Genomic DNA, 42,786 nt, shown 5'->3' with positions numbered 1-42,786 from the left:
CCCAAAATCCCTTTCTTGCCGTAAAAGAGCTGATGGATGGGTGAAAAAATCAACAATTCTACTCCTTGGGACACAGGGAGTCTGCCGGAAAAGATAAGTGATTATCTTGCTAGTTAGGATCACCTTCGGGTGAGTGAAACCTACGGAGGGAGGATAAGACCAGCTTAGAGATGGCTCGCGTCGAGGCTCTCCCGTTGAAAGAGGAAGCCCGCACTCTATTTGTTTACAAAATGAGTGTCGGGTATGTCACGCCTTTAAGGCTTTGCGGGTATGGTACCAAGCTGCCATGCCCATCACTGGAACTAAAAAGCCCAAACTCAGCAGCACGATCCGCAAGCCGAGGTCATCCGATCCCACGGCTTTGCTGACAGCATCCGTCAGCGGGCCGGTCAGTGCTAAAGGCAAGCTGAGAGCAATATTAATCGCATTGTTCTCCAAGCCAAAGACTTTTCCCCGCATAGATTCGGGAGTTTTTTCTTGAATCAAAGCTTGCATCGGGCCGTTAATTAAGGAAGCGCCAAAACCGAACAGAGCACTCAATCCGAATCCCAGCCAAAGCTGTCTGACAAAGGCAAACATTCCCAACACAAAACCCATCATTACGAAACCAATTAATGGCAAAGGTTTGTTGTGCATTCGATCGCCCCAGTGGCCCAAAAACGCCGCGCCGAAGACCATTCCGATGCCCGCAGCAGCCAGCAAAAACCCAAATTGAGTTTCTTTGAGACCTATTTTGCCCGAAAGTGCGATCGCCAGAACTTGCAGCGCCGCAAACACCGAATACAAAATCGTCAACTGCACCATCGCGTTGCTAATCAGGCGATTGTGCTTCAAATACCGCAAACCTTCTTTAAAGTCTTGCCAAGGATGAACATTTTTGCCACTGCTACCGCCGCGATTTTCTTTAATGTGCATCAAGTAGAGCAAACCTGCTGAAATCAGGTACAACCCGCCCAGAAAAAACTCTTGAGAAGCTGGCCCGTAGCTGTGTTTGAGCCAAGTAAATATCGGTTCGCCGATCGTCATTCCGACAATTATCCCGCCCATTGTGGACGAGGCGAACAGAGCATTTGCCGACATCAGTCCCTCTCGCCCCACAGCCAGCGGGATTGCCGCCGCCTCTGCGGGAGCAAAAAATTGCGTTACGGTAGACACTAAAAACGTGAGTACCAACAACACCACAAAAGTTTTGGGCAAAAACGGCAAAGATCCAATCAACACCGCTCGGATCGCGTTGCAGCCGATCAGCATTTGCTTTTTGGAAAAGCGGTCTACCACGATACCGGCCGCCGAACCAAAGACGATCGCCGGTAGCGTGTAGGCGATCATCACCGCTGACAGCATCGAATTTTCCGAATGCTGCCAAGAAACGGGCCAGGGTCGGTAATCGCCTGTTTTCAGCAGAATAATCAGCAATACGTAAAAGATTTTATCCGCCACTTGGGCCAACAACTGGCCAGTCCACAAGGTGAGGAAGGGGCGATTTCTCAGTAGGGCATCAAGCCCGCTGCGGTCAGGGGGAGGGCTAGCTGGGTGCATAGGAATAGTTTAACTGACCGCTTCTGGCAATTATAGTTTTCAGCAATACGTGCAAATCTGACTTGTGCAAAGCGGAAACCGGCGAAAAATCCTGTCTCCTGTGTTCTTTTTCTGTTTTAGCAGATCGGCGACGGACGGCTTGGGTCTTTTTCACTCTAGCGCGATCGGCTCCACACGGCCACCACCGCCGGAAAATCAGGGAATGTTGTTAAATGTTGACCTGCATTATTTCATCGGGAGTACAACATAAGGTAATATATTTGACAAAATAGTTGCTGTTGGCAGTGATCTTAAAAGATGTCACGCCGATTAAGTAATATAACGAACGTAGTAATGTTAGGAGTGAGAAACTTGAAAAAGGTTGAAGCTATTATTCGCCCGTTTAAACTTGACGAAGTGAAAATCGCACTCGTCAATGCTGGGATTGTGGGGATGACTGTTTCTGAAGTTAGAGGTTTTGGCCGTCAGAAGGGCATGACAGAACGCTATCGCGGTTCTGAGTACACTGTTGAGTTCTTGCAAAAGCTCAAGGTCGAGATTGTTGTCGAAAACGATCAGGTTGACATGGTGGTTGATAAAATTATCGCTGCTTCCCGCACGGGCGAGATTGGCGACGGCAAGATTTTCATCTCCACCGTAGAACAAATTATCCGCATTCGGACGGGAGAAAAGAACCTGGAGGCAATCTAGAATACTGGGGAATTGGGAATGGGGAATTGGGAATGGGGCATTGGGCATTGGGCATTGGGCATTGGGCATTGGGCATTGGTAATCAATCACAAATAACCAATAACTAATAACCCATAACAACTGACTTCTTCCTTCTTCCTTTTTCCCTCCGAAATTACTTGACTAATGACTTCATTTGTGGTAATAAAGCCTGGAATGCTTGACCGCGATGGGAGTGCGATCGCTTAATTTCCGGTGTCATTTCCGCAAAACTCTGTTGCTGTGCGGGTACGTAGAAAATCGGATCGTACCCGAAACCTCCCGTACCGCGAGGAGAGTGCAGGATTTCGCCGCGACAAATTCCTTCTACTTGCAGGGCAATTGTACCGTCGGGACGGGCGATCGCGATCGCACACACAAATTGTGCACCCCGGTTCTGTTCGGTTCCCAATTCTTTGAGAAGCCGAGATATCCTGTCAGCATCGGTTTTTCCGTAGCGCGCCGAGTAAATCCCAGGTTGACCGTCGAGTGCATCTACCATTAAACCAGAATCATCGGCGATCGACCATTCACCGATCGCTTTGGCAATTTCCGAAGCTTTCAAACAAGCATTAGCAATAAAAGTCTCGCCAGTTTCCTCAATTTCCAACTCTGCCGGTTTCAGTTGCAACTTCCATCCCAAATCCTGAAGATAAACCTGCATTTCCTTAACTTTGCCAGGATTGCCCGTAGCCACAACTAGCAATTTATTATTTGTCATTATTTCTGTTAAAAATTACGGATCTATCTTAACAAAAGATTGGTGAAACGGCTGCAACAAAATTCCCAAAATCTTATCAACGTCTTGAATATAATATTCGATCTGATCGATATAAACAGTAGTTTCCTCCAAAATCAAGAATTTCCAGTTAGTACCCGTTGTCACCGCGCCGTAAATGCGATCGATCTCAGTGTCTTGATTTTGATTAAAAGATTGAGCCGCCACCATTGCTGCAACACATTGACCCAACCCGCCCATAATATCTTCTTTTTTTGCCTCAAAAATTGTTACAACCGGAGCGCTGATGAATAATTGTTCTGGAGAACCGCTCATGATATAATCGCAAAACCCTTGCAAACCTCTTTCTGGATCGACTATAAAATCTTTACCTGAGAAAAGAGAAACTCGTTTGTTTAACATTCGCCTAACTTCTGCCAAAATCGGAGCAATTAAAAATTCCGATCGAGCTTTTTGAGTTGATATGAAAGTTGCGAGTGGCACATAATCGATGAGAATTGTTGTTAATATTTCTGATGGTGTAACAGGTTCTGTGTCTGCAAATAAATTGCGCGTTTCATCTAAAGTTAATCCAAAATCTTTTTTGACTCTCGCAAGGCTGAAATCGCTGTATGCCATTTGCTTTTATACCAATTATTAAAAACTCTTACAACATTCTTCCGTAGGGTGTGGATCTCTTAAAAATCTCTGCATAAAAATCAACTGTTCGAGTGGCGACGCACCTTACACAATTGTTGAATAAACAAGCACGAACAATTATTGTGTATCAAGCTTTGTCAGGTGCGCTGCTTTAAGATTGTTTGTCTAATTTAGAGATTTTTAATGGCGGCACATCCTGCAATACTTTTGATTTATGAATAAGAAAGATTTTTTTGAACCACAGAGGCCGCAGAGAACACAGAGAAAGAGAGGTTTCATATTAATTCATCCGCGTTTATCTGCGTTTATCTGCGGTGGCAAACTCTTCTCAATTCTGTGCCCAACTCTTCGCCCAATTCAAGTTTTGCATCACCTCTTTCAAGGTCGCAGCTTCCGAATACAACCGCAACACTGGTTCAGTACCGCTAAACCGAATTAACAGCCAACTTCCGTCAGCCAAACGGAATTTATATCCGTCAACTTTGTTGCAATCTACAACTGCTTTCCCCGCTATTTCTGTGAGAGGTTGATTTTGCAGCAGCGACAGCAAACGCGCTCTTTCTGCCATGCTTGCTAGATGCAAGTCAATGCGATCGTAAGCTGAAGTAAAATTAGTTTCTGTTTGCAGTCGGCGATAGATGTCGCTCAAATCTTCCCCGGATTTGACAACGGCTTCTAGCAAGTACAGCGCCGATAGCAACGCGTCTCTTTCGGGTATGTGGGTACCGTAGCCGATTCCGCCGGATTCTTCGCCGCCGACTAGGACTTGGGTGGTTAACATTCGATCGGCAATATACTTGTAACCGATCGGCGTTTCAAACAATGGTAAGCCATAAAGTTCGGCAATTTTGGGCATGATGTCGGAACCGCTGACGGTTTTGATGACTTCTCCGGTGAAGCCGCGCCGTTTGGCTAAGTGTTCGATTAATATAGGAACTAGGATTTGAGAACTCAGAAAGTTGCCATTACCGTCAACCGCAGCAATTCGATCGCTATCTCCGTCAAATACAAATCCGATCGACAAACCAGATGCTTTTCGCTGGTGAGTCCGCATGACGCGGAACAACTGCGACAGGTAGCGCGGCAAAGGTTCCGGTGCACCGCCACCAAACAGCGGATCGCGATCGCTGTTGACTTCCTGCACTGTTTCTTCTAATATTTGAGCTAATCCGCCCGCCGCTGCGCCGTGCATTACATCTACAAATACTGTAATTTTCCCGGATGCGATCGCCCCCTTAATCGCTTCAATATCCACCATTTCCCGCAAGGTTTTGCAGTAAGCCGGCCAAGGATTGAAATTTTCCAATTTTCCGGGAGTTGCTGAAAGTGCCGCCGGATTTTCGAGTTTTGCTTCTATCTGTTGCGTAACTTCGGGCGAAACTGAACCGCCAAATCCGCCCTTGACTTTTAATCCTAAATATGCGCCTGGATTGTGGCTGGCTGTCAGGACGATCGCACCTAAAGCATTTAATTGTTTGGCAGCTAAACTAAAAGCCGGAGTTGGGGCGTAGGATTCGCTGAGGAGCACGTCAAATCCGGCGTTTTGGACTGCCTTAGCTGCTGCGAGGGCAAAATCTTCAGCCAGAAATCGGCGATCGTAACCGACAATTACAGTGCCGCTACTGGCATTATTGCCGCCGGTTTGTGCGAGAACTTGTGCTGCTAGGGGAGCTACCAACGCTACGCGATCGAAGGTAAAATCGTCAGCAATGATGCCGCGCCAGCCATCTGTACCGAATTTAATAGGATTCATCGTTTAGTCACAAGCCATAAGTCACTCGTCTATTTTATGAGCTTATTTGGCGATCGTCAGTCTATTTTAGATTTTAGATTTTAGATTTTAGATTTTCTTGCAGCCTTGAATCTGGCAGCTTGAACAAGACTCTAAAATTTGGGGAGCTCCTTTTAACGAGTGTACCTGGCACGGTACCGGTTTTGGGGCTGCTTAAAAGTCATCATTAGTCAGCAGTAAGCAGTCATCAACCGACAACTGACAACCGACAACCGACAGTTGACAACTGACAACTGTCAACCGACAACTGTCAACTGTCAACCGACAACTGTCAACTGTCAACTGTCAACTGTCAACTGTCAACTGTCAACTGTCAACTGTCAACTGTCTAAAAGAATGCCGGTTGGTGGCGGATCAAATTCAGGAATTCTTCGCGAGTTTTTTGTTCCTCCTGAAACACGCCCAACATCGCACTCGTCACTGTCCAAGCACCGGGTTTTTGCACGCCCCGCATCGTCATGCACATATGGCTGGCTTCCATTACTACAGCCACTCCCTGTGGTTCCAATATTGTCTGAACTGCTTCGGCAATTTGGCGCGTCAAACGTTCTTGTACCTGCAATCGTCGGCTGTACATTTCGACAATTCTCGCTAGTTTGCTCAGTCCCACTACTTTTTGGTTGGGAATGTAAGCGACGTGAACTCGACCCATAAATGGCAGCATATGGTGTTCGCACATACTGAAGGCGCTGATATCTCGCACCAGTACCATTTCGTTGTGACCTTCGTCAAAGATAGCGCCGTTGAGGAGTTCTTCGAGGGATTGACTGTAACCGCTGGTGAGAAACCGCATTGCTTCTGCTACCCGCTTCGGGGTTTTGAGCAATCCTTCGCGTTCGGGATCTTCTCCTATTCCCAGCAGCATCGTCCGAACGGCTTCCATCATTTCTTCCTGACCTATTTCTGAGGTTACCGGAACGTTGGATTCTTGACCGTGGGAGGAATTGCGATCGGGTCGAGTGGCGATGCGGGGCAAGTTGTTATCGGCGGTTGCGGGCTGTTTCATGGTGTCAGTTGAGATTGAGTTTGAGCCGTTCGTACCGTTATTCGATGCAATTGTCATAAAAAGTTGGTGTGAGGATGAATCTATTTTCGATTTTCGATTTTCGATTCGGCATATACCTATCGATTTTCGATTTTCGATTGAGGGATAGAACGAGAGATTTAAAGATTGTTGAATTCGATAAAAATCCAGCTTTCTACAATCTCAAGTTCACAAAACTCCGGCGTTGGACATGAGCGTGATTTCTTCAATGACTGCACTTGTCGGTAACTGAACTGCGTGCAGGATTGATTGGGCGACGATTTCTGGAGTTAACATCGCGCTGCGATCGAAATCGGCTTGGACGCTCTCTGTGTCCCACATGGGAGTGTTGACAGAACCCGGACAGATGGCTGTGACGCGAATTCCGCCAGCCCGTTCTTCTGCGGCTAATGTCTTGGATAAAGCCATGAGACCGAATTTGCTGACGCAGTAGGCTCCCCAGTTGGGGAAGGTTTGGGTGCCTGCGATCGAGGAAACGTTGATGATGATTCCCGATCGCCGATCGCGCATTCCCGGCAAAATTCCTAAAATACACTGCCAAACGCTAGTAAGATTCAGGTCTAGAACGTTCTGCCAGTCGGCTAGGGGCGTTTCGGTCAATGAGCCGGTGTAGCCCATGCCAGCGCTGTTGACCAGGATATCTACGGGGCCGAATTGAGCTGCGATCTCGCTGATGCCGCTTTGCACTTGCTCAATTTTTGCCAAGTCTAAGGGATAAGCTTCTGCTTTCACTCCGAATTCTCGGGCTGCTGTGGCAACGGCTTCTAGGTTTTCTGACTCTCGGCTAACTAAGGCCAGATTTATGCCAACGGCAGCGAACCCTAGAGCAGTTGCTTTGCCAATACCGCTGCTGGCTCCGGTAATCAGAGCCTGCTTTGTTGTTCGATCGTTCATTAAATTTCCTGATACTTTCGCTCGGCAACTCTCTCAAGCGTTACAGCCTTCTTCGGCAAATTAGAAAGCTGTTTGCCACGGGTGAACACAGTTAATTATGAAATTAACATTAAGAACTGTTAAGCCGATGTCATCTGAAAAATTATAACACTGCTGACAGATTCGCAGAATGGTGAGTTGTGAGTTATGAGTTTGAAGTTAAGAGATTTTTAACTCATAACTAATAACTATGAATTCGTCGGCTCAAGCAACCTTTTCAGTGAACACACCGATGTCGCGGAATTTTTGATACCGGAGATCGCGTCGCTGCTGGCCGGTGAGCTGTGTCAGTTCTGCTAAGTTTTCCAACAAAGCTCCTTTGAGCATAGCCGCAGCTTTCAGGGGATTGGAGTGCGCGCCACCAACGGGTTCGGGTACTATCTGATCCAGAACGCCGAGGTTTTTCAAATCCCAGGAAGTAATTTTGAGGGCTTCGGCGGCTAAGTTGGCTTTACCGGAGTCTTTCCAGAGGATGGCCGCACAAGCTTCGGGGGTGGCTACGGTATACACGGAATGTTCTAACATTAACAGCCGCTCGCCGACGCCGATGCCCAATGCGCCCCCGGAACCGCCTTCGCCGATGACAGTGCAAATAATCGGAACGTCGAGGCGAAACATTTCTCGGAGGTTGCAGGCGATCGCCTCTCCCTGTCCGAGCTGTTCGGCTTCTAAGCCAGCCCAAGCCCCCGGAGTATCGATAAAGGTGAAAATTGGCATACCGAAGCGATCGGCGTGTTCCATCAACCGCAGGGCTTTGCGGTAGCCGCCGGGAGCTGCCATCCCGAAGTTGCGGGCGATATTGTCTTTGGTGTCGCGTCCTTTTTGATGGCCGATGATGACTGTAGGGCGCCCGTCTATGCGGGCAATTCCGCCGACGAGGGCGGGGTCGTCTCCCCCGCGCCGATCGCCGTGGAGCTCGATCCACTCGTCGCTAATTGCCTGAATGTAGTCGAGGGTGCTGGGGCGGCGCGGGTGACGGGCGAGTTGCAGCCGCTGCATAGGGGACAAGCTGCTGAAAATTTCTTGTCGCAGTTGGGCGGAACGAGCTTCGAGTTTGCGAATTTCGTCGGTGACATCGACGCTGTTTTCTGCGGCGAGTTCGCGAATCTGGTGAATTCGGGTTTCGAGTTCGGCCAGAGGCTTTTCAAAATCTAGGAGTAATGGTTTGCGGTCGGGGTTTGCCACGCTGATAATTTCTATAGGGTTTTTAAGGTGAAAGTCGATCGACTGTTTCCCGATCCTACCTTGTCAGTTGACACTGAAAAAGAGGGTTCTTGGGAAGTTTTGAATTTTGAATTATGTTTTTCTTCGTAGCCAGAGTTGAAAACCTGAGGCTTGAGCCTCGTTTTTTGTTACACTATTTTTGCTTAATCCCAGAGTTTTACCAGAAAGAATTGGTTTAAAGCCGAAACCCTTGTAGGGAGAAATTAAAATCAGACTATTCATTAATCCAATCCTCTTGCTTCCAGGTAGCTGTTAACTGTCAACTGTCAACTGTCAACTGTCAACTGAACCACCCCCCCTATGCCTGCCCACAGCCACAAAAGACCTAACCCTGCTGAATTGTTCCAAAGCGCAAAAAGCGATACAAGTGCGATCGAACTCAGTCCGTCGGAAGCTTTGACAGCTATTTCAGTCTTAGCTGTTGCCGCCGACGGTGAAATATCCGAAGCCGAAAGACAAACCCTTGCCGCCAATCACATTCGCTTGTTCGGCTCTTATTCTGGCGAACACTTCCAAGAACTATTTAAGAAAGTTCTGAAATTGAGCAGTCTGTACACTCCGGCCGAAGTATTTGCCGCAGCTAAAAACGCATTGAATGCTCAGCTTCGAGAAACAGCTTTTGCAATTGCCACAGATTTGGTCTTGGTAGATGGAGTTTTCACAACCGAGGAAAAAGATTTCTTAGTTGAACTTTCCCAAGCTCTCGACATCTCCGAGACAATGGGCAAAAAAATCATCGAAGTCATGACCATCAAAAACTGCGGGGACAATTTGATCTCAGCTCAATCTCTTGAATAAGTTGAGCGATAGACCACTATATCATGTCTGGTTAAATAACCGTTAGCTGTATATTTTTGACCGATCCGCACTCTTTGTCCTGACTGCCAAAAACTTTTCTTCGAGTCGTGCGATCGAACACAATCTCAACTCTTAACTCCCTCAAAAAAAAAGTTACTGGTTATTATCAGAAAAAATTTCCTCAATAACCAATAACCCTTAATCAATCACATCAAAATGACATCAAAGGTCGGAAACCGTGCTTGACGGAAATTTCTCCGATTTGCTCCATCTTTTCTACCGTAATTTGATTCCGTCCCCAAGAAAAATTGGTGTACAACTTTTCAAATTCCAGCAGCATGGATTCGGCAAAACAGGCAAATAACTGCCGGCCCGGCACATCCATATTCACAATCTTCATAATCTTCCACTCAATATCGAGGGAATGCTCCACAATCCCGCCATTGAGTACGTAAATTTCGGGATGCTGAACCTGAGTTGCCAGATTTTTCGGATAACCACCGTCAATCAACAAACAGGGTTGCTTCAATGTCTTCGGGTCAATTTCTACTCCCTTTGGCATACTGGCTACCCAGACTACAATATCCGCTTGGGGGAGAGCTTCTTCCAAATCCATGATTTTGCCTCGTCCCAATTCCGATTGCAAATCTTGCAATCGTTCTTTGTCGCGGGCAATGAGCAACAATTCTGCTACATTAGTTTTAACATTCAGCCAGCGGCAGACAGCACTGCCAATATCTCCAGTAGCACCACAAACCGCCACAGTAGCTTTTGAAAGTTCAATCCCCAATTTGGGGGCTGCTTCTTCTACTTGGCGGCAGAGGATGTAAGCCGTGTGGGTGTTACCAGTGGTGAAGCGTTCAAACTCCAACTTTAGATTGCGGATTTGCTTAATTTGCTGCAAGTTGAAGGTTTCAAAAATGATCGAAGAAAAGCCGCCTAAAGCAGTGATATTAATCCCGTTTTTTTGAGCGTGTGCCATCGCGTTAATGATTTTGCGAGTGGCTGCTTTGATCCGGCGAGTGGCTAGCATTTCTGGTAGAAAACACGACTCCACATAGCGGCCTTCTATTTTTTGCCCGGTAATGCTAGTGACAGTGATATGATCGACTATCTGGGGCGGTGCGCTGCACCAAAAATCGAGCCCTTGATCGGCATATTCTGGATAGCCCAGCTCGTTAGCTACTGATTGGGCGTGTTCTAAGCTGGTTAAGTGACCGATTAGACCAAACATTAAGTTGTCAAATGAAGGAAGAAGAAAGATGTCAGTTGACAGTTGACAGTTGACAGTTGTTAGTTGTCAGTTATCAGTTATCAGTTGTCAGAAGTCAGAAGGGAAAATTAATTTTTTTTAATTTAGTTCCCGTTCTTTATTTCCAACTTGATTGGGGTACAAGACCTTGTAATGCAGAAGGAAGAAGGGAAAATTAAAAGGTTTTAATTTTTAATTTTTATCCCATTCCTTATTTCCAAATTGATTAGGCTGCGAGGCCTTGTGCTGACATCCGCATGATGTCGCGGTTGTTAAACCCTATGTTACCCAGGGCTTCGCCGTAGGCAATCATGAAATCTTCAATTAAAGCATCTTTTTCCATTCCCAAAACGCTAGCATCGTCTGCGACAGCGTTTAGCAGCCTCCAGATGATGGGCAGGTTTTGGCGGTTGGCGGCTTCGAGTTCAGCTTTGGATTCTTCAAAGTGAGCTTGCAGCCAGACTTCCCCAAAGTTGAGGTGGCTGTATTCTTCTTTGACGACGCCTTCGGTGATTTTGCGTGCAAAGTCATCGGCGACGGGAATGTAGATGTTGTAGGCTGCGATCGCAAAACACTCGATAATGAGTGATTGAATCAGCAAGCAAGTTACAACCTTACCTTCGGCGGATGCCGTTTGGAAGTTGCTGTGCAAATCCGAAAAGAACTCCTTGGCAAATACCATGTCAGGCGTGACTTTGAGATTCTTGCCACAAGCTTGGAAGCCTTTCATGTGGCGGTTCTCCATCTTGGACAAGCCAATTAACTCACTTTTTTTGTCAGCCAACATTTCTGCCAGTTGCAGGTAATTGTCATGAGCTTCTTGTTCGCCTTCAATCACAATGGCGTTGATGCGGCTGTAAGCATCTTTGTAAGTTTCGGTTTGAAAGTCAATTGTTGGGCTGGCCTCAAGCTGGGGCATAGATATGTCGTCTCCTTATATAACCTTGTAGGATGTTTGGAAACCCCTTTGAATTTTGGGGTCACGTGCACTACACTTTACCTATTTTTGACTAAAAATTTACGGTTGTGTGGGAATCTGGAAGGCGATCGGGTTTGAGAGCCTCACAAGCTTATTATTTTAGGTTAATTCACAAGTTTATGGGTAAATCGTGGGACAGGTCTCAATCACTGGAACTGCTGAGTTTTATTTTGTTGCTGGTGGGGGCGGCGCTGGTGCTGCTGCCGCTGGCTGCTGTTTTTTGGGTTTCTTTATCACCATCTGGTGTCGGTGTCAAGGCCACAGGTCTGACTTTTGGGAACTATCAGGAGGCTTGGCGCCGGGGTAATTTTTTGTTGGCATTTCTTAATTCTACTCTAGTGGCGATCGCAGTTACTGCTTTTCAGGTAGTGACTTCTGCTTTAGCGGGTTATGCTTTGGCCAGGCTGAAGTTTCGCGGGCGACAGGCCCTAGTTTTGGTGGTTTTGGCGACGCTAGTGATTCCGTTTCAGCTTTTGGTGATTCCAATATTCATGGTTTTGAAGTGGGGTCATTTGCTGAATACTTACGGGGCGCTGATTTTGCCGACGGCGGTTAACGGTTTCGGAATTTTTCTGCTGCGCCAGTATTTTCTGACAATTCCGGTGGAGTTGGAGGAGGCGGCAATGCTGGATGGGGCTAACCGCTGGCAGGTGTTGTGGCAGGTGATGCTGCCTTTGGCGCGCCCTGCTTTGGTGACACTGTTTTTGTTTACCTTTATCGGCGAGTGGAACGATTTGTTTAAGCCGCTGGTGTTTACAACGCGACCAGAGTTGCGGACTGTGCAGTTGGTTTTAACCCAGTTTCAGGAACAGTTTACTAGCAGTTGGCAGTTGTTGATGGCGGCGGTGGTAATTGGGACTGTGCCGGTGGTGTTGCTGTTTTTGGCGGGCCAGCGGCAGTTTATTCGCGGGATTGCGGCGACGGGGATTAAGAATTGAGTTGGTGGGCCGAAGAAGACCGGGCGGTTGAAACCGCGTCTATACAAACAAAACCCACCTCCGTGGGTTGAAGAGTGAGCAATTAAAATTACGTTATTTTCTTTACACCCTCGCTCGGACTTCCTTTGTGTATGCGCGGTTTTAACCGCGGCCCGATCTATAATTATCCAATAAATGAAATCTATGCAGAATTTGCAAAAGCTGGGTTGGTTTTTATTTATTGCATCTTTTTTGCCCTGGCTGGCAATCTTGTTTATTGTACCATTCCTACCACTGAGCATCGCCGAAAAAACGCAAATAGATGTTGTTTTAGCTGTGCTAGCCGAAGTGTGTTTTTGGCTGAGCGTGGTAATTTTGGGGAAAGAAGTAGTTACTAAATATCGGCGTTATTTGAATCCCCGCTATCTTTGGAACAAAATCAGAAATTTTCACCGCAGATAAACAGGGATTGACGCAGATTTGGTTCGTAGTGAGGACTTTAGTCCGCATTTGGAGAGGACTAAAGTCCTCACTACGAACCCAGGTCAAGGTTGAGCTATTCGCTGATAATTTGCAAGCGAATAGAGCGCTCTCCGTCTCCAAAATCCACTTCAATCTTTTCTCCGGAAAGACTGTCCAAGCATCCCAAAAGTAAGCGCAAATTTGGTGTGCTTGCTCCTGTATCCACGTACAATCTATCTGCCAAACTTCCTAAACGCTTCCAAACAGTGTAGAGTTTGACTACAGTTTGTTCTAGCAAGGCGGCTTGTTTGACAACATCGGCGGTAGTTCCCAAACAGCCGACTCGCAAAGATTCTTCCAAAGCCATTTCCATGTCTAGGTGAGACTGGTTCAGAGCTTGGACTTGGGCGGCCGCATCGAGATATTTCGATAAATTCTTGGCGTCAGAAGTTAGCTGTTTGACTGTATCTACATCTGGATTTTCTGCTACTTCTTTTTGAATTTCGCTTTGGTGAGATGGGGAGAGTTTCTCCATTTCCTTGACTAAAGGAGCCAGATAGCGGGAAGGAAGAGAACCGCTAGATGCTTTTTCTTTGACTTCTTCTGGCAATAAATCGGAGTTCATTGCCATCCATTCGTCGGATAGTTGTTTGACTTCGCGGCGGGTAATACGATCGCCCTTTCCGGCAGCATCTGTTACCATTTGCTGTACTTCTGGAGATGCTTTGGCAGTTTCGACAAAGGCTCTTTTGCTGAAGTTTCTAATGGATTCTGGGTCTAAATCTCCTTGTTCGATGAGAGTATCGGCACTTTTAGCTAATTCGATTAAAGAATAGGCTTGACTTTTGCTGATTTCTCTTTCTTTTAGCCAATTCAAGAAGCCGGTACCGCGTCCGTCGCCGCCTTTTTTTTCTCTATCTCTGACTGTGCGGAGAATTTGTCCGCGCCAGATGTCGGTTTGTAAGTCGAAACGATCGCACACTTTCCAGGCATTGTCAACCTGATTGTCAAAATCGAAGTCTGGTATTTGTTCGTCTTCGGGATCTGGTAATTGGAAATTGATATCTGTCAAGCCTCTGAGGGCTTCGGCGAGTTCTGTGGGAGATTGGGGGACTTCAGCCATTAGGAGAAATTTGTGTAGAGCGACAGCCGGTTTAATTGGGAATTTGCACGAATTGAGATTGAAGACGCTATCTGTAGTAGTAAGGTGGCAAGGCTGACACTACTGATAGAGTTTTTGTGCAAGTTATCTCATTATTGCATGGCGGGGGGCGATCGGCGAAAAGATACTCAAAAAGACTCCGGGTACGGCCCTGATGGGACTTGATGCGAGTGCTGGCTGTGGGGGGATTGAGTTAAAGTGAATTAGGAAACTAAAGGAACTAATAAAATGCTGGAAACTACCAAACGTTAGGAGCGCTTTATCCCTTTGTTAAGCTAGAATTGAGAAAATAAGGTAAAGAAAAAGTGCCATGTCAGAACAAGACATCGCTAAGATAATTACGATCGAACCGGGAAAGCGTGGTGGTAAGCCCTGTATTCGGGGCATGAGAATTACGGTTTATGACGTGTTGGAATATCTTGCATCTGGGATGAGTTATGAAGAAATCCTAGATGATTTTCCCTATCTCACGCAACAGGATATTTTGGCTTGTTTGAGTTTTGCTTAAGAGGTAACTATGTCAACAACTGCGATCGACATTGGCACGCTGGTTGTCAGTACGCCTGAAACCTGTGGAGGGCGGCCCCGAATTGCGGGAACCAGAATTTCTATTGCTCAAATTGCCGTTTGGAATAAAGAAGGACTGAGTGTAGAAGAAATACTCGAAGAGATTCCCTATTTAGATTTAGCACAGGTTTATGCGGCCCTATCTTACTATCATGCTAACCGTAATGAAATTGAGGCAGATTTAGCTGCGGAATTAGCTGAATATCAGCTTTTGGAAGCTGAAAACAGGGCGGGGAATCTTTAATGAGCCAGATTCGTTTGTATTTGGATGAGGATACGCTTAGAAAAGCATTCGTGCAAGCCCTGCGAGAGAATGGGGTTGATGTACTGACTGTCTCAGATGCCAATAATTTAGGGCATATAGATGAAGAACAACTGATATGGGCAACAGAGCAAGGTCGAGTCATTTATACTTTTAATAGTCGAGATTTCTGTCGGTTGCACGGGAACTTGCTCGCAGTAGGCGGGAGTCATTCAGGAATTATTGTTGCACCGCGACAAAGTTACTCTGTAGGCGAACAGTTGCGCGGTTTGTTGAATTTGATTGGTAGCAAGTCTGCTGAGGAAATGATGAATCAACTGGAATTTTTAGGAACTTACATTAGTTATGAATAGAAGTATCTAAGTCAGTGGTTGTAACTATCCCTGCCTTGTGCTAGATTTTTATCCAATTCCGTAAAATTTTTGTCAGGGCGATCGCCACAGCATCGCAATGAAAAAATAACTACTATCTCCCTGCGTGAAATCATGCCCCAAGACTTCTCCGGTAAAAATCTCCGAGGCCGCAACTTCAAAGGTCAAAACCTCACAGGTGCAAAATTCATCGGTGCAGACATCCGAGGTGCAAACTTCACCAATGCCATCCTCAGAGAAGCTGACTTCACTGGTGCCAAAGCTGGACTGCAACAGCGATGGCAAATTCCACTGCTAATAATCGCATTACTTATCGCAGCAGCAGCGGGATGTGTCGGGGCAATAGGCGGTGCTTTTGTAGGAGCTTTTTTGTCCGAAAACTATCAAAAATTTCTGAGTTACCCAGGGATAATCTTTTCAATAGCTACTGTTATTTTCTTGATGATGATTATCCCCCACGGATTCAAGTCTGCTTTTGAATTTTTCCTAGTTATAGCTTTTGTTTTTGTTGTAATTTTAACGTTTTCCTTTGGCTTATCATTAGAAGTAGCTGGACCTGTAAGTCTGGGTTTATTATTAACTTTGGTTTTTGCTGTAGAGTTTTCTTTGGCTTTGGCTTTAACTTTTGCTGGAGTTGTATCTGATACTTTTGCTTTAGGTGTGATCGCGACTTTATTTGGAAGTTTGATCGCAGTAATACTTGTAGCTTTTGTTAAGGCGTTTGCAACAGCAAGAGCTATTAGTCTCGTTGGGGCTGTGGTTGGCATTTACGCTGTTACTTTTATATCAGCTTATATTAGCAAGCGAGCTTTAGCTGATGATAACAGATTTTCGTGGCTAAAAAGTATAGCAATTGAGTATGCAACTGTGAAAGGTACTACTTTTCGTAATGCCGATTTAACTGATGCCAATTTCACTGAAGCAACTCTCAAAAGTACAGATTTTAGAACAGCTAATCTCACTCGCACTTGCTTCCGAAATACAGAAAAACTCGATCGCGCGCGAGTCGGTAAATCGATATTAGCTGATACCCGCATCCGAGAATTACTCATCACTGGCAATGGCTACAAAAAATCTTATGTTGGTGCGAATCTCCAAGGCGCAAACCTGACAGGCGTTAATCTCAACGAGGCTAATCTCAAGCAGGCTAATCTCAACGAAGCAACTTTGCATCAAGCTAATTTGGAATGGGCAAACCTCACTGAAACTCAAGCCTTGGCAACAAATTTTACAGCAGCTAGTTTTACAGGTGCTTGTTTGGAAGCTTGGAACATTGACGGTAATACAAAGCTCGATCGCGTTGACTGTCGGTTTGTTTATCTTCTAGAATATCCCAAACCGGGAACTGACGATCGCGAACGTTGCCCCAGCAGTGGCGAATTTGCACCAGTAGAATTTACCAAACTGTTTGAGGAGGTTTTAAATACAGTTAATCTAATTTTTCGTAACGGAATTGACTGGAAAGCTTTTGTTGCTGCATTCAAACAATTGCAAGTGGAAAACGAAGGCACGGAACTGACTATCCAGAGTATTGAAAATAAAGGCGATGGAGTCATTGTTGTCAAAGTTAGCGTACCACCTGATGCTAATAAGGAGCATATTCATAAAAATTTCACACAAAGTTATGAACTAATGGCGGCAAGATTGGAAGATAAAGACAAGCAGATAACTTTTCTTGAAGGAGTCGTTATCCAACTCGCAGCTAAACCTGTTACCATAGAACTTAAAGCTATAGCAGAGAGTAAATCCACGGGAAATCAAAGCAGTAATCTCTATGTTGCTAGAGACGCGATCGGGTCAACGTTAAATATAGGTAATATTGAAGGTACAGTTACCAACGCAAACAACGAACAGCTAGAGTCTACAGAAGAAGTAGAAGAAATATCTCAAGCCGAACTTCAAGCAAAAGATGCTCAAATAGAGAGGTATCGTGAGGAAATAGCTTTTTTGAGAGAAATGACTATCAAGTTAGCTAAAAATCCGATCGTGATTAATTCCAGCCCAGACAATAAGCCAGAATAAATTCCTTTTTAGTTTATGTCAAATGAGGAAAAACTGGCTCGGCTGAAACAAAAGTGTGAAGCAAAAATTAGAGAATTAATGCAAAGACATAAATTAGAAATCGCTGTTAAAGACAAGGAAATTCAAGGCTGTTGCCAAGAAATCGCTATTAAAAACAGTAAAATCCAAGACTATAGCGAACAAATCTTATATTTAAGAAAACTTAATATGGCTTTAGCACAAAAAGAATTAATAATCTATAATAATAATGAAGTAAAATCTACATCAAAGAGTAAATCTATGACTGACAGTAGCAGCAAAAATATCAATGTTGGGGGAGACGTTACTGGGTCAACATTGAACATAGGCGAGATCAGCGGTATAGTTACCAACACGATCGGCCAGCTACCAGCCTCTCCTCAAAGTGACAAGCCGGGAATCAAAGAATTGTTGACTGAGTTACAAACAGCGATCGCATCTGAAACTAATTTATCTGATGACGATAAAGCTGAAGCCTTGGAACAGGTAAAAACTTTGGCAGAAGTAGGGACAAATCCCCAAGAAAGCACAATGAAAAAGGCGGGCAAAAAAGCCATGACAATGCTGAAAGGTATTCTTGCTGGTTTACCTAGTGCGGCGACGTTGCTGGAAGCTTGCAGTAAATTGTTGCCCGCGATCGCGAGTCTCTTACTTTTACCCTAAAATTATTCAGAAATTCAGACATAACTAACGCGCTGCTACGAAGAAACCGGGTTTTTGACCATATCTGGGACTGCAATGAGTATGCTCGGAAAAAACTCGGTTTCTGAACCCCGTGCGAAGTCCTAAAAAGGACACAGCAATGCTGTTTCCCTACCCCAAAACTCAACATCAACCGCCAGTCAAAGCTTTAAACACCCACCCAAAAAACATCACGCTCAAGAAAATTACACTACCAACAATCAACATCAAACCCAACAGCAAAGCCACCACAAACAACCAATCAGCTTTTTTTCCAGCCGGTTCAGGCGAACCTAAATGAGCGTCTAGCAATTCGATATTTTTGACATTAGCTTTCCAAGCAACATCTAACAAGTCTCCGGCAACTGGTACAGTGCCAGCAACTGTATCAAATACGATGTTAGCCGCCATCTTTACTAAAGTCTCTTGTGGCACTCCCATTTGAGCGGATTTGAAAACAACATAACCTGCAAAAATTGAACCAACTAAATCGCCGCCACCCGGTATCAATCCTAATATTGGATCGAGTCCGATGCGGTATTTTGTGCCGGGAATCGGAATTGCATTGTCTAGTAAATGACTGATGCGGCGGAGTCGGCGCAAGGATGCAGCCTGAGATTTGTTGGGAGTGTTTGCGGAGGAATTTTGTATAGGAGGACGAGACATTTAGATTACTCCTGACTTTATTTCTTAGTCCGCGGAGGCGGACTTCGTTTTTGTAGAAGCGATTTCAATCGCCGAATCATGAAGGTGTTAACTTTAATCATACAGAGAAACCCGGCTTCTCTTCAAAACCGGGTTTCCTACTTCTAACTGCGGGCTTTTAGTTTATACCGATTTAACGGGTCGTTGCACAGTTCTCGATCCCCCTAAATCCCCCTTAAGAAGGGGGACTTTGAGAATAATCTTGTCCCCGCCTTATTAAGGGGGGCTAGGGGGGATCGAATTCTATGCAGTCTCATAAAAAATTGGTATTAGCCTACTATTTGTTGCCTTCGGTGAAGTCGGCGTCAATCACGTCGTCGCCGCCGCCAGTGGGGCCGCCGTCTCCAGGGCCACCAGGGCCGTCAGTGGGGCCGCCTGCTTGCTGGTAAAGGTTGCTGCTGACTGCGTAGAATGCTTGCTGCAACTCTGTTGTTAAGGTTTTGATACGATCGTCATCTTCACTTTCGATCGCAGCCCGCAAGTCTTTTAGCAAGCCTTCAATCTTGGTTTTGTCATCAGCAGGAACTTTATCGCCCAATTCTGCCAACTGCTTCTCGATTTGGTAGGCTTGAGAATCGGCTTGGTTTTTGCGATCGATCCGTTCGCGACGTTCTTTGTCAGCAGCCGCATTCGATTCGGCTTCCCGAACCATGCGATCGACTTCATTGCTAGGCAAAGTAGAAGCACCGGTAATGCTGATAGATTGTTCCTTACCAGTACCTTTATCCTTAGCGGCTACATTCAAAATACCGTTAGCATCGATATCAAATGTAACTTCAATTTGAGGTACGCCACGGGGAGCTGGGGGAACTCCATCTAAACGGAAAGTTCCCAAATCTTTGTTATCGTTTGCCATTTCCCGTTCGCCTTGCAAAACGTGAATTTCCACGTTTGTTTGGCCATCTACAGCAGTCGAGAAAGTTTCCGACTTCTTGGTAGGAATTGTGGTGTTGCGGGGAATGATTTTGGTCATCACGCCACCCAAGGTTTCCACGCCGAGAGACAGCGGGGTAACGTCGAGCAACAGGATGTCTTTGACTTCGCCTGCGAGCACGCCTGCTTGAATTGCGGCACCGACTGCGACCACTTCATCCGGGTTTACCGTTTGGTTGGGGTCTTTGCCGAGGATTTTTTTGACGAGTTCTTGCACGGCTGGAATGCGTGTAGAACCGCCAACTAAGACAACTTCATTAATTGCTGATTTGTCGAGTTTGGCGTCGCGGATTGCGTTTTCTACGGGAATGCGAGAGCGATCGATCAAATCTGAACAAAGCTCTTCAAACTTAGCCCGCGTCAAAGTGGTGTCCAAGTGTTTTGGCCCGTCTTGAGTCGCGGTAATAAACGGCAAGTTGATTTCGGCTTGGGTAACGCTCGAAAGTTCAATCTTGGCTTTTTCGGCTGCTTCCGTCAGGCGTTGCAGTGCTTGTTTATCTTTGCGGAGGTCAATTCCTTCGGCTCTTTGGAATTCTCCGGCGATGAAATCAACAATTTTTTTGTCGAAGTCGTCACCACCGAGGTGAGTGTCTCCAGAAGTTGCTAGCACTTCAAATACGCCGTCGCCGACTTCGAGAATCGATACGTCGAAAGTACCGCCACCCAAGTCAAATACGAGGATGGTTTCGTTGCTCTTTTTATCTAATCCGTAGGCTAAAGCTGCTGCTGTAGGTTCGTTAATAATCCGCAGAACTTCAATACCGGCAATTTTTCCCGCGTCTTTAGTAGCTTGGCGCTGGGAATCGTTGAAGTAAGCGGGTACTGTAATTACCGCTTGGGTAACAGTTTCGCCGAGGTATTTGCTGGCATCTTCTACGAGTTTACGCAACACTTGCGCGGAAATTTCTTCGGGAGCAAATTGCTTGCCGCGGGCAGGACAGTCGAGTTTGAGGCTGTTGCCGACTTTCAGGACTTTGTAGGAAACTTCTGTGGTTTCGTGGGTTACTTCGTCAACCCGACGCCCGATAAACCGTTTTACTGAGTAAAAGGTGTTTTCGGCGTTCATCACGGCTTGACGCTTGGCGATTTGTCCGACGAGTTGATCGCCATTTTTAGCATATGCTACTACGGAAGGTGTGGTGCGACCCCCTTCGGCGTTGGCTATGACGGTGGGTTTGCCGCCTTCCATAACTGCGACGCAGGAGTTTGTCGTACCTAAGTCAATTCCAACTACTTTTCCCATAGGGGTGTTCCGGCTCCAATCTCTACAAAATTTTGGTTTTCTATCTGTGTGATAGTCTGGTTATTCAGAACTGCGATTCTACTTCGCGGTTTACGGGTAGTCAGCTCTGCTTTAATACAACAGTCTTCGATAGGGTGCTTATCTCTATACTGCGGGCGGTTAGACCTTGCGATGAAGGTGTATTTACCGAACCTGTTGGGGGACGGTTGCATCGGTGAGGCTTGTACTGCTACAGCTTTGGACTGCTTTTCTTTACTCTTCCTAATGTAGGGCGTGCGATCGATTCGGGCATTGTGGCAAACCGTATACGTTGTGTTGTATTTGCCGTCTTGCGCGTATAAATTTAGTTGGGCCGGTTTGGGCGATTCGTTGTGCGATCGCATCTTTTGGATGCCAAATATAACGGTTATCAGAAAGATGAGGTACGTTGTTGGGCTTTAGCCCTCTTAGTTTAAGGGTTATGTAAGCTGTCAGTTATACATCATCCATCTTTTTGAGAAAGGCTATATAAGATTTTATGCGATGTCCATGCCAAGCGGACTGAAGATCATGTAATTTTAACTGTCTACTCTTCAACCCCCGAAGGCGGGTTTTGTTTGTGTAGACGCGGTTTCCAACCGCCGGGTTTCAACCGCCAGGTTTCAACCCAATTTCAACCATCGCCGAATTTCAACTACCGCGCATCACCAATTAAAATAAACGGCGACCAATAAAACGGATGGCGACTAATCTGACTCAACTTAGCTTGCCGCAAAGCATCATTTTTACTCATCCCCTTATTAATATTTTGATAAAACTGAACCATCAAATCTTTAGTAGCTGCATCATCAACACTCCACAAACTCGCCATCACAGCTCGTGCACCCGCACGCTCAAATACATAGGCAACTCCCGATATTTCTTCACCGTTAGAATTTGCTTGCATAGCAGTTTGACACGCGCTTAAGGTGAGGAGTCTGGTGTTTTGCAATCCTAATAAGGCGGCATCGCGAATATTGAATTGGCTGTCAGCAAACAGCAGTGTATTTTCGTCCATGCCCAAATTTTGAGCTTCGCGAAACCCAACTCTCTAAATCGAACAAGTTGGGTTTCGTTCCTCAGCCCAAGCTAAAACTGGACGCACTCCTACCGAAAGAAACCGGGTTTTTATCGAATCTGCGGGCTACAACGAAATATTTTCGTAAAAAACCCGGTTTCTGACCCCCGACGGACTCAATAAGGAGTCACTACAATTGTCATAGTCTTTTTCTGCACATTAAATCGCATTTCATCAACGAAAAATCGCTTGTTTTTTCGTATGTACTGCAATTGCGCCCGATCAACGACAGGCGAACTCAATTTCACCACAGCTTGACCTTTAATAGCATCTTTCATCTCAAAAGCACTCATGGGAATGCCATTCCATATGGCTTTGGCTTGAGGCAAAATCCCATGCCGATAACGAGGCCCCCGATTACTCCTAGGCGGGGGCGTACTTTGGGGAAACATGATTTTCTCAATTTGGTTCAAGGGGAGAGATCGCTGTTCCCCGGATGCCTGTATCCATAATTTTTGCCCTTTCTGATCAATTTTTACAACTCGACCATCTCTTTTTTCACCTCCTTTCATCACAATTTGCGCTTGCGTCCGTAAAGTTACTGGTACGGCCTGGCTAACGTTAGCTTGTGCTTGTATGGATAGCAAATTCTGTGGTTGGCTGGCGGCATTGACTTGTGCTGCCATACCCGCTGTTACTGTAAAAAATCCTACAACTAGAAATGAAAGTGTGTTGCGTTTCATAATCTCCCTAAACCCCCTTCAATGGTAAGCGTTAACTCCGCTACCGTTATAAAATTGTATTTCACCTCTCTAGAAGGTGATTACGGTATGAAAGGCTAAATATGCCAGTCATAGAAACCAGTATCGACAAAGCTTGGGGATTTTTAACTTATTTTTTTCATACCCTGATTAAGCAACGCCATTTTGTGAAGGTGATTGTGTGACCGCTTCTCCCCAACCTACTCCTCAACCTACTCCTCAACCTACTCCTCAACCTACTCCCCAACCTACTCCCCCGAATCCCCCGAATCCCCAGCCGAATCCCCAACCGACTCCTCAACCTACTCCCCAACCGACTTCCCCGCTGACTCCAGAACCGAATATTTTAGGTAACTTTGCCAGTATTGTTGGCTTGCTTGGTACAGCTTTGTTTTTCACAGGCTGGATTTATCGCTGGTCTTATTTTTACTACTTTCAGCTAGAGGTAATGACCCTTGATTTACCAGTAGAATCGTTTTTCATAGTACCGATTCAGGTTTTTTTAGCTGACCCCTGGACGATACTCAAAAGTTTACTCGCACTTCTGCTAACAGCTCTAGCAATTTACCACACTTTGTGGGTATTTGATATTGTAAATAGAAAAATTTCTGCTATAGTCAATTGGACAATTATAAGGTTTTCTTCGTCGGCTCGTGTAACAAGAATTTCGTGGTTTTATCACCCACTGATGTCTTGACAGCAATTTAATATCAATCGATTTAACTCGATTAAATTGGTACGATCGCTGGTTAACGAAATTATTATCGTTAGTTTGGTATTAGTAATGTTGTTTTGGTCTGCTCGCTACCAAGGTATTGCCGATGCCCGAGGCGATGCGGGGGAAAATTCATCTTTACCCGCCGTTGCTTTAATCGCTAAGCAAGACAACATTGCTTTAGGCAGAAAACTCGACGATCCAACACTCCGATTAGCCCCCAAAGGATTTAAGGCGATCGGCGATGCAGGTCTATTTGCAGATTTGAGCAAAAGAGATTATACTGATATCAATAATCCCAAAGAACCGAGAATTTGGCGGTTACTTTTGGAGAGAGGAAACTGGATTTATCTGTTTCCGGCTTTAACAACAGAACAGCAAAAAGACCCTCAAGCTCGTCCGCCAGTGATGGCTGTTCAACAAAGTCAATCGGGGGATCAATTGTTAATTGTAAGTCCCGAACCTTCTAAACCATCTAAATAAATTGGGGGCTGGTTGATTGGATGCCAAAATAGTCTCGATCGATCGCCCCTAGCCCCTATTAATAAGCAGGGTGGATTAATTTACAGAAAATAAACTAAGCTGATTGGGCTATTGGATTAAGCAACTCCATAGCCAGTATATGGACGCTTGTACGGTGGATGCAACCCTAAAATAATATCCTCTTTGGGTACTCCCATCTCAACTAATTCTTGTCCTAAATCGGCTTCTGTCATATTGCGTTGAATCCAGATTTTACCATCCTTGATATCTAAGTGAATGAAACAGTTATAAATCCGCTTGTATCCCTCCCAGCCAACGTCTAAAATTTGGTAATGATCTTGTTCTGTATCGAACACCAACTGACATTCAACATCCAATTCTGAATTTGGATCGACTGTGGCATGAGTGGTTAGCAACTGGCGGATAAATTGGCGGTACTCCTCTATTCTTTCCATTCAATGATTACCTCCTGAACTGGTTCGTAGACGATTAACTTCACTTGATACTGTCTGACGGCTTCCTGAGTGAATCTTTCTTGAAAAAAGGATTCAAATATATCGAGAGGAATTGCCAGATACAGAGTTCTATCTGGTTCGTTCATTTGCAATCCTAAGCGGTAGTTCAAAAACTGTCCCAACGCTGAATGAAAGTCTGTCACCGCTGATGGATTCAAAAAACTTTTGATTTCAACTGCAATCTTTTGTCCAGCTTTTTCAGCGGCAAAGACTTTTTCTGCTGCTAAATCAATCTCAAACTTCACCTTATCTATCTTGAGGATCAGCGGATCTGCCGTAATTACCCACTGCTCCTTCAAGAGAGCTTGTTTAACAGCATCATGAAATCGGTCTTTGGCAGCCATCGTTTTTTACAGTATCTAGGTATTATGATAGCCGATCGCTCTTCAACTGTATTTATTGATTAAGCCCGATCGCACATCACAACTTCAAACACACCCCCCGGAATAAACCGACACAAAGCCCTCCGCCGATCGTCCGCATCTTAGCGGTTGACAAAACGAGCAACCGTGTAATGCTCAGCATTCGGTAAAATTCGGACGATCGCCCAAGAATTGCGATCGCCACCCACAATCGGAGAATCGGCTTTTCTGAGAGTGTTGAGATAACGGGCGATCGCACTTCCGTTCAAATTCGCCCCGACGCGCAGAATCAGAAACACCGCAAAGCTTTCCAACTCCTGCTGAGTCAACTGCGCGCGATCGGCATCAAAATCGTCATCAGAGTAGCTGCGGATACCCGAAAGCAGTTGCGTCACGCCAAAATCATTCAAAGCTTGCTGATAGCCGCGAGTATATTCACTCACGTCGCTCACAGGCTTTACCATAGTAATTGTCTCCTTATGTATGTGGGGAGCCATCAGCCAGCGCGGGCCCGACGAAAGTTCAGCGCTGGCTTTTGACTTGTTGAGATTATAGCATGGATATAGCACATATAAATGCTTTAAATGAGCTATATTCGACAAAGTGGTCTAGATACAGCACAATTGCGATCGGTTTAAACTAAAAAATAGTGAATATCTTATGACCAAACGCTTAGCGACCTATTTAGCCGATGGAATCTATGACATCCTTGAAGAGTGGGCAAGTCAAGAACGCCGTTCAGTCAGCAGCTTGTCAGCATTCATTTTGGAGCAAGCAGCCAGAGAACGTCAAAAGGAAATGAAACAACAGCCCCCGCCATCGGATGAGAAGCAGGAGAAGAGTTAAGTTGAGTTTGGGCGATCGATCGCTCTCTCAAACAAACTGAGGACTGAAGTTTTTTATTGCTGATTCATGCGCGATCGGGCGCATAGTGCTGTGCAAAAGCAGCATAATGCTGCATATTCGACAGAATCGTCTAAAATACTCGACAATGACGATCGCCCTAAATAAAAAAATACTGAATTTCTAATGGCTAAACGTGTATCAACCTCAATAGCAGAAGGAATTTACGACCTACTCCAAGAGTGGGCAGATGAAGAACGGCGCTCAATCAGCGGCTTATCAGCATTCCTTTTAGAACAAGCTGTGAGAGAACGTCAAAAACAAAAACAGCCCCCGCCATCCGATGAAAAGCCGGAGAAAAATTAAGTGCAGTTTGTGCGATCGCCCGAATTCAGCAGATCGATGGCTGAAGTCCTTGCTGCAAAACGATTGTGCAACAAGTCTATTCTGCTGCGACTTCAAAATTTATGCGATCGTAAATATCCGTCAAGCTAATTTGGAACTCAACCGAGTCCATTGCTAATACAGAATCTTCTGACTCATACTCAGTAAATAGCCATTTATCATCAGCAGTCTTAGTCAATTGTTCGACATGATATTTGTATTGGTCAATTAAAATATATTCCCGAAGTTCAGGAATCGATCGATAATAAAGAAACTTCTCCCCTCTGTCATAATCTTTAGTAGATTTCGACAAAACCTCAACAATTAGCAAGGGATTTGTCACAGTCGTGGTGTTAGTTCCCTGATAAACCGGTTCACCCTGAATCACCATCACATCTGGATAAGTGTACAGACGATAACGCGGTATCCACAACCGCATATCATTGATAAAAATCTCGTAATTTTGCCCGCTTACAGTCAAGGGAAATATGCGGCAAAAATTCAGCGCAATTTTATTGTGATTAGCTGTTCCACCAGTCATCGGTAATATTTCTCCATCTAGATATTCGCTTTTGTATTCCGCAGCTTCGTCTAAAGCTAAATATTCCTCTGGAGTATAGTAGCGTTTTTCTGTTTCTGCCAACATACTATATTTCTCCTATCCAATTTTATATCTATCATTGTATCATATTTTTGATGGTGCAATTATCTCTCGCACACAAGCATCTGTAGGAAAGCGGCACTGCCGTATCCTAATCCGCAGCTAGATTTTTATGTATAATTATCACGGCTGACACATGGGGGTAAGAAACCCGGTTTCTACGAGATTTTGCGGACAGGAACGAGAAATATACGAGGAAACCGGGTTTCTAATCTCAGCGCGCGTCCAGGACTAATTTAAACAAGTATGAAATTTATCGGCATAGACTTAGGTTGGAGTTCAGGAGCAAGCGGTTTGTGCTGTTTGAATTGGGAAAACAATCGATTGCAATTCATCGAGTGCGATCGCCAACAATCCCTCAACGACATCCTCACCTGGATCGATCGCCAAATCTCCCCAACCGAACCAGCCATCATCGCCGTAGACGCTCCCACAATCATCACCAATCCAACGGGAATGCGCGACGCTGACAAACTCACCCACAAACACTTCGGGCGCTACCACGCAGGCTGCTATCCCGCCAATCTTTCTCGCCCCTTCGCCCAAAAAACAGTCGAATTTGGCCTTTGTTTAGAAGCCCGAGGATTTGTCCACTCACCAACTATTGAAGCTAAGAAACTAGGCAGATATCAAATAGAAGTCTTTCCCCATCCAGCCACAATCAACTTATTTAAATTAGATAGAATCATCAAATACAAAAAAGGAAAACTGGCAGAGCGTCAATTAGAATTGATGAAACTCTGCCAGTATATTATCGATATTTTACCGAGCCTTGAACCAAGTCTCAATCTGTCTTGTGGCACAGACATCTTGCCTGTGAACTGTGGCATAGGCATCTTGCCTGTGAGCGATATCCCCACCAGTATCGCTACCCTTAAAGCCTTGGAAGACAAGCTAGATGCCTTGCTGTGCGCTTATATCGGCGCTCACTGGTGGTACTGGGGAATCGAGCGGAATTTGGTTTTGGGCGATCGCGCAACCGGCTACATAGTCATTCCCCAACTTCAATAAGAATAGGGAGCATCTCATTTTTGTAAAAAGCATTTTTTCTTATAGTGCGAGCTTAAGAGCTCGCGTATCGTATAATACGCGAGCTCTTAAGCTCGCACTATTAAATGCAAAACAGAGATGCTCCCTGCGGACTAAAGTCCTCACTACGAACCTGAGGGAGTATCTCAGTTTTGCAAGAAGCATTTTTTATGGTAGTGCGAGCTGTCGCGAACTCGCGACAGCTCGCACTGTAAATGCAAAACTGAGATGCTCCCGAAAAATAGCACAATCGCGCATTGACCATCACAAATGTCAACTGTCAACTGTCAACTGTCAACTGTTTAATGTGCCCAGAGAATCACACCAACTTCATAAGGACTGCTGAGATTATCGTGCTTCGGCAAAACCCGCAGCGACAAACCTTGCAAACCGCTAGAAGTATAAGTAATGTCAGCCGTATAAAGGCTAGCATTGTGAGGATCTTCTCCCAAATACTCCATTACCATTGGCACGCCACCAACAATCTCGCCGTTAGCATCAACCGAACCTTGATAAAGTTCGACTTGTACGTCCGCAGGTGTCAATCCCATCAGATTGATTCGAGATTTAACAGCGATCGACTGATTGACCTTAACTTCCTTATCCTGGGAAATATCAACAGCCTCAATCTTAATGTCGTGCCACTTCCCGAGAAGGTGCTTCTTCCACTGAGACAACTCCTTAGCCGGAGCGCATCCGTCAGAAGTCATCGTGTGATAGCGATCGCTCACGGGGAAATAAGCCCGCCGCGCGTAATCCTTCACCATCCGAGCCGTATTGAAGAAAGGACAGTTCAAAGCAATAGAATCCTTCATTTTCGCCGTCCAACCGCGGGGAATACCATCAGCATCCCGGTTGTAAAACAGCGGTACAACTTCCTTTTCCATCAAGTCGTACAAAGCATTCGCCTCGACTTCATCCTGATACTTAGTATCTTCGTAAAACTCGCCATGTCCGATCGGCCAACCAGTGCGAACATAATCCGCCTCATCCCACCAACCGTCAAGAATGCTGAGGTTTGGCAAACCATTCATCGAAGCTTTCATCCCGGAAGTACCAGAAGCCTCACGGGGACGGCGCGGCGTATTCAGCCACACATCGCAACCGGACACCATCATCCGAGCCACGTTAATGTCGTAATTCGGCAGAAACACCATCGAACTGATAGTTTCGTGCTCGCGGATGAAATGAACGATATCCCGAATCAATTCCTTACCCGGAATATCCATCGGGTGAGCTTTCCCAGCAATCACAAACTGCACGGGGCGGTTTTTGTCACGCATGATCCGCATAATGCGATCGACATCGCGCAAAAACAGCGTCGCCCGCTTGTAAGTAGCAAAACGGCGTGCAAACCCGATCGTCAGCACCTTCGGATCGAGAGCTTCCCGAGCGTGTTCAATTTCCGTTTGAGCCGCCCCGCGCTCGCGCAGAGTCTTTTGCAGCCACTCCCGCGCAAACACCACCAACTCCGATCGACAGCGTTCGTGATTGCGCCACAGTTCCTCATCAGGAATCGAAGTTATCTTATCCCACAGGCGATCGTCCGTGGGAGTCATTTCCCAATCCGGGCCAAGATAGCGATCGTACAACTCCTGAGTAGACTTCGCCACACAACTGCGAGCGTGAACCCCGTTGGTAATCGAAGTAATCGGCACCTCTTCTTCAGGCAAACCCGGCCATAACCCTTGGAACATCGGGCGCGACACCACACCGTGCAAAGCCGCCACCCCGTTGACAAAACTCGACATTTTAATTGCCAAAATTGCCATATTCAGAGGCCCAGACAAATCTTTAGTATTCTCCCGGCCCAATCCCAGGAACTCATCTTGCGACAAGCCAAACATCTTGGGATACTGACCCAGATAGTGCATCACCATATCCGGCTCGAACAAGTCAAACCCAGCAGGCACAGGCGTGTGAGTCGTAAACATACTGCTCGAAACCACAACCTGTTCCGCTTCCAAGAAACTCAGGTGATGTTCCTCCATCAGCATCCGTATGCGTTCCAAAGCCATGAAAGCCGCGTGGCCTTCATTCATGTGATAAGCCGTAACTGTCAAGCCCAAAGCCTTGAGCATTTTCACTCCGCCGATGCCCAACATGATTTCTTGGTGCATCCGCAGAGTTTTGTCACCGCCGTACAGTTGGTCGGTAATATCTTGGTCGTAGCGGCTGTTAGGTTCAATATTTGTATCCATTAGGTACAGGGGCACCGTGCCCACCTGTACCCGCCAAATCCGGGCGTATACCTTGCGGCCGGGATAGTCCACCTCAATCCGCAATTCCGAACCGTCGGGATTGCGTTCTAGGTGCAGCGGCATATTGTAGAAATCGTTCAGCGGATAGCGTTCTTGCTGCCAGCCGTCGGCGTTGAGATACTGCGAAAAATAGCCTTCTTGATACAGCAAGCCTACGCCAGCCAAGGGCAAGCCCAAGTCGCTAGCAGATTTGAGGTGGTCGCCTGCGAGCACGCCCAAACCGCCGGAATAGATGGGTAGGGCTTTAACTAAGCCGAATTCCATCGAAAAGTAAGCGTAGCATTCCTGGCGATCGGTGCCGCGCTGTTTGCGGTACCAGGCCCGATTTTTGAGATAATCGTCTAACTGCTGGGCTGCTCGGTTCATTTGAGCAATGAAGCCTTCATCTTCTGCCATTTCTTGCAGTCGCTCTTGAGAAATGGTTCCGAGCATCAGCACCGGGTTTTGATTGCTGGAATCCCAGAGATCTCGATCGAGCCGGCGGAAAAGGTCTTTGGTATCAACGTTCCAGTCCCAGTGCAAGTTGTAGGCAAGCTTGCGTAGGGGTTCGAGAATTGCCGGCAGAGACGGGGAAACGTTAAATGTGCGAATTGGCTGCATAGACAAAGCGTTTATGTTGGGGTAGCGATATTTTCGTCTGTCTTTTGTCACAAGTCCGTTATTCTGCACACTATTTTAAGTTTTAAGTCGTGCGGGCGATCGATCGCAAGGTCGATCGGTCATCTGCAACGACACAGCATTAGCGTTTCCCTAGCCCAGCTAAGCTGTGAACTGCGGTATGCCGATCGCTCTTGACTCCTGTCCGAGAAGCAACTCTCGCATTCAAGGTACGTAGTTGCGCTTCAGCGCTCTTATTTATATTTATACAAATCCCTAGAAGCAACTCTCGCATTCAAGGTACGTAGTTGCGCTTGGGCGCTCTTTCTTGATATTTATACAAATCCCTAGAAGCAACTCTCGCATTCAAGGTACGTAGTTGCGCTTGGGCGCTCTTATTTATATTTACGTAAAGAGCGCTGAAGCGCAACTACGTACCTAAAGCAGCGTCAGCACCCGATCGAATGACCAATGACCAATTAAGCAATTTTCACTTTCCTCAACAGACAATTTACCAACAGTTTGCTCGCATCCCCAGCCGAGAGCGCAGTGCTAAAATAGTGACCCTGAATTTCGTGACAGTGGAGCGATCGCAAACAATCCAACTGCTCTTTAGTTTCTACTCCCTCAGCCACCACGCTCAAGTTCAAATCTCGCCCCAGAGTTGCTACAGCATTTGCGATCGCCCGTTCGCACGGATCAGTCGTCAGTTCGCTGACAAAAGATTTGTCTATTTTCAAGATATTCAACGGAAACTTTTTGAGATAATTTAGAGAACAATAACCCGTACCGAAATCGTCCAGCGCAATCTGCACTCCCATAGCCTGCAACTCCCTCAAAACTTTTGTGGTATAATCCACATCTTGCATAGCTGTAGTCTCGGTGATTTCTAACTCCAAATACTTCGGTGCTAAACCAGTTCTTTCCAAACAATTCGCCACCATTTGCACTAAATTAAATTGCTGAAACTGCCGCGCCGAAAAGTTGACCGCTACCCGCAAATCTGGTTGCAAAGCATCCTGCCAAGCTTTATTTTGAGTGCAGGCAGTTTGCAGCACCCATTCGCCAATAGGGACAATTAATCCGTTCTCTTCGGCGATCGGAATAAATGTCGCCGGAGAAACTAAACCTAATTCTGGATGTTTCCAGCGCAGCAGGGCTTCCATACCCTGGATTTTCCAAGTAGTGATGTTGACTTTTGGCTGGTAAAAAATCTCAAATTCTCCCTGTTCTAGAGCCTCGTGCAACCTGTTTTCTATATTTAGCAACTGGCTGCCTTCGGGATTAAGTGTTGCAGTGTATAATTGATAATTATTTCTTCCCCTTTCCTTAGCGCGGTACAAAGCGGCATCGGCATTTTTGACTAAAGTTTCGGCATCTTCACCGTCGTTGGGATAAAGGGCAATGCCGATGCTGCTACTGATGTGAAACGCCTGTTGTTCTAGTTTAAATGCTGGTTTTAAATTGTCGAGTATTCTTTGAGCTGTTTTAATCGCATCTTCTAAGCAATTGATTTCGGGAAGCAGTACAGTAAATTCATCGCCTCCCCAGCGGGCTACCGTATCCGTCGATCGCAAAGTGTCGCTGATGCGTCCGGCAAAACCCTCTAACAGGCGATCGCCCGCAGCGTGACCTAGTGTATCATTAATCTTTTTGAACCTGTCCAAGTCTAAAAACATCACAGCGAGCATTTTTTCATTTTTTTTAGCTTGTTTTAATGAAGCCAACAGGCGATCGTTAAACAGTATCCGGTTCGGTAAACCTGTGAGTTGGTCATAAACAGCTTGATAGCGAATAATTTCTTCAGCTTGCCTGCGCTGAGTGATATCCATCATAGTGCCAATCGCCCGCACTGCTTGGCCGCTAGCATTCCGGATAATGTAACCGCGATCGAGCACAAAAACATATCCCCCATCTGCGCGGCGAAAGCTGTATTCCTCCGACCAACATTGAGCGTCTGAGTTCATTGTTTCGTTGAAGCTAGACTTCACTCTTTCCCGTTCTTCGGCATGAACATTCAGCCACCATGATTCTAAATCTATCGTCTGAGTTTCGTTGAGTTTGTATCCAAAAACTTTTTCAAACTCTTCGCTCAACCAATACTCATTTCTTGACACATTAAAATCCCAAACTGCATCATTTGTTGCCCGCGTCAGCAGGTGAAAGCGTTCTTCACTTTTGCGGAGTTTTTCTTCAGATTGCCAGCGTTCCGTTACATCCCGAAAGCTGAACACTCGACCAGTAATTTTGCCTCCAGTATGCTGCGGTAGCGAGTAGCGTTCGACAATTCTGCCATCTTGAAACTCGATGACATCGAAACTTTCTGCTGCGGGGATATCGGACAATTCTTTAGCACGGTTGAGAAAGATTTCCGGGTATCTTAACTGGCTGATTCCGAACCCCAAAATTTGGTTGCTATCTCTCGAATCTAGCAGAAAATCTGGCAACTGCCACATTTGAGCAAACTTGCGGTTAAAGCTGACAACTTTTCCGCTACCATCCACCGCCAGAATTCCGTCAGCAGTAGATTCAATGGTTGCTTGAAGCAAAGAAAGAGATGTTTCTAGTTCTAACTCTGCTAATTTGCGATTGCTAATGTCAAAAGCAGTGACTAATATTGACGCTTTTCTCTCAAATTTGATAATATCAACAGTGGCTTCAATCCAGCGAGTTTCTCCAGTTTTCGTGAGAATTATCACTTCATATTTTGAGCCTGCACTGTCTCGCGGCTGGCGGGATTTACCCCATTGTTTAACTGTCGATCGAAAATCTGGATGAATAAAATCGTATAAATCCAATCCTAGCAATTCTTCGCGAGTATATCCAGTTAAAGCTTCTGTCTGAGAATTGACATAGCGCAACTGTCGGCGCTGATAGATAAATGCAGCAGCATTAACAGTTTCTACCAGTTGCCGAAACTTTTTTTCACTGCGCCGCAAATCTCTTTCAGCCCGCTTGCTATCGGTAATATCTTGTGCTACATACAACTTGCCGCTCACTTCACCTTTGCCGTCGCGAATAGTTGAAATTGAAAGCAGTACAATTATTTTTTTACCCTGTTTGGAAAGGTAGACTTTTTCGACGTTGCGGACAGAACCTTGGGCTGTTAATGTTGCTGATTCTAATCCGGCTGCCGGTGATTCAGTTTGTTTGAAAAGTCCAGCTATTTGTTTGCCTAACAACTCTTTTTTAGAGTATCCTAAAAGTTGACAGGTAGCTTGGTTAGACGACAGGATATGACCGCCGGGAGTTGTAGCAACGATCGAGACGCTCATTTCCTCGCAAATATCGAGGGCGTATTCCGCAGTTTGCTGCAAATCTTGGGTCATTTTGGCAATAGTATCCCCGATATCTTGTTCTTTTTTTTGACGCAACACTTTTTTTGCTTCTGGTAGCTTTTCTTTCTCTGTTTCAGAGTGAGATTTCCCGCTCGTCTTAGATAAGATAGTTGCTGTGTTCGTCCTGATTAATAACGAGATTACTATAGAAATAAAAGCCAAAAAAGAACAGATTGTTTCCCGACCAAAACTACGTTTATTTTCGGAATTTTGCGGAGAATGTATAAAGTTGTCGCTTGGTAAATGTACAGCTTCTCTTTGGGATAAATTATCTACAAATAAGTCGGCGGTTGCCGAAGTAGTGGGGCGAGATGACGCTCCCAAAGAGCTAAGTTTCTCAGGCTCCAGCAAAATTGCTTCCACACTGCGATTGTCGGTTATATCCCCTATACTTGCCGACAATTTTATTGAATTAATGCTACATTCCACACCAAAAATAGCAGCAGTCAAAGATACCAAAATCAATTGATACGTAATTTTCATTTGCTCCAGTTCCTGATTTTAAAAAGATGTCTTCCTGTCTCAAGAAATCTAAATACTTTGAGCATATGTTGAGGAATTACAGAAAGAATAGCACCTAAATTTATGTTGCTTTAGTAAATTGAAGAGTTCAAAAATAAGAATTTATCTTTGTAACTAATTATAATTTTAATCTTAATTTAAGATCTGTCATCGGCCATTGTGCCACAAACTATCCGCCATTATGCCTAGACATCGGCTGGGATCGCGCTAAAATTAGAAAATTCCCGCTCATAGGCGGCGGAGATTTGTTAGAAAAATAAACAATTAGCTTAAGATCGATGCAGAGATCCACGAATTGAACCAATGAGTCAGACGATCCCAGAACTCCAAACAGAAGTCCGCGCGCTGCAAGCAGAAGTTGCCACTCTGCAAGAGACGCGGGAAAAACTTTGCCTACAGCGCTCAGAGTGCCGAGTGACAGTCAGTTTTCCCAAGAATAATACTCCTGAGGCCCTTGCCGAGTTCCACCAGCAAAATGCTGCTTTTGGGGAGCAGTGGTTGCAGCAAATCCAGGAAATTGACCGAGAGACTAAAATTATTGAAAAGCAACTGGAAGCAAAACAGGCTTTACTCAATTACAAACAAGGTGAACTAGATAAATTGCTGGCGGGAGAGCACTGGAAAGAAGTAGAAAACCACGTTCAAACCGGGGAAAAGCGCCTGCAAGCACAAGCTCGCAAAATTAATCAAGCAGCAGCGCAGCTAGAGGCAGAAATCCAAGCTTTAAAAGCACTGTACGACCAACTAAATCCCAGTTACTCGGAGTGGTTTCAACAACCAACTCAAATTGTTGAGTTTTCCGCAAAAACTATTCCTTATGCTGTGGGTAGCAGCAGCGGGTTGATATTGGGAAATAAGGAGATAGAGTGGGAGAAAAAGTAGTTTTGAGTTGTGAGTTACGAATGTAAATTAGTATTTGAGTTCGTCGTGAATTTTCTGAAGCAAGTAACAGGAATTACGCAACGGCTACATTGAAACAGGTACGTAGTTGCGATGAAAGCGCTCTTTCATATATAAAAGAAAAGAGCGCTGAAGCGCAACTACGTACCTAAGAGCTAGTTATACAATACGATCTTTGAGGATAGCGCTACTAGAAAAAATGTTAAGAACTTTGAGTTTCATTTTTGGAAACAGGGTTATTTTAAAGGATGGTGTCAAGTAAAATCACAAACATAATAGCCTAAAATATAAAATAGACTTACTGATGAAACAATTGATTTCGATAGCGCTATTTATTCTGGTTGCGGTGGCAGTTGTGGGTTGGGGCTCTGACTCGTTGCAGCCGAAAACGGCTGTACCGGAAGTTTCGATCGATCGCACTATCCACACTTTCCAAAGCCAGTCTCCTGCTGAAAAAAATGCAGTCAGTCAGCCGCAAGTTGACTCGTCCCGGTTGTGGAAACACGTCGAAACTTTAGCAGGGGAACGCGAGGGAGAACGAGCTCGCTCTTTTACGAGAGACTACATTTCCCAACAACTGAAAACCTTCGGTTTTTCACCAAAATTGCAGGAGTTCGATCGCGGAATCAACGTTTTCGCCGAGAGAAAAGGTACTGACTCAAACGCTGGTGCAATTTTAATTGCAGCACACTACGATACTGTACCACAATCCCCTGGGGCTGACGACAATGCAACAGGAGTTGCGGCAGTTTTAGAAGTAGCAAGATTGCTGGGTTCTCGTCCTACGCCTCGGACATTGCAAGTGGCATTTTTTGACCGGGAAGAAATCGGACTTTTAGGTAGTTTAGCATTCGCGGGTAGCCCGGCGCGGTTAAAAAATTTGCAGGGTGCGATCGTCCTGGATATGATCGGTTATGCCTGCCGCACGGCTGGATGTCAGCGATATCCCGAAGGATTGAAACCGCAACCTTTTCTAGATGCAGCGGGGGTGACTTCTCCCGATAAGGGCGAGTTTATTGCTGTGATTGGGGATGCGGAACATCCGCTGCTGTTGGGTACTTTTGCGGAGTCGCCACAAGCTGATTTACCACCGGTGATGACGTTGCCGGTTCCTCTGAAAGGGCTGCTGACTCCCGATGTTTTGCGTAGTGACCACGCGCCTTTCTGGTATAAAGGAGTTGGTGCTGTGTTGGTGACGGATACTGCAAATTTGCGATCGCCCCACTACCACCAGTCTACCGATACACTCGCAAATATCGATCGACCTTTTTTCATCGGTTCTGCTCAAATTGTGGTTAATGCTACTGCTAAATTATTGGAAATTCGGTAATGGGTAATGGGTAATGGGTAATGGGTAATGGGTAATTGGTAATTGGTAATTGGTAATTGGTAATTGGTAATGGGTAATGGGTAATTGGTAATTGGTAATGGGTAATTGGTAATTGGTAATGGGTAATTGGTAATTGGTAATTGGTAATTGGTAATTGGTAATTGGTAATTATGTAAGGTGTTCTTTCCTTCTTCCTTCTTCCCTCTTCCTTCTTCCTTCTTCCTTCTTCCTTCTTCCTTACAAGAAATGACTAACAAAGACAATCTGCGACAGCATTTACTGCAACTAGACAATCGAAGCTACAAAGCGTACAAAGACATTCAAGGTAGATATGATTTTTCAGAATTCACATTAATAATTGATTATGTCCAGGGAGATCCCTTTGCATCTCCCAGTAAATTTAGAGTCAAAGTTCCGCCAAACATTGCTCGAATTCCCCGCGAACTTTTCCAATCTCGCAGTCGAGAAATAGCCCTGCGAGATTACCTAACTCGCCAGTTTGACAAAGCAGCATATAGCATCAGCAGCAAGCGCGGCAGCGGTAAAAGCGGTACGATCGCAGTGACTCGCTTCAGACAAGAAGTTTTAGAACGAACTTCGGCATTTATCCTAGACTCAACTGCATCAGATCTGGGAGATTTAGGGGGGGTTGAAATCCGATTTTCCGTCGGACTTCCGGCGGGCGGGCGCAGTATTTTAGGGCGACAAGCTGCTGAAATGCTGTGCGAAGATATCCCGCGAATTGTCAGCCAAGCTCTGAAATATTCTAGCTTAAATGCTGCGGAATGTCGCCTTCATGTTGAAACGGTAGAAGATGCTGATTGGCTGCGGCAGCAGTTAGCTGAAAACGGATTAGTTGCGTTTGTTGCTGACGGTTCTATTTTACCCCGCCGCAGCGGTGTTGACAACCGTCCTCTGTTAAATGATGCTGTGGCTTTTGTGTCGCCGTCGTCGTTAAAGGTTGAGTTTAATTGTCCGAATCGCGGTTTGATTTCCGGTATGGGAATTCCCGCTGGGATTAGTTTGATTGTGGGCGGTGGCTATCACGGCAAATCAACTTTACTCAGGGCGATTGAGTTGGGAGTTTATAACCGAATTCCGGGTGATGGTAGGGAATTTGTGGTGACAAGTCCGGCGGCGGTGAAAATTCGGGCGGAAGATGGCAGAAGTGTGGCGTCGGTGGATATTTCTCCTTTTATCAATCATTTGCCGCAAGGTAGAGATACTGTACAATTTTCTACTGCAAATGCGAGCGGCAGTACGTCGCAAGCTGCTAATATTATTGAGGCTTTGGAAGTTGGGAGAAGGAAGAAGGAAGAAGGAAGAAGGAAGAAGGAAGAGGGAAGAAGGAAGAGGGAAGAATCTCAATCTTTTGCGACAGGGATGCAAGCCGCCTCTTGTGAAGGGGATTTAGTACCTGTTTTGTTGGTGGATGAGGATACGGCGGCGACTAATTTTATGATTCGCGATCGCAGAATGCAGGCCCTGATTGCTAAGGATAAGGAACCGATTACGCCGTTTATCGATAAAGTGAAACAGTTGTACGCAGATTATGGCGTATCGACGATTTTAGTCATGGGCGGAAGCGGCGATTATTTTGATGTGGCGGATACTGTGATTTCCATGGATAATTTTGCAGCATATAATGTGACGGAAAAAGCTAAAGAAATAGCAAGTATTTACTCGACCAGTCGCGCTGCTGAAGGGGGAGAAAGTTTTGGTGATATTACTCACAGAGTCCCGGTTCCTGCTAGTTTAGATCCGAGTCGGGGACGGCGAGATGTGCGGGTGAAGGTGCGGGATGTGGATGAATTGGCTTTCGGAACTGAGGAGATTGATTTGGGCGCTGTCGAGCAAATTGTGGACAGGGGACAGTTGCGGGCGATCGCCTCGGCAATGATTTATGCAAAGGGTCACTACATAGACGGGAAGCGCACTTTGTCGGAAATTATCGATTTGGTGATGGCAGATATTGACGCGCAGGGGATGGATATTTTATCCTCTTTTCCTGAGGGGGATTTTGCTATGTTTCGCCGCTTTGAATTGGCGGCGGCTATTAATCGGCTGCGAAGTTTGTCGGTTGTCAGTTGACAGTTGTCAGTTGTCAGTTGTGTGCATTTGAGTTTGCCAAATACGTGTGTAGGGGCGAAGCATGACCGCAGAAAATATGAGATTATCACTAATAACTTATATGCGGTCATGCTTCGCCCTCTTCAAAACCCAGATGCGCCCTGTCAGTTGACGGTTGACAAAATGAAGAGGAAAGAATGAATAGGGAATAGGGAATAAGTAATATAGATGTAACGCGCGCGGAAGACGATAGTATAGACATTTTGCATTAGTTCGCAAATAAATAAGTGGATTGTTGCCTTACTTTTGATATGCTGACAAAAGTGAATGCAAAAAAGGCGATTTAAATATGATAGGTAATATAGGACAACCGACTGCTGTCAGCGATCGCCCTTATTTAGTATTAACGAGTCAAGATCAAAGCATACAGTTAGAGTTAAAACAGCCGCAGCACGTACTGGGGCGCGATCGCACTCGTGCTGATTTGGTTGTTCCCGAACCCTGGCGCGCAGTTTCCGGGGTTCACGCTGTGTTGCGCCAAATTGGCCAAAATTACTGGATTTACGACGGTGACGGCCAGCAGCCGAGCACTAATGGCTTATTTGTCGATCGCACTCGCATCACTCCCAACGACGGTTATTGTCTCAAAAACGGTACAGAAATTAAAATCGGTCTCGATCCCAAAAATCAAGTTTTGGTGACTTATTTTAATCCCCTGGCGAGTCAAATCTTTCCCCCCAGCAAACAGTCAATTCCCCTCAGCAATCGATCGGTTTTGTTGGGCCGCGATCCAAATGCTTCGCTACAATTAGATGCGCCACTGGTTTCGAGGCGACACGCGACAATTGACGCTGACAGTCGCGGCAATTATATTTTACGCGATCACAGTGTTAATGGCGTTTTTGTCAACGGCCAGCGCATCACGAATTCTGTACAGTTGGCCGAGGGAGATGCGATTCGGATCGGCCCGTTTACTCTAACTTACCGCAATCATACGTTAGAGGTGCAAGACCGAGGCAGTCAAATTCGCCTGGATGCTGACAGTCTGGTGATTCCCAAGCGCTTGGATCGTATCACTTTGGCGATCGAACCTGGGCAGTTTGTGGCTTTAGTCGGCGGTAGCGGCGCGGGTAAATCTACTTTAATGCGGACGCTTTTAGGCATCGAGAAAACTACTCAAGGCGCTGTGTTTCTCAACGGCGACAACCTGCGCCAAAACTTCAATATTTATCGCAATCAAATTGGTTACGTGCCTCAAGATGATATTATTCACGCAGATTTGACAGTAGAAGAAGTGTTGAGTTATGCCGCTAAATTACGCTTACCTCCCGATACAGATGTTAAGGAAGTAGTCACAAAAACTTTAGAAGATATTGAAATGACTCACCGCCGTACTGCTTTTGTAAAACAGCTTAGTGGCGGACAGCGCAAACGGGTTAGCATCGGAGTTGAACTGTTAGCAGATCCGAAACTTTTCTTTTTGGACGAACCGACTTCTGGGCTCGATCCGGGTTTGGACAAGAAGATGATGCAACTGTTGCGAAAGTTGGCAAGTCAAGGCCGGACGGTGATTCTGGTGACTCACGCGACGGCAAATATCACGATGTGCGATCGCATTGTGTTTATGGGCCGCGGCGGACGGCTTTGTTACTTCGGCCCGCCCACGGAAGCCCTCGATTTTTTCGATGTCAAAACTGGGGATTTTGCCGATATTTACAACGAATTAGAAACGTCAGAAACTAACGTTCAAAGTTGGGCAGAAAAATTTCTAAAATCTCCCTACTATCAGCGCTATATTGTTAACCACTTCAGCACCGGCAACGCTAGTGGAAAAACGCCCGCTGCACCTCCCAAGCCCAAATCTGTATCTTTTATCAAACAACTTGTTTTGCTAGCCCAGCGCTATTTTCAGCTTATTTCCCGCGACTTAGTTAACTTAAGTTTAGCTCTATTAACTGCTCCCATCGGGATTAGTTTGCTGCGACTTGCCGTCAGGGATAAAGACCCGTTAATTGGTGCGCCGGAGCCAACTTTAGCACCTTTAGCGATGCGAGTTTTGTTTGTATTTACCTGCGCGGCTATTTGGGTAGGATTGGCAACTTCCCTGCAAGAAATTGTCAAGGAATCTGCTATTTATTTGCGCGAACGTTTGGTAAATTTAGGATTGTTTGCTTATTTGGGCTCAAAGTTTTTTATCCTTTCGGGGTTAGCAGTATTGCAAACGCTGTTGATGGTAGGAGTGATTCTGATTGCTTTCAAATCCCCCGAACCGAGTTTGATTTCCTGGCCGGTGGGAGCAGCTATTACCACTTTTCTAACTTTAATGAGCTGCATCAGTCTCGGATTGCTGGTTTCGGCGATCGTCAAAAATGGCTCTCAAGCTAACAGTGCTTTACCTCTAATATTGCTACCTCAGATTATTTTCTCGGGAGTTTTGTTTAGGATGGAAGGTGTGGCGAGCAAGTTTTCTTGGTTGATGTTAAGTCGTTGGTCTGTGGGCGCTTACGGCTCTTTAGTTAATGTAAACGCGATGGTTCCCGCGCCTACGACTTTGCCGGACGGGAGTACACTTCCTCAGCCGTTTGAGCCTACTCCTGTTTACGATCCGACGTGGCACAATCTGAGTTTAAATTGGGGGATTTTGTGCGTGCATATTTTCGTATATTTGATGTTGACTCTGTGGTTGCAGAAACGGAAAGATATTTTATAGCAGTTGACAGTTGACAGTTAAAAAGTTAATAACGTAGGGTGCGTCACCATGAATCATCTGCTCGAAAAAGTGAAAAATCTCACAGCGACGCACCTTTCACAGTTGACAGTTGACACTTGACAGTTTAAACCAAGAAGGGCTAAAGCCCAACAACGTACCTCATCTTTGTGAGAACCGCTATACAATTAGAAATCTGCACTTAGTTAATGCCAAAAATTTGAGGATTAAATGTTAGTTAAAACCAACGCCTTAGTAGAAATTCCTGCATCACCGGAAGTAGTCTTTGATTTTGTGGCATCACTATCGAATGTGCCAAAATCATTTCGCGGATTTGGTTTAATTCCAGCAATTATTAAAGCTGAAATGGCTGATGGTGGAGAAATGCGTGAAGGCGGTGTGCGTCAGATAAAACATTACGATGGATCGGTGATTGATGAAGAAATAATTACTTTCAAAAAGCCAGAAAGACAAACTTACCGATTGGTTAGAGGGTTTAAGTTTCCGATTTCTCTACTGATTGAGTCTGGTGGCGGAGATTGGAAGTTTACTACTACAGAAAAGGGGACTCGGATTGATTGGGAGTTTTACTTTATGCTGACTTCTCCGGTATTTTATCCGGTTGGGTTGTTGTTGGTTCAGGTTTTTATGCAAAAAGCTATGCAGCAGTGTTTAGACAATATTCAACAATCTTTGGCTAACCAAAGCGAAGGGATTGTATGAATTATTGGCTGATGAAGTCGGAACCGGATGTTTATAGTATTGCGGACTTGCGGCGTGACAAATTTTCGATTTGGGATGGCGTTCGTAACTATCAAGCGCGCAATTTTATGCGGCAAATGAGTTTGGGTGATTTAGTATTTTTTTACCATTCTAATACTAAAATTCCGGGCATTGTTGGGTTGGCGCGCGTGGTTGAAACTGGGATTGCTGACCCGACTCAGTTTGATGTGAATAGCGAGTATTATGATGCTAAATCGCAGCTTGATGCGCCTCGGTGGCAGACTGTGAAAGTTGAGTTTGTTGAAGAGTTTACTAAGTTAATATCTTTGGATGAACTGAAAGCAAAGTTTACTGCTGATGAGATTTTGGTGGTGAGGAAAGGTAATCGCTTGTCGGTGATGCCGGTGTCTGAAAGTGCGGCGCAGAAGATTTTTAAGGTGAGGTAGGAGAAAGGTGTTGATATTTGTCACAGGCAAGATGCCTGTGCCACAAAAAATCTTGTGGGGTGGGCTTCTAGCCCGCCCCTAATATTTGTCACAGGCAAGATGCCTGTGCCAC

At 45.5% G+C, this 42,786-nt stretch carries 42 protein-coding genes; 20 read left to right on the top strand and 22 right to left on the bottom strand.

Annotated elements, in window-relative coordinates; all coding sequences use genetic code 11:
* Positions 1–246 precede the first annotated feature (246 nt).
* Entirely contained in the window at positions 247–1,539 is a 1,293-nt protein-coding gene (locus JGK36_RS25425; protein ID WP_293182150.1) for an MFS transporter, read from the bottom strand.
* Positions 1,526–1,693, bottom strand: a complete 168-nt coding sequence (locus tag JGK36_RS25420) for a hypothetical protein (protein ID WP_293182148.1) — start codon at positions 1,691–1,693, stop codon at positions 1,526–1,528. Before JGK36_RS25420 ends, JGK36_RS25425 begins: the two co-directional genes overlap by 14 nt.
* Positions 1,694–1,890: 197 nt before the next feature.
* On the opposite strand from JGK36_RS25420, the gene JGK36_RS25415 reads away from it, so the two are divergent.
* Positions 1,891–2,229, top strand: coding sequence for a P-II family nitrogen regulator (locus JGK36_RS25415; protein WP_293182221.1), 339 nt, complete (start codon positions 1,891–1,893; stop codon positions 2,227–2,229).
* Positions 2,230–2,383: 154 nt separating this feature from the next.
* On the opposite strand, the gene rdgB is transcribed toward JGK36_RS25415, so the two are convergent.
* From rdgB to accA, 6 genes are all read right to left on the bottom strand, one after another.
* Complete coding sequence (gene rdgB, locus JGK36_RS25410; protein WP_293182146.1) at positions 2,384–2,968, bottom strand: RdgB/HAM1 family non-canonical purine NTP pyrophosphatase; 585 nt, start codon at positions 2,966–2,968, stop codon at positions 2,384–2,386.
* A gap of 15 nt (positions 2,969–2,983) precedes the next feature.
* Positions 2,984–3,604: a hypothetical protein gene (locus JGK36_RS25405; RefSeq protein ID WP_293182144.1), complete on the bottom strand. Its 621-nt coding sequence runs from the start codon at positions 3,602–3,604 to the stop codon at positions 2,984–2,986.
* Positions 3,605–3,953: 349 nt separating this feature from the next.
* On the bottom strand, positions 3,954–5,378 hold the full coding sequence (locus tag JGK36_RS25400) for a phosphoglucomutase/phosphomannomutase family protein (RefSeq protein WP_293198451.1): 1,425 nt from the start codon (positions 5,376–5,378) through the stop codon (positions 3,954–3,956).
* 367 nt (positions 5,379–5,745) lie between these two features.
* Entirely contained in the window at positions 5,746–6,480 is a 735-nt protein-coding gene (gene folE, locus JGK36_RS25395; RefSeq protein ID WP_293182141.1) for a GTP cyclohydrolase I FolE, read from the bottom strand.
* 150 nt (positions 6,481–6,630) lie between these two features.
* Entirely contained in the window at positions 6,631–7,356 is a 726-nt protein-coding gene (locus tag JGK36_RS25390; protein ID WP_293182139.1) for an SDR family oxidoreductase, read from the bottom strand.
* A gap of 243 nt (positions 7,357–7,599) precedes the next feature.
* Positions 7,600–8,580: an acetyl-CoA carboxylase carboxyl transferase subunit alpha gene (accA, locus tag JGK36_RS25385; protein WP_293182137.1), complete on the bottom strand. Its 981-nt coding sequence runs from the start codon at positions 8,578–8,580 to the stop codon at positions 7,600–7,602.
* Positions 8,581–8,919: 339 nt separating this feature from the next.
* Here accA and JGK36_RS25380 point away from each other — a divergent pair, with 339 nt between their 5' ends.
* Complete coding sequence (locus JGK36_RS25380) at positions 8,920–9,417, top strand: tellurite resistance TerB family protein (protein ID WP_293182135.1); 498 nt, start codon at positions 8,920–8,922, stop codon at positions 9,415–9,417.
* 211 nt (positions 9,418–9,628) lie between these two features.
* Here the strand turns inward: JGK36_RS25380 and JGK36_RS25375 are convergent, their stop codons facing one another.
* Both JGK36_RS25375 and JGK36_RS25370 read right to left on the bottom strand, forming a co-directional pair.
* Complete coding sequence (locus tag JGK36_RS25375; protein ID WP_293132515.1) at positions 9,629–10,651, bottom strand: long-chain acyl-[acyl-carrier-protein] reductase; 1,023 nt, start codon at positions 10,649–10,651, stop codon at positions 9,629–9,631.
* 244 nt (positions 10,652–10,895) lie between these two features.
* Positions 10,896–11,588, bottom strand: coding sequence for an aldehyde oxygenase (deformylating) (locus JGK36_RS25370; protein WP_293182134.1), 693 nt, complete (start codon positions 11,586–11,588; stop codon positions 10,896–10,898).
* A gap of 179 nt (positions 11,589–11,767) precedes the next feature.
* Between JGK36_RS25370 and JGK36_RS25365 the strand changes: the two genes are divergently transcribed.
* Both JGK36_RS25365 and JGK36_RS25360 read left to right on the top strand, forming a co-directional pair.
* Positions 11,768–12,586: a carbohydrate ABC transporter permease gene (locus JGK36_RS25365; RefSeq protein WP_293198454.1), complete on the top strand. Its 819-nt coding sequence runs from the start codon at positions 11,768–11,770 to the stop codon at positions 12,584–12,586.
* Between the two features lie 183 nt (positions 12,587–12,769).
* Positions 12,770–13,027, top strand: a complete 258-nt coding sequence (locus tag JGK36_RS25360; protein WP_293182132.1) for a transporter suffix domain-containing protein — start codon at positions 12,770–12,772, stop codon at positions 13,025–13,027.
* Positions 13,028–13,121: 94 nt separating this feature from the next.
* Here the strand turns inward: JGK36_RS25360 and JGK36_RS25355 are convergent, their stop codons facing one another.
* Positions 13,122–14,150 carry a hypothetical protein gene (locus JGK36_RS25355; protein ID WP_293142578.1) on the bottom strand — a complete coding sequence of 343 codons (1,029 nt, stop codon included), beginning with the start codon at positions 14,148–14,150 and terminating at the stop codon, positions 13,122–13,124.
* 349 nt (positions 14,151–14,499) lie between these two features.
* On the opposite strand from JGK36_RS25355, the gene JGK36_RS25350 reads away from it, so the two are divergent.
* The 5 genes from JGK36_RS25350 to JGK36_RS25330 all read left to right on the top strand — a co-directional run bounded on the left by JGK36_RS25350 (position 14,500) and on the right by JGK36_RS25330 (position 18,092).
* Entirely contained in the window at positions 14,500–14,697 is a 198-nt protein-coding gene (locus JGK36_RS25350) for a DUF433 domain-containing protein (RefSeq protein WP_293182130.1), read from the top strand.
* A 9-nt stretch (positions 14,698–14,706) separates the two neighbouring features.
* Positions 14,707–15,000 (top strand): DUF433 domain-containing protein, encoded by a 294-nt coding sequence (locus JGK36_RS25345; protein ID WP_293198449.1) that lies wholly within the window; start codon positions 14,707–14,709, stop codon positions 14,998–15,000.
* Positions 15,000–15,371, top strand: coding sequence for a DUF5615 family PIN-like protein (locus JGK36_RS25340; protein WP_293198447.1), 372 nt, complete (start codon positions 15,000–15,002; stop codon positions 15,369–15,371). The genes JGK36_RS25345 and JGK36_RS25340 overlap by 1 nt, the downstream gene beginning before the upstream one ends.
* 132 nt (positions 15,372–15,503) lie before the next feature.
* Positions 15,504–17,411, top strand: a complete 1,908-nt coding sequence (locus JGK36_RS25335; RefSeq protein WP_293198445.1) for a pentapeptide repeat-containing protein — start codon at positions 15,504–15,506, stop codon at positions 17,409–17,411.
* Between the two features lie 15 nt (positions 17,412–17,426).
* On the top strand, positions 17,427–18,092 hold the full coding sequence (locus JGK36_RS25330) for a hypothetical protein (protein ID WP_293201162.1): 666 nt from the start codon (positions 17,427–17,429) through the stop codon (positions 18,090–18,092).
* A gap of 168 nt (positions 18,093–18,260) precedes the next feature.
* Here JGK36_RS25330 and JGK36_RS25325 read toward each other — a convergent pair whose 3' ends face one another.
* From JGK36_RS25325 to JGK36_RS25310, 4 genes are all read right to left on the bottom strand, one after another.
* Entirely contained in the window at positions 18,261–18,776 is a 516-nt protein-coding gene (locus JGK36_RS25325) for a DUF4112 domain-containing protein (protein ID WP_293198441.1), read from the bottom strand.
* 316 nt (positions 18,777–19,092) lie between these two features.
* A complete protein-coding gene (gene dnaK / locus JGK36_RS25320) occupies positions 19,093–20,991 on the bottom strand; it encodes a molecular chaperone DnaK (protein ID WP_293198439.1) in 1,899 nt (632 codons plus the stop codon).
* A gap of 673 nt (positions 20,992–21,664) precedes the next feature.
* The gene (locus tag JGK36_RS25315; protein WP_293182116.1) at positions 21,665–22,027 is read right to left on the bottom strand and encodes a CHAT domain-containing protein; all 363 of its coding nucleotides are present in this window, start codon (positions 22,025–22,027) and stop codon (positions 21,665–21,667) included.
* A gap of 176 nt (positions 22,028–22,203) precedes the next feature.
* On the bottom strand, positions 22,204–22,770 hold the full coding sequence (locus JGK36_RS25310; RefSeq protein WP_293182114.1) for a hypothetical protein: 567 nt from the start codon (positions 22,768–22,770) through the stop codon (positions 22,204–22,206).
* Between the two features lie 199 nt (positions 22,771–22,969).
* Between JGK36_RS25310 and JGK36_RS25305 the strand changes: the two genes are divergently transcribed.
* Positions 22,970–23,485 carry a hypothetical protein gene (locus JGK36_RS25305; RefSeq protein WP_293198437.1) on the top strand — a complete coding sequence of 172 codons (516 nt, stop codon included), beginning with the start codon at positions 22,970–22,972 and terminating at the stop codon, positions 23,483–23,485.
* 36 nt (positions 23,486–23,521) lie between these two features.
* Positions 23,522–23,986: a hypothetical protein gene (locus tag JGK36_RS25300; RefSeq protein ID WP_293182110.1), complete on the top strand. Its 465-nt coding sequence runs from the start codon at positions 23,522–23,524 to the stop codon at positions 23,984–23,986.
* 116 nt (positions 23,987–24,102) lie between these two features.
* Here the strand turns inward: JGK36_RS25300 and JGK36_RS25295 are convergent, their stop codons facing one another.
* From JGK36_RS25295 to JGK36_RS25285, 3 genes are all read right to left on the bottom strand, one after another.
* On the bottom strand, positions 24,103–24,441 hold the full coding sequence (locus JGK36_RS25295; protein ID WP_293182108.1) for a XisI protein: 339 nt from the start codon (positions 24,439–24,441) through the stop codon (positions 24,103–24,105).
* Positions 24,429–24,845 (bottom strand): XisH family protein, encoded by a 417-nt coding sequence (locus JGK36_RS25290; RefSeq protein ID WP_293182106.1) that lies wholly within the window; start codon positions 24,843–24,845, stop codon positions 24,429–24,431. The genes JGK36_RS25295 and JGK36_RS25290 overlap by 13 nt, the downstream gene beginning before the upstream one ends.
* A gap of 140 nt (positions 24,846–24,985) precedes the next feature.
* Positions 24,986–25,327 carry a hypothetical protein gene (locus JGK36_RS25285; protein ID WP_293182104.1) on the bottom strand — a complete coding sequence of 114 codons (342 nt, stop codon included), beginning with the start codon at positions 25,325–25,327 and terminating at the stop codon, positions 24,986–24,988.
* A gap of 196 nt (positions 25,328–25,523) precedes the next feature.
* Between JGK36_RS25285 and JGK36_RS25280 the strand changes: the two genes are divergently transcribed.
* Together JGK36_RS25280 and JGK36_RS25275 are read left to right on the top strand one after the other, a co-directional pair.
* On the top strand, positions 25,524–25,709 hold the full coding sequence (locus tag JGK36_RS25280) for a hypothetical protein (protein ID WP_293182102.1): 186 nt from the start codon (positions 25,524–25,526) through the stop codon (positions 25,707–25,709).
* Between the two features lie 183 nt (positions 25,710–25,892).
* Positions 25,893–26,072 (top strand): hypothetical protein, encoded by a 180-nt coding sequence (locus tag JGK36_RS25275; protein WP_293182100.1) that lies wholly within the window; start codon positions 25,893–25,895, stop codon positions 26,070–26,072.
* Between the two features lie 76 nt (positions 26,073–26,148).
* Here the strand turns inward: JGK36_RS25275 and JGK36_RS25270 are convergent, their stop codons facing one another.
* Positions 26,149–26,736, bottom strand: a complete 588-nt coding sequence (locus JGK36_RS25270; RefSeq protein ID WP_293182098.1) for a Uma2 family endonuclease — start codon at positions 26,734–26,736, stop codon at positions 26,149–26,151.
* Between the two features lie 261 nt (positions 26,737–26,997).
* Here JGK36_RS25270 and JGK36_RS25265 point away from each other — a divergent pair, with 261 nt between their 5' ends.
* Positions 26,998–27,762, top strand: a complete 765-nt coding sequence (locus tag JGK36_RS25265) for a DUF429 domain-containing protein (RefSeq protein WP_293198434.1) — start codon at positions 26,998–27,000, stop codon at positions 27,760–27,762.
* A 320-nt stretch (positions 27,763–28,082) separates the two neighbouring features.
* Here JGK36_RS25265 and glgP read toward each other — a convergent pair whose 3' ends face one another.
* Both glgP and JGK36_RS25255 read right to left on the bottom strand, forming a co-directional pair.
* On the bottom strand, positions 28,083–30,641 hold the full coding sequence (gene glgP / locus JGK36_RS25260; RefSeq protein WP_293198453.1) for an alpha-glucan family phosphorylase: 2,559 nt from the start codon (positions 30,639–30,641) through the stop codon (positions 28,083–28,085).
* Positions 30,642–31,117: 476 nt separating this feature from the next.
* Positions 31,118–34,459, bottom strand: a complete 3,342-nt coding sequence (locus JGK36_RS25255) for an EAL domain-containing protein (RefSeq protein ID WP_293198432.1) — start codon at positions 34,457–34,459, stop codon at positions 31,118–31,120.
* 342 nt (positions 34,460–34,801) lie between these two features.
* Between JGK36_RS25255 and JGK36_RS25250 the strand changes: the two genes are divergently transcribed.
* The gene (locus tag JGK36_RS25250; RefSeq protein ID WP_293186728.1) at positions 34,802–35,380 is read left to right on the top strand and encodes a hypothetical protein; all 579 of its coding nucleotides are present in this window, start codon (positions 34,802–34,804) and stop codon (positions 35,378–35,380) included.
* 322 nt (positions 35,381–35,702) lie between these two features.
* The gene (locus JGK36_RS25245) at positions 35,703–36,728 is read left to right on the top strand and encodes a M20/M25/M40 family metallo-hydrolase (protein WP_293186729.1); all 1,026 of its coding nucleotides are present in this window, start codon (positions 35,703–35,705) and stop codon (positions 36,726–36,728) included.
* Here the strand turns inward: JGK36_RS25245 and JGK36_RS25240 are convergent.
* Entirely contained in the window at positions 36,683–36,985 is a 303-nt protein-coding gene (locus JGK36_RS25240) for a hypothetical protein (protein ID WP_293186730.1), read from the bottom strand. The two genes, JGK36_RS25245 and JGK36_RS25240, sit on opposite strands and share 46 nt — an antisense overlap.
* Between JGK36_RS25240 and JGK36_RS25235 the strand changes: the two genes are divergently transcribed.
* The 4 genes from JGK36_RS25235 (at position 36,975) to JGK36_RS25220 (ending at position 42,674) form a co-directional block, all read left to right on the top strand.
* The gene (locus JGK36_RS25235; protein ID WP_293186731.1) at positions 36,975–38,819 is read left to right on the top strand and encodes an ABC-ATPase domain-containing protein; all 1,845 of its coding nucleotides are present in this window, start codon (positions 36,975–36,977) and stop codon (positions 38,817–38,819) included. The genes JGK36_RS25240 and JGK36_RS25235 overlap by 11 nt on opposite strands.
* A 328-nt stretch (positions 38,820–39,147) precedes the next feature.
* Positions 39,148–41,508, top strand: a complete 2,361-nt coding sequence (locus JGK36_RS25230) for an FHA domain-containing protein (protein ID WP_293186732.1) — start codon at positions 39,148–39,150, stop codon at positions 41,506–41,508.
* Positions 41,509–41,736: 228 nt separating this feature from the next.
* Positions 41,737–42,228, top strand: a complete 492-nt coding sequence (locus JGK36_RS25225; protein WP_293186733.1) for an SRPBCC family protein — start codon at positions 41,737–41,739, stop codon at positions 42,226–42,228.
* Positions 42,225–42,674 carry an EVE domain-containing protein gene (locus JGK36_RS25220; RefSeq protein WP_293186734.1) on the top strand — a complete coding sequence of 150 codons (450 nt, stop codon included), beginning with the start codon at positions 42,225–42,227 and terminating at the stop codon, positions 42,672–42,674. The genes JGK36_RS25225 and JGK36_RS25220 overlap by 4 nt, the downstream gene beginning before the upstream one ends.
* Positions 42,675–42,786: the final 112 nt, after the last annotated feature.

The organism is Microcoleus sp. PH2017_35_SFW_U_B (genome assembly GCF_020737865.1).
In the GTDB taxonomy this organism is placed as follows: Bacteria; Cyanobacteriota; Cyanobacteriia; order Cyanobacteriales; family Microcoleaceae; genus Microcoleus.
Note: the sequence above shows the minus strand (reverse complement) of the source record. Positions and strands in the feature narration are given on the sequence as shown.

Coding starts and splice junctions, on each gene's coding strand:
- JGK36_RS25245 (WP_293186729.1), top strand. CDS start 35,703: ATGAAACAATTGATTTCGATAGCGCTATTTATTCTGGTTGCGGTGGCA.
- JGK36_RS25285 (WP_293182104.1), bottom strand. CDS start 25,327: ATGGTAAAGCCTGTGAGCGACGTGAGTGAATATACTCGCGGCTATCAG.
- glgP (WP_293198453.1), bottom strand. CDS start 30,641: ATGCAGCCAATTCGCACATTTAACGTTTCCCCGTCTCTGCCGGCAATT.
- JGK36_RS25380 (WP_293182135.1), top strand. CDS start 8,920: ATGCCTGCCCACAGCCACAAAAGACCTAACCCTGCTGAATTGTTCCAA.
- JGK36_RS25220 (WP_293186734.1), top strand. CDS start 42,225: ATGAATTATTGGCTGATGAAGTCGGAACCGGATGTTTATAGTATTGCG.
- JGK36_RS25400 (WP_293198451.1), bottom strand. CDS start 5,378: ATGAATCCTATTAAATTCGGTACAGATGGCTGGCGCGGCATCATTGCT.
- JGK36_RS25370 (WP_293182134.1), bottom strand. CDS start 11,588: ATGCCCCAGCTTGAGGCCAGCCCAACAATTGACTTTCAAACCGAAACT.
- JGK36_RS25375 (WP_293132515.1), bottom strand. CDS start 10,651: ATGTTTGGTCTAATCGGTCACTTAACCAGCTTAGAACACGCCCAATCA.
- dnaK (WP_293198439.1), bottom strand. CDS start 20,991: ATGGGAAAAGTAGTTGGAATTGACTTAGGTACGACAAACTCCTGCGTC.
- JGK36_RS25280 (WP_293182102.1), top strand. CDS start 25,524: ATGACCAAACGCTTAGCGACCTATTTAGCCGATGGAATCTATGACATC.
- folE (WP_293182141.1), bottom strand. CDS start 6,480: ATGACAATTGCATCGAATAACGGTACGAACGGCTCAAACTCAATCTCA.
- JGK36_RS25360 (WP_293182132.1), top strand. CDS start 12,770: ATGCAGAATTTGCAAAAGCTGGGTTGGTTTTTATTTATTGCATCTTTT.
- JGK36_RS25265 (WP_293198434.1), top strand. CDS start 26,998: ATGAAATTTATCGGCATAGACTTAGGTTGGAGTTCAGGAGCAAGCGGT.
- JGK36_RS25350 (WP_293182130.1), top strand. CDS start 14,500: ATGTCAGAACAAGACATCGCTAAGATAATTACGATCGAACCGGGAAAG.
- JGK36_RS25330 (WP_293201162.1), top strand. CDS start 17,427: ATGTCAAATGAGGAAAAACTGGCTCGGCTGAAACAAAAGTGTGAAGCA.
- JGK36_RS25270 (WP_293182098.1), bottom strand. CDS start 26,736: ATGTTGGCAGAAACAGAAAAACGCTACTATACTCCAGAGGAATATTTA.
- JGK36_RS25235 (WP_293186731.1), top strand. CDS start 36,975: ATGACTAACAAAGACAATCTGCGACAGCATTTACTGCAACTAGACAAT.
- JGK36_RS25250 (WP_293186728.1), top strand. CDS start 34,802: ATGAGTCAGACGATCCCAGAACTCCAAACAGAAGTCCGCGCGCTGCAA.
- JGK36_RS25255 (WP_293198432.1), bottom strand. CDS start 34,459: ATGAAAATTACGTATCAATTGATTTTGGTATCTTTGACTGCTGCTATT.
- JGK36_RS25275 (WP_293182100.1), top strand. CDS start 25,893: ATGGCTAAACGTGTATCAACCTCAATAGCAGAAGGAATTTACGACCTA.
- JGK36_RS25335 (WP_293198445.1), top strand. CDS start 15,504: ATGCCCCAAGACTTCTCCGGTAAAAATCTCCGAGGCCGCAACTTCAAA.
- JGK36_RS25390 (WP_293182139.1), bottom strand. CDS start 7,356: ATGAACGATCGAACAACAAAGCAGGCTCTGATTACCGGAGCCAGCAGC.
- JGK36_RS25310 (WP_293182114.1), bottom strand. CDS start 22,770: ATGAAACGCAACACACTTTCATTTCTAGTTGTAGGATTTTTTACAGTA.
- JGK36_RS25230 (WP_293186732.1), top strand. CDS start 39,148: ATGATAGGTAATATAGGACAACCGACTGCTGTCAGCGATCGCCCTTAT.
- JGK36_RS25425 (WP_293182150.1), bottom strand. CDS start 1,539: ATGCACCCAGCTAGCCCTCCCCCTGACCGCAGCGGGCTTGATGCCCTA.
- JGK36_RS25405 (WP_293182144.1), bottom strand. CDS start 3,604: ATGGCATACAGCGATTTCAGCCTTGCGAGAGTCAAAAAAGATTTTGGA.
- JGK36_RS25295 (WP_293182108.1), bottom strand. CDS start 24,441: ATGGAAAGAATAGAGGAGTACCGCCAATTTATCCGCCAGTTGCTAACC.
- JGK36_RS25325 (WP_293198441.1), bottom strand. CDS start 18,776: ATGTCTCGTCCTCCTATACAAAATTCCTCCGCAAACACTCCCAACAAA.
- JGK36_RS25340 (WP_293198447.1), top strand. CDS start 15,000: ATGAGCCAGATTCGTTTGTATTTGGATGAGGATACGCTTAGAAAAGCA.
- rdgB (WP_293182146.1), bottom strand. CDS start 2,968: ATGACAAATAATAAATTGCTAGTTGTGGCTACGGGCAATCCTGGCAAA.
- JGK36_RS25355 (WP_293142578.1), bottom strand. CDS start 14,150: ATGGCTGAAGTCCCCCAATCTCCCACAGAACTCGCCGAAGCCCTCAGA.
- JGK36_RS25315 (WP_293182116.1), bottom strand. CDS start 22,027: ATGGACGAAAATACACTGCTGTTTGCTGACAGCCAATTCAATATTCGC.
- JGK36_RS25225 (WP_293186733.1), top strand. CDS start 41,737: ATGTTAGTTAAAACCAACGCCTTAGTAGAAATTCCTGCATCACCGGAA.
- JGK36_RS25290 (WP_293182106.1), bottom strand. CDS start 24,845: ATGGCTGCCAAAGACCGATTTCATGATGCTGTTAAACAAGCTCTCTTG.
- JGK36_RS25365 (WP_293198454.1), top strand. CDS start 11,768: ATGGGTAAATCGTGGGACAGGTCTCAATCACTGGAACTGCTGAGTTTT.
- JGK36_RS25345 (WP_293198449.1), top strand. CDS start 14,707: ATGTCAACAACTGCGATCGACATTGGCACGCTGGTTGTCAGTACGCCT.